Genomic DNA, 52,840 nt, shown 5'->3' with positions numbered 1-52,840 from the left:
TTTGGCACTGGCTTATCAAGCACCCTGTTGAGTTCTCAAAGAACAACCACACACCATCCAGCAACCCCGCATCATGCAGGACCCTGTCCGGGGCAACCTCTCTACTCTACCCGGGCCGCTCCGCGAAGTCAACCTCGTCTCCGAGGTGATCAGCTTGGTTCGGCCCGATCCACGCCGACGCACGCCGTACCCGGCGGTCGTTGATGTCGTGGGTTCCGGCGGACCGGCCGGCGTCGCTTTCGCGATCACCCGCCCGGCTCCCTGCCGGCCTTCGAACTCTACCCGGTCGGCTTCGCGATCGCAACCCCGTGTTTTCGGAGCGCCTCGCACCACCCGGATCCCCAGTCTCGCTCGGCGTCTCCGCCACGAGCCTGGTGCCCGTTGTCGGCCGGTTTATCCGGCCTCCCGCGTGCAGAGAGAAAGTTACGCGGACGGCCCCGAGAAGGCAAATCAACGCCTGTCACTGCGTTCCCGACGGGCGCCACAGCACCGGATGGCAGACCGGAGGCATCGAGGAGGACCACGGAGGGCACAACCGTGCCAGAGTGTCTGGCATGGATGACGTGTCCCGGTTCCCGGTGGCGACGCTCGCCGCAGACACCCTGCTCGGCCTGCTGCTGCCGTTCTGGCAGCTCGTCATCGCCGCCTTCGTGGTCTTCGTCGTCGCGGCGTCGGTGGGGAGGCTGGCCAGACGCGGCCGCTCCCGGATGACCACGGCATTGCTGATCACCGCCGCGGCGATCGCCGGCTTCACCGTGCTCGGTGTGCTGCTGGAGAGCTGACCGGGCTCACAGCCGGCGGTTGGCGAGGCTGGGCAGCTCGGCGCGGATCTTCCGCAGCCGGTCGAGGTCCAGATCAGTGACGGCAAGGCCGGGGCCGTCCGGGACCTGGCTGAGCATTGTCCCCCACGGGTCCACCACCATGCTGCGTCCGAAGCAGGTCCGCCCCGGATCGTGGTCACCGGTCTGGCCGGCGGCCGCGACGAAGCACTGGTTCTCGATCGCCCGCGCCCGCAGCAGGACCTCCCAGTGGTCCCGGCCGGTGTGCATCATGAACGCGGCGGGCACGACCAGGAGCGCGGCACCGCCGTCCGTGGCCAGTTGCCGGTAGAGCTCGGGGAAGCGCAGGTCGTAGCAGATCGAGAGGCCGACGCGGACGCCGTCGACGTCGACCACCACCGGCTGGTCGCCCGGAGCCACCGTCGCGGACTCCAGGTAGGAAACCCGGCCCGGAATCTCCACGTCGTACAGGTGGATCTTGCGGTAGCTGGCGGCGAGCGCACCGGTGCGGTCGAAGACCAGCGAGGTGTTCCAGGTGTGGTCCGGGTCCGGTCCGGCCTCGTGGAACGAGCCGGCGATCACCCACATGCCCAGCCGTCGCGCGACCCCCGCGAAGAACTCCCCCACCACGCCGTCGACCGGCTCGGCCGGCGGCATCCGCTCGGCCACGCCCAGATAGTCGACGTACTCGGGGAGAACGGCGAGGTCGGCCCCGGCCGCCGCGGCCCTGACCAGCAGAGCCTCGGCGGCGGCCAGGTTCGCCGCACGGTCGTCGCGGGTGTTGAGCTGGCAGACGGCGACGCGCATGGGGCTCAGCGTACGGGCGGCGCGCGGTCGGCGACAGGGCTCAGCCGAGCAGCGCCCCGGTGCCGACGGTCAGGCGGACTTCTCCTCGCGATCCCGACGAGCCCGGCGACCGGTGAACTCGCGGGGCACGATGGTCGGGTTGACGTTCTCCAGCACCACCTCGCGGGTGATCAGCACCCGGGCGGCGTCGGGGTTGCTCGGCACCTCGTACATCACGGAGAGCAGGACCTCTTCCATGATCGCCCGCAAGCCGCGGGCGCCGGTGCCGCGGAGCATGGCCTGGTCGGCGATCGCCTCCAGCGCCGGCTGCTCGAACTCCAGCTCCACGCCGTCCAGCTCGAAGAGGCGCTGGTACTGCCGGACCAGGGCGTTGCGCGGCTCGGTGAGGATCCGCACCAGGGCCGACCGGTCGAGGCTGCGCACGTTGGTGATCACCGGGAGCCGGCCGATGAACTCGGGGATCAGCCCGAACTTGAGCATGTCCTCCGGCATGACCTGGCTGAAGATGTCGTCGGTCGACCGCTCGGAGACCGATCGGAGCCGGGCGCCGAAGCCGGTGCCGCCGGAGCCGGTGCGGGCCTCAATGATCTGGTCGAGGCCGGCGAAGGCACCGCCGCAGATGAACAGCACGTTGGTGGTGTCGATCTGGATGAACTCCTGGTGCGGGTGTTTCCGCCCGCCCTGCGGCGGCACGTTGGCCACCGTGCCTTCGAGCATCTTCAGCAGCGCCTGCTGCACGCCCTCGCCGGAGACGTCCCGGGTGATCGACGGGTTCTCCGACTTACGGGCGATCTTGTCGACCTCGTCGATGTAGATGATCCCGGTCTCGGCGCGCTTGATGTCGTAGTCGGCCGCCTGGATCAGCTTGAGGAGGATGTTCTCCACGTCCTCGCCGACGTATCCCGCCTCGGTGAGGGCGGTGGCGTCGGCGATCGCGAACGGGACGTTGAGCATCCGGGCCAGGGTCTGCGCCAGGTGGGTCTTGCCGCAGCCGGTGGGACCGAGCAGCAGGATGTTGGACTTGGCCAGCTCCACGCCGTCGTTGCCGGAGCCGGGCGCGCCGGCCGCCTCGGCCTGAATCCGCTTGTAGTGGTTGTAGACCGCGACGGCGAGCGCCTTCTTGGCCTGCTCCTGACCGACGACGTAGTTGTCGAGGAACTGGCAGATCTCCATCGGCTTGGGAAGCTCTTCCCACTTCACCTCGCCGGACTCGGCCAGCTCCTCCTCGATGATCTCGTTGCAGAGATCGATGCACTCGTCGCAGATGTAGACGCCCGGGCCCGCGATGAGCTTCTTGACCTGCTTCTGCGACTTGCCGCAGAAGGAGCACTTCAGTAGGTCGCCGCCGTCACCGATCCGTGCCACCTACGTTCTCCCTGCACTCGTCGGCCGGAGCGCCGGCCCTGACCTGCGGGCCTGCCGCCCGTCCGTCTGTCGTCCCATCCGCCGGTCCGCACCAGCGAAGCGGTACAGACCCGACGTTACCCGCTGCCGGAGGTTTCTCCGACCCCCAAAACGGGTGTGTCAGAGGTCGGCCGGGACCGATGCCCCGGCCGACCTCCGATCCGGCAGAGCTCAGCTCGCGGCGTGCGCCGCCAGCAGACCCTTCTTGCGGCTGGTCAGGATCGTGTCGACCAGCCCGTACTCCTTGGCCTCCTCGGCCGTCATGATCTTGTCACGGTCGATGTCCTTGCGGACCTGGTCGACCGGGCGGTTGCAGTGCTGGGACAGCATCGTCTCCAGCTGCGTCCGCATCCGCAGGATCTCCCGGGCCTGGATCTCGATGTCCGAGCCCTGGCCGTAGCCGCCCTCGGTGGCCGGCTGGTGGATGATGATCCGGGAGTTGGGCAGCGCCATCCGCTTGCCCGGGGTGCCCGCGGACAGCAGCACGGCCGCCGCGCTGGCCGCCTGGCCGAGGCAGACGGTCTGGATGTCCGGGCGGACGTACTGCATGGTGTCGTAGATCGCCGTCATGGCGGTGAAGGAGCCGCCGGGCGAGTTGATGTACATGATGATGTCGCGGTCCGGGTCGGTGCCCTCAAGCGTCAGCAGCTGGGCCATCACGTCGTTGGCCGAGGCGTCGTCCACCTGCACGCCGAGGAAGATGATCCGGTCCTCGAAGAGCTTGTTGTACGGGTTGGACTCCTTCATCCCGTACGACGTGCGCTCGACGAACGACGGCAGAACGTAGCGGTTGTGCACGGCCGCGAACTGGGGCGGCAGGCTCAGGTCGGTCATCGTCAGCTCCTCGGTCAGCTCAGGGTCCCGGCGCCTTCCGGAACCTGGGCGGCTCCGGTGATCACCTTGTCGATGAAGCCGTAGTCCATGGCCTCCTGGGCCGTGAACCAGCGGTCGCGGTCCGAGTCCGCCTCGATCTCCGCCGCGTTCCGGCCGGTGTGGAACGCGACCCGCTCCTGGAACATCCGCTTGGTGTAGAGCATCTGCTCGGCCTGGATCGCGATGTCGGCGGCCGTACCGCCCATGCCACCCGACGGCTGGTGCATCATGATCCGCGCGTGCGGCAGGGCGTACCGCTTGCCCTTGGTGCCCGCGCAGAGCAGCAGCTGGCCCATCGAGGCCGCCATGCCCATCGCCACGGTCGACACGTCGTTGTCGATGAACTGCATGGTGTCGTAGATGGCCATGCCGGAGTAGACCGAGCCACCCGGCGAGTTGATCCAGAGGTTGATGTCGCGGTCCGGGTCCTCCGCGGCGAGCAGCAGCAGCTGCGCGCAGATGCGGTTGGCGACCTGGTCGGTCACCTCGCTGCCCAGGAAGATGATCCGCTCCTTGAGCAACCGGTTGTAGACCGAGTCGTCGAGGTTGCCAATTGAGTCACCACCGCGGGCCTCGAGCGCCCGGAGCGGCTTCGCTGGGATGTGCATGTCGGTCATGGCAGCCCTTCGCTCTCCGTACCGTCGTACCCGACACTAACCGCTCAGCCGGGGGCCGTACTCCCGGTCGGGGCACTGTTCGCTCTCAGCGCAGCTACCCCGGAGGGCGTACCCCGAAAAGGGTTTCGGCCGCCGTCCAGCGTGCAGCGAGGGACGGCGGCCGACACCCGGCGATCAGTGCTCGTGGTTGTGCTCGGCCTCGTTCTGGGCGCGGAGCGCGTCCAGGGTGACCTCGTTGCCGGCCGAGTCCTTGATCTTGATCTTCTCCATCACGGCGGCGAGCGCCTTGCCCCGGCGGACGTCGCCGAAAACGGCCGCCGCGGCGCCGGAGCGGACCAGCTGGTCGTAGTACTGCTGCGGGGCCATGCCGGCGCGCTGGGCGCGGTGGACGATCTCGTGGCCGAACTCGTCGTCGGAGACCTGCACGTCCTCGGCGTCGGCCAGGGTGTCCAGCAGGAGCTGGATCTTGACGCCCTCGGTCGCCGCCTCGCTGAGCTCGGTGTCGATCTGCTCCTCGGTCTTCTCCTCGGCGGCGAGGTATTCCTCCAGGGAGGCGCCGATGCGCTCGAGCTGGTCGACCATCGCGGCCTTGCGGCTCTCGACCTCCTCGCGGACGACACCCTCCGGGGCCGGCACCTCGGCGGCGGCCACCATCTGCTCGAGGGCCTTGTCCCGGGCGGCGTAGATCTGCTCGACCTGCTTGCCCCGGCTCACCCGCTCGCGGAGGTCGTTGCGCAGCTCCTCGATGGTGTCGAACTCGCTGGCCAGCTGGGCGAAGTCGTCGTTGAGCTCCGGCAGCTCCTTCTCCTTGACCGTGCGGACGGTCACCGCCACGTCGGCGTCACGGCCGGCGTAGTCGCCGCCCACCAGTTGCGTGGAGAAGGTGGTGCTCTCGCCGGCAGCCAGGCCGACCAGGGCCTCGTCCAGGCCCGGCAGGAGCTGCTTGCTGCCGACCTCGTGCGAGATGTTGCTCGCCGAGCCGCCCGGCACCTCCTCGCCGTCGACGGTGGCGTTCAGGTCGATCTGGACGTAGTCGCCCTCCTGGGCGGCCCGCTCGACGGTCTTCAGCGTGGCGAACCGCTCACGCAGGCCGTTGACCTGCTCGTCGATCTCGCTGTCGGCGACCTGGATCTCGTCCACGGTCACCTCGATGGACGCCGGGTCCGGCAGGGTGATCTCCGGGCGGACGTCGACCTCGGCGGTGAAGTTGAGCGAGTCACCGTCGGCGAACTCGGTGATCTCGACCTCCGGGCGACCCAGGGTCTTCAGGTCGTGCTCGCGGACCGCGGCGAGGATGTTCTGCGGGATCGCCTCCTGCACCGCCTCGTTGAGGACGGTGCCCCGGCCCACCCGCTGGTCGATCACCCGCGGGGGAACCTTGCCCCGACGGAAGCCGGGAACCTGGACCTGCTGCCCGATCTCCCGGTACGCCTTCTTGAGGCTCGGCTCGAGCTCGACGAACGGCACCTCGATGGCGAGCCGCACGCGCGTCGGGCTCAGAGTCTCGACGGTGCTCTTCACAGGCGTACTCCTTGACGGATCTCAGGTTGAGTCTGGGCGTGATTACGCGCATCGAGTGTAGGCGAGCCGGCCTGCGGCATCGGCAGCGCCCGGGGTGCCGCGCGGAAAAATCGGCGGTTCCCGGACGACCGGGCCGCGAACGGACAGTCGGGGTGGCGGGATTTGAACCCACGGCCCCTCGCTCCCAAAGCGAGTGCGCTACCAAGCTGCGCCACACCCCGTGGCGACGAGAAGTGTATGCCGTCCGCGCCCCCCGGACCCGCACCGGGGCCGCGCCAGGCCCCCGCGCCGGGTTTGCGGGGACGCAGCAGTTTCGGGGAGAGAGTGGTCTCTCGGGGCGGCGAGGGGCCACTTTCGGGGAGGTAGTGAGGATCTTGACGCCGAGCGAGCAGCGACGCGCGGTACGGGGCTGCGCGTCCGGTTCCGGGATTCGGTAGGCTGTCGGGCGCGCCCCGCCGCAGCGGGGTGCATGCGGGCGTAGCTCAATGGCAGAGCTTCAGTCTTCCAAACTGACGGTGCGGGTTCGATTCCCGTCGCCCGCTCCACGTAAGAAGGCCCAGGTGGACCGCATGATCGCGGCACCTGGGCCTGCCATATCTCCGCCAGCTTCCGGCAGCGCCAGCCGCACACGACGGGGCACTCCTGGTCGACGTGGCTGCCGTGCGGCAGCATGGCCCTCATGGCCATAAAGCGCACAATGCCCGATCTGGCAACCGAGGACATCGCGGCGGCCACCGCCTTCTACGTCGAGGTACTCGGCTTCGAGGTCGTCATGGACATGGGCTGGATCGTCACCCTGAGCGATCGCGCCAACCCGGGAGCTCAGCTGAGCCTCATGACCCACGACGCCACGGCACCGGTCATCCCCGACGTGTCTGTGGAGGTCGACGATGTCGATGCCGCGCATCAGGCCGCCCGCAACGCCGGCGCTGAGATCGTGCACCCGCTCACCGACGAACCATGGGGAGTCCGACGCTTCTTCATGCGTGACCCCAACGGCAGGGTCATCAACGTCCTCACCCACAAGCGCTGACGACCCGTGAGTGATGCCTGTTCGCCGACGTCCGGAGCGGCGCCTCGGCATGCTCCAGTCGTCGGGCCGACCCGTCACGTGGCGAGTCGACCCGGCGAGAGGTTGTCCACGCTCAATCCTGGGAGCCGGTCAGGTGCGGCCGCAGCGCGAGGATCAGGCCGAGCATCGTGTAGCCGATGAGCAGGTGGCCCGCGCCGACCCAGTCGGCGATGGGCGAACCGAAGATCCCGAAAGCCGGCACCGTCACCAGCGCCCAACTCTCCGCGACCGCCGGCCAGACACGGGCGGCGCCTCGCCAGCGAGCGGCGAAGGCGATCTTGATGCCGATGATCGCCATGCCGAGCATCGAGAGCGGCCAGAACACATCCAGGATCGCCACCGGGACACTGTTCCGCCAGGCCGGCACGGCACCATGCAGGATGCTCCACAACGTGGCCAGGGTCAGCAGCACGAACTCCACTCGAAGCAGGCCGCGGGCCGCGCGGGAGGTGCCCGTGGCCGAGGTACGCAGCTGGGTGTGCACCAACGCGAACAGGCCGAGCTGAAACGGGACGGCCGCCAGATCCGTGATCGTGATCCGGAGGCTGTCGTCGGGGTTGGCGCCGAGCACGGCGAGGCTGCTCGCCCAGATCAACGCCCCGGCGGTCACCAGGGCACCGGTCCACCGGACCGTCGCGGTCGCGGTGGTCGGCGTGGGGGTGCCCTGGACATCGGTGCGGGCCGGGGACGGCGTGTGGCTGACGGTCATCGCGGTTCCTCCGTGAGCGGTGTCGGTGTCGGTGCGGCTGGCACCGCAGGTGAGACCAATCTGTCCGGGGCGCGTCCCGGGCCGGCAGGGGCGAGCGACCTTGCTGGCGTCCCGCGAAACGTCCCGGTCGGGGCGGGACGCCGGTACCGGGTCGGCGGGACATCTGTGCTGCGACGATGGCCCGGTGACCAAGCCCCGCGACCCGCGCCGGCCGACCGCGGCGGGGATCGCCGTCCTCGTCGTGGCGACGACCGCGACCGCCGCCGCGTTCGCGCTGGACCTGGTGGTGCCCGCGGCCCACCGGGCGACGGTCGCCTTGGAACCGGGTGGGCCCGCCGGCATGTCGGGGCTGATCCTGGCCGTGCCGGGTGTGGTCCTGCTACGGCGGATGCCCCGACACCCGCTGGCCTGGGTGCTCTGCCTGACCGGCCTGCACTGGTGCGTCGACGGCGCCGCCGCCGCGTGGCTGGCGTACGCCACCCTGCACGACCCCGCCCTGCCTGGCGCCTCGGCGGCGTTCTGGGTTTACCAGCGGTTCGGTGCGACGCTGCTGCTCTCGCTGCCGCTGGCGCTGCTGCTGTATCCCGACGGGCGGCTGCCGGCCGGAAGGTGGCGGCTCGCGGCCCTGGCCGGCCTGGCCACCACCGCACTGCTGCCGGTCCTGCTGCTCGTCGTGCCGTCCGAGGTGGCACAGGCCCAGTCGGGAGCACCCCTGCCGGGGCCGTTCCACGGGCTGAACCTCGACCCCACGACACTGCCGTTGCCCGAGGGCGTCTGGGGGCCGTTGCTGCAAGTCGCGTACGCCGGGGTTCCACTCAGCATGCTGGTGCCGTTCGCCATCGTGGTCGTCCGCTACCGCCAGTCGACGGGCGAGACCCGGACGCGGATGCGCTGGCTGGTGTGGGCGGGCGCAGTCGACGCCCTCGTCCTGCTGTCGTGCCTGGTGCTGCCCATGGCGTGGTCCTCGGTCGGCTTGACCGTGGGCGTGGCTCTCACCGGCGTCGCTCTCGCCGTCGGCATCGCCCGCCCGCATCTGTTGGACGTCGACCGACTGCTGAGCGGAACGCTCCGCTACGGCACGCTGGCAGTGGCCGTCATCGCGGTCGACGCGGTGGTGCTCGGGGTCGCCAGCAGCCTGCTCAATCGACAGCTGGCCGAACGCGACGCCGCCGTGCTCGCCCTGCTCATCGTCGTGGTGGTGTACGGGCCGCTGCGCCACCGGCTGTGGCTGCTCATGCGCCGGGTGGTCCTCGGCCGCCGCGACGACCGGTACGGCCTGGTGGCCGGCCTCGCCGAGCAGTTGGAGCGCTCCGACACACCGGAGGAACAGCTCCTCGCGGTGGCCCACACCGTCGCCCGGGCCTTCCGTTCCCCGTACGTGGCGGTGGAGGTCGACCACAGCGGCGGGGCGCGGGTCGTCGCCGAGCACGGTGTCCGGCCACCCGCGACGCAGGTCCTCCCGGTCACCTATCGAGGAGAGCCGATCGGCTGTCTGGTGTTGCCCAAGGGGGGAGCCCTGGCGGTGCTGTCCGCCCGGGACGAGGCACTGCTCGGCGACGTGGTCCGCCAGGCCGCGGCGGCGGCCCGGACCAGCTACCTCGCCGAGGAGCTGCAGCGCAGCCGGGAACAGATCGTCACCGCCCGCGAGGAGGAGCGGCGCCGGTTGCGGCGCGACCTGCACGACGGTCTGGGGCCGACGCTCGGCGCGGTCGGGCTGCGCATCGACGCAGCCCGCAACGTGGCCAGCCGGTCAGCAGCGGAGGCCGACCGGTTGCTGCGGCAGGCGCGCGCCGACGTGACCGCGGCGGTCGCCGACGTACGCCGCCTGGTGCACGACCTGCGGCCACCGGCCTTGGACGACGTGGGGTTGCTCGGCGCCGTACAACAACAGGCCGACCGGCTCCGCGCCGCAGGCGTGACGGTACGGGTCGACGGTGGCCCCGGACTTGATCGGCTGCCGGCCGCGGTGGAGGTGGCGGCGTACCGGATCGTGTCCGAGGCACTGACGAACGTGGCGAAGCATGCCCGGGCCCGTACCTGCCAGGTGCGGCTCGAACCGACGGATCGGAACATCGTGATCGAGGTGGCCGACGACGGTAGCGGGATCGGCCCCGGTACGCCGACCGGGGTCGGCCTCGTGTCGCTTCGGGAACGCGCCGCCGAGCTGGGCGGGACCTGCCACATAGAATGCCCGGACAACCGGGGGACGGTCGTGCGGGCCCGCCTGCCACTGGACGGCACGACGGAGGTGACGCGTGGCTGACAAGCCCATCCGAGTGCTGGTCGCCGACGACCACCCGATCTTCCGCGACGGGCTGGCCGTCCTGCTGTCCTCGTTGCCCGACATCCACGTGGTCGGTACGGCGGCCGACGGAGTCGAGGCGGTGGAGCTGGCCGTTCGGCTCCGGCCGGAGATCGTGGTGATGGACATCCAGATGCCGAACCTCAACGGAGTCGAGGCCACCCGTCGCCTGGCGACGGCGGCGCCGTCGGTCGGCGTCCTGGTCCTGACCATGTCCGAGGAGGACAGCACGGTCTTCGCCGCGGTCCAGGCCGGTGCCCGGGGCTACCTCGTGAAGGGCGCCGAGCAGGAGGAGATCGTCCGGGCGATCACCACGGTGGCGGCCGGCGGCGCGGTGTTCGGCGCCTCGCTGGCCCGCCGGATCGCCGAGTTCTTCACTGCCGGCGCGACCCCCGCGCAGGTGCCGTTTCCGCAGCTCACGGCGCGTGAGCGGGAGATCCTGGAGCTGCTGGCCGCCGGGCGTTCCAACGCGCAGATCGCCGCCGCGCTCTACCTGTCCCCCAAGACGGTACGCAACAACGTCTCGAACGTGTTCGCAAAGCTGCAGGTGGCCGACCGCCCCGAGGCGATCGTCCGGGCCCGCGAGGCCGGCCTCGGCAGTTGAACGGCCCGGTACGGCGTACCGGCTGCCCACCGTGATCGGCCGGGACCCGGTTCGACCGTCCCGACCGGCGGATGAGCCGGGCGGCGAGGGCTGCGTACGATGCGGGGCCGGACATCCCCGCGTCGGGTGGAGGTAGCCACGGATGTCAGGCCAGCAGGACGGGTTCGCCCTCGGCGTCGACCTCGGCACCTCGAACACCGTGGCGGTGCTTCGCTGGCCGGACGGGCGGAGCCGCCCGTTGCTCGTGGACGGACACCCGATCCTCCCCTCCGGCGTCTACGTCGACTCCGGCGGACGGTTGCACGTGGGACGGGACGCGCAACGGCTGGCCCAGGCCGACCCGGCCGGGTACGAGCCGAACCCCAAGCGCCGGGTCGACGAGGAGACGGTCGAGCTGGGCGGCCGGGCGTACCGGCCGGCGGAGCTGCTGGCGGCGACGTTGCGGACGGTGGCGGACGCCGCCGTGGCCGCGGTGGGTTTCCTCCCGCCCGCGGTGGTCACCCACCCGGCGGCCTGGGCGGCGCCCCGCCGGCAGGTGCTGCACGACGCGCTCGCGCTGGCCGGCTGGCCACCGGCCGCCGAGCACACCCTGGCCGGTCCGATCACGCCCGGCACCCGCCTGCTGCGCGAGCCGGTGGCCGCCGCCCGTTACTACGCCCAGGTGCTGCGCCGGCCGGTGCCCGTCGGGGGATCCGTCGCGGTGTTCGACTTCGGCGGCGGCACCCTCGACGTGGCGGTGCTGCGCAACGAGGGCGCCGACCCCTGGGGCGACTCGGGATTCGCCCTGGTCGCCAGCGGCGGCGTCGCCGACCTCGGCGGCCTGGACCTGGACGCCGCCCTGGTCGGCCGGCTCGGCGAGTTGGTCGGCCCGGTGCACCCGGCCGCGTGGGCGCGCCTGACCAGCGCGACGACCACCGCGGAGTGGCGGGACCGGCATCAGCTCTGGGACCACGTGCGTGGCGCGAAGGAGATGCTCTCCCGGGCCATGGTCGCGCCGGTGGCCGTACCCGGGGTGGAGGCGGCGGCCCAACTGACCCGGGAGGACCTGGAACTGCTCGCCACTCCCCTGCTGGCCCGGGCGGTGGCCGAGACCCGGGACGTGATCGCCGCCGCGGGGCTCGTTCCCGGGCAGCTCGCCGGCCTCTTCCTGGTCGGCGGGTCGTCCCGGGTGCCGCTGGTGGCCCGGATGCTGCACGCCGACCTGGGGGTCGCCCCGGCCGTCCTGGAACAGCCCGAGCTGCCGGTCGCCGAGGGCGCGCTGACCGACCTTCCGCTGCCCCGCCGCGCCGCAGCCGGGGCGCCACCGGCGGTGCCCGCCGGCCCGCACGGTGCGCCGCCCCAGAACGCCCCGGCGCCGGCCAGGGCCGCACCCGCCGCCCCGCACGGCGCCCGACCCGAGAGCGCGGCAACGGCCCCCACCGTGCCCGCACCCGCCGGGCCGCCCGACACGCTGCCCCAGAGCACGCCGCCGGCCGCCGGACCGTACGGCACGCTGCCGGAGGGCGCGACGCCCGGGGGCGCGCTCCCGGCGACCACGGTGCCGGTCCCCGCCCCGCACGGCACCCTGGTCGACGACCCGCCGACGCTGCCCGGGTACGCGGGCGCCCCGGCTCCGTCCGGATACGCCGGTGCCGGGCAGCCCCCGGCCGTCCCCGGTCAGGGCGGTTTCGCACCGGCCGGCCCGGGGCTGCCGGGGGCACCCGGCGGGGAGCCGCTGGTCTCGCCCGCGCCGCAGGTCGGCGCGGCCCGGCCGGGACGGGGCCGGCGGGCTCTCTGGATCGCGGTCGGCGCCGGCCTCGTGGTGATCGGTGTGGTGGCCGCGGCGGTGCTGTGGGCGCTCCGGGACCCCTACCCGGCGCTCGAGTTCCGTACCGCGAAGTTGATCGCCCGGCCCGAGGCGGGCAGCGAGCGACCGGCCGGGATGTTCACCTCGGTGCTGGCCGACCGGGCCTACCTGGCGTATCCGGGCGCGGACAACCGGCTGGAGGTGGTGGCGGTCGACACGGCCACCGGCGACGAGCGGTGGCGCAAGCCGACCCCGGTGACGGCGGACCGTTGGCAGGCCGTGCAGGCGCTGCCCGGCGCGGTCGCCGTGCTCGCCGACGCCTCCGGTGCCAGCGCCCCCCGCGACCTGGTGGTGCTCGACGCCGGCTCGGGCAACCAGCGCTGGCGGTTGTCCATCCGGGGCGACGACGCCCTGTACTTCACCAACAAGACGGCGGTCTGGCTGGACCGGACCGGTGACCGGCTGGTGGGGCTGCGGCTCGACAACGGCCAGGAGAAGTGGAAGCACGACAACCCACGCGACGAGTACGGCGACGCCCGCACCGCGGTGGTGCCGGTCGGCACGGGCGAAGCGCTCGGCGGGCCCGCGTACCTCGACGGATCGCCGCGGGCGCCGTGGCTCGGGGACGCGACCCGGCTCGTCCAGGTGGGGGCGGACCGGTCGGTGCGGGTGGTCGACATGGACAGCGGGGAGATGCGCAGCCGGGGCAACGTCGCCGACGTCGACGACCTGGTGGCGGCACGCGACGACCGGCTGTACGTCATCGAGGACACCCGTGGCTACCGGCTGCTCGCCTACGACCTGGGCAGCCTCGGCGAGCCGGTGGTGCTCTACACCGCCCCGGACGAGCGGCGCCAGGCGAAGGCGCTGGTCACCTGCGGCGAGCACCGGGCCTGCCTGCTGGAGGTGCCGGACTCCGGCGCGGAAGGGACGGAAGTGGTGACGGTCACCGAGGGGAGGAGCACCCGCCACTGGTCGGCCCCGGAGGCCGACGGACTGGTACCGCTCGGCGAGCACCTGCTCGTCCGGCGCGACTCCCCGCAGGACGCGGTTACCCTCTTCGACCCGGAGGGCACGGCGGTGCTGCGGGACCGGGACGGGGTGGCCGGGCGGATCGACGCCGGGAACGTGCTGCTCTTCGCGAAGACGCCGAGCAGCGTGGCGGACGACCGCAGCGTGGCCGGGATGTCGGTGAGCGCCGCCGACCCGGTCGAGATGGGGCTGCTCAAGGGGGTACGCAGCGAGTCCTGCTCGTGGAACGCCGAGGTGCTCGCCTGCGGTGCCGAGGAGGACTTCGTGCTGTACCGGTTCGCGGACTGACCCGCCCGGGTGGACGGCTCAGCCCACCGGGCGACGGATGAACCGGGCAAAGCGGGGTAAGGCGACCACGTCCTGGTGGAGTGACGACCGGCGTCGCGGCATCCCGCGACCGGGCCTGCGGGCGGGCGGCGGAACGCCGACCCGCCCGCGGTCACGGCGGATCAGTTGCCGCTGACCCAGTTCCAGGCGGCCACCACCCACTCGGTCTGCTGCAGGTAGGCGACCCCGACACCGGCCAGGAAGATCGCCGTCACCAGGTGGGCTCCGCGTGCGCTGCGGCGTACCCGGCCCAGCTGCCGCTCCCAGGCCACCCGGCCGAGCAGGCGGGCGAGCGCGAAGAGGCCGACGGCCGTGAGCAGGCTGAGCACGAAGGTGAGCAGCGGGGCACCGAGATCGCCCCGGCCGGAGATCGCCCAGATCCCCCAGCAGACGAAGGCGAACAGGGCGCCGGCCGCGCTCCACTCGCCGCCCCGGCGCAGCTGGGCCAGATGCCAGCTCAGGGGGCGGCGCGGGGCGGAGTCACCGGACCAGCCCGCCGTCGGGTCGACGGTGGAGAACTGCTCGGTCCGCGGCTTGCTCGGCTGCCCCACCGCGGCCACCCCGCGCCGGAACGCGTCCCGCTGCGGTGGCACCACCCCGACACCGGGCTGCGGCGGCACCTCCACGGTGCGCTCGGCCCACGGCTGTGTCTGGTCCGCCATCTCGTGTCCTCCCCCTCGACCGACGCCGGCCACGGTTCCGAGGGTAGCGAGCCGGCAAATCGGTCGCCGACCCCGAAGGTGATGGGTTAGACAGTTCCGATGATCGACGCTGTAGTGCCCCGGGCCGAAGACTTCGACGAGATCGCCGGGCTGCTGGCCCTCGCCTTCCACGGCGGCGTGGACCCCGAGCTGCGGGAAATCGAGCGGCCCATCTTCGAGCCGGAGCGCGCCCTGCTGGTCCGCGACGGCGGCGCTGCCGTGGCGCACGCCGGCGCGTTCAGCCGCGAGCTGACCGTGCCGGGCGCGACCGTGCCGGCGGCGCACGTGACGATGGTCTCGGTCGCCCCGACCCACCGCCGCCGGGGCCTGCTCACCGGGCTGATGCGCCGGCAACTCCGCGAGATCCGCGAGGCCGGCCGCGAGCCGGTCGCGGTGCTCTGGGCCAGCGAGGGTCGCATCTATCCCCGCTTCGGCTACGGCCTGGCCGCGCAGCGGTACACGCTGAGCTGCGACACCAGCGAGCTGCGGCTGCCGGAACCGGCGTCCGTCGAGGGCACGCTCCGCCTGGACCGGCCGGCCGCGCACCAGGCCGAGCTGGCCCGGCTGTACGAGCGGATCCGCGCCGACCGCCCCGGCTGGTCGCGGCGGGACGAGCGCTGGTGGGCGTACGTGCTCGCCGACGTGGCGGGCCTGCGGGGCGGCGCCACCGAGCGTCGGGTGCTGCTGCACGAGGGGCGCGACGGCCTGGACGGGTACGCGCTTTACCGGACGAAGGAGGAGTGGCACCGGACCGGCCCGCGCGCCGAGGTCCGGGTCGACGAGGTGGTGGCCGGGAACCCGGCGGCGTACCAGGCGCTGTGGCGGCTACTGCTGTCGATCGACCTGACCCGGCGCCTGTCGTTCGACCGGGCCGCCGTGGACGAGCCGCTGCTGTGGCTGGTGAACGAGCCTCGGCAGCTCGGCGCCCACGTCTCCGACGCCCTGTGGCTACGCGTCGTGGACGTCCCGGCCGCGCTGGCCGCCCGCCGGTACGCCGTCGACGTGGACGTGGTGTTCGAGGTGACCGACGACCTGCTGCCGGAGAACACCGGCCGCTGGCGCCTGGTCGGCGGTCCGACCGGGGCGCAGTGCGCGGCGAGCGACGCACCCGCCCGGCTCGGCTGCGACGTCCGCGTCCTCGGCGAGCTGTACCTGGGCGGGTCCGGGCTCGGGGCGCTCGCCGCCGCCGGCCGGGTCCGCGAACTGGTGCCGGGCACCGTGGCCGAGGTGGCCCCGGCCTTCGGCTGGCACCGTGCCCCGGCCCCGATGGAGGTCTTCTGAGTCGCCGCCGCTGAGCCCGCCACCCACGTCGATCATGAGGTTGGCCGGGCGATTCGCCCGGTTTCGCCACCGCCAACTCCATGATCGCCGGCTCTGGGTGGGCGGGCGTGGGCGGGCGCGATCAGCGGTGGGACGGTACGGTCGGGTGATGGGTGATGCGGAGCGGCGACGCCGCCGGTTGCGGCACCACGGCGAGGCCGGGGCGCCGGACGGCGAAGGCGCCGCCGGGCGGGCCGGCAGGCATGAGCCCGCCAGCGCCTTCGCAGACGGGCCGACCGCCACCACGGCCGCCGTGCACGACGACGATGGCGCCGGGTCGCGGCGTGCCGCAAGACCCGCCGAGCTGGACTCGTCGGACGACGGCTCCAGGTCGCGGCGTGCCGCAAGACCCGCCGAGCTGGACTCGTCGGACGACGGCTCCAGGTCGCGGCGTGCCGCCAGACCCGCCGAGCTGGACTCGTCGGACGACGGCTCCAGGTCGCGGCGTGGCGCAAGACACGCCGAGCTGGAGTCGTCGGAGCCCCGGGGACGCCGCGGCGGCCCCGCCGAGGAGGGTGAGCGGGGGTTGCGCGGCCTGGTCGGCTCGGGCTCCTCGCAGGTGAGCGTGACCGCCGCGCTGCGGGCCCGGGACGCCGCCCGGCCGACCGACGCGGACCTGGCCGAGGCCGAGGCCCGCGTCGTGATCGTCCGGCGCAACTGGGTGCCCCGCGAGGAACTCCCCCGCGCGAACCGCTAGCCGTCAGGCGGGCAGGTCGGGCAGTTCGCGGGTCTGCTCGTACGCGGCCACCTGGGTGATCCGGCGGGCGTGCCGCGGGTTGCCCGAGAACGGCGTGGTCAGGAACGCCTCGACCAGGGCGGTCGCCTCGTCCAGAGTGTGCTGGCGGGCCCCGACGGCGATGATGTTGGCGTCGTTGTGCTCCCGCGCCAGCTGGGCGGTGTCGATGCTCCAGGCGAGGGCGGCCCGGACGCCGGCGATCTTGTTGGCGGCGATCTGCTCGCCGTTGCCGGAGCCACCGATGACCACCCCGAGGCTGTCCGGGTCGTTGACCACCCGGTCGCCGGTGTGCAGGCAGAACGCGGGGTAGTCGTCGTCCGGGTCGTAGCCGTGCGGGCCCACGTCGACGACCTCGTACCCCTGCTTGGCCAGGTGGTTGGCCAGGTGCCCCTTCAGCTCGAAGCCGGCGTGATCGGATCCCAGGTAGACGCGCATACCGCGCAGTCTGTCAGGCCGGCCTCCGTGCCGCCGCGCGGGCGGCGGCACGGAGGCGAATTCGTCACAGGATCAGCGCGGCAGCTCGGCCACGACCAGGCCGGCGCGCGCCTTCGGGGTGAACCAGGTGCTCTTGCGCGGCATCTTCTCCCGGGCCAGGTTCACCGCGACGAAGTCGTCCACGGTCACCGGGGCGATCAGGACGGCCAGCTCGGCCCGGCCGGCGTCCACCTCGCCGGTGAGCCAGCTCGCCGGGTAGTCGCCGCCCACGTAGGTGATCCGCTTGTCGCCCGGGTCGAGGCCGAGCGCGTCGCGCAGCAGCAGCCGCTCGACCAGCGCGTGGTCCAGGTTCTCCAGCCGGCCGCCCCCGACCTGCGGCAGACTGACCGCGTACCCCTGGCCGGCGAGGTAGAGGCGGACGGTGCCGCCGACCGCCGGGACCTCGACCGGGCCGTCGATCGGGCTGACCTCGGCGCCGGCGGCGCGCAGCCGGTCGAGCAGTTCCTCCGGGGTGCTGGTCAGCTCGCTGACGAGCCGGTTGTAGGGCTGGATGGCGACCGAGGCGGGCGTGGTGATCACCGAGAGGAAGCGGGTCAGGCCACCGGTCTGCGCGGCCAGGCTGCGGTGGTTGCCGTCCGCGACCACCAGTTCCCCGCCGCCGGCGAGGGCGGTCAGCTCGTCCTGCTCGGGACCGGGGCCGACCAGCCAGATGGCGTGCGTCCGCCCGGCCTGGTCGACGTCGGTCGCCGCGGGCGCGCCCGCCGCCTCGGTCGCCGCCGCGAGCGCGGCGTGCAGCTCGTCACCCCGTCCGGTCTGCAGCAGGAGTACGGGCGAGAGCAGGTGGCCCAGCGCCTCGGCCAGGGCCACCCGCTCCCGCACCTTGGCGATGAAGACGTCCTCGTTGCGGATCACCAGACCGGGCTCGTCGGCCCGGGTGGAGATCTGGTCGGTGTCGACCGTGGCGAACAGCCCGTACGCGGGCTCCTCGCCGGGTGCGCTGATCCGGTAGAGCACCACGACCTGCTCGGCCGGGGTGTAGCTGCCGTCCGCCTTGGCCTCGGCGAGGCGGGCCACCGCGTCGGGGAGCGCGTCGAGGAAGGGCTTCCCGATGCTGCCCGGTGCCCGGTGGGGCATCTCGATGCCGAGAGCACTGTGCGGATTCGCCTCGACGATGGCGGTGATCTCCGCGTCGTCGGCGAACTCGTCGTAGTTCTGCGCGCCGGTGCCGCCAGTGGTGATCCAGGCCCGGGCGATCGGATGCACGACCGTCATGCCCGCTGACGCTACCCGCGCCACCCACCGCGCCGTGCCGGACCCTCGCCGCTTCCATCAGTTGAAAGGAGTGGCGCAGGCGCCCCGTCTTGACGGCCGTCAGGCGGTGCGGTCGGCACCGGCGCTGCGGTGCCGGCCGGGGGTCGGCCGACGGCCCGGTGCCGGGGTGGCCGGCCGGGACGCGGCGGAGGAGGCGAGGCGTACCGTCGTCGCGCCCGGCGCGGGCCGGCCGGCCGCGGCGCCGGACCGGACCGGGCCGGCGGTCCCGGGCGGCAGGGCGGCGTCGGCGGGCGGGGTCATCCGGGAGGTGGCCACCACCCGGGCGACGCCGACCACGATCGGCGGGGCCAGCAGGTCCACCATCTCGGGCGGCAGGGTCGGCCGGACGGCCGGCCAGTCGCCTTCGGCCACGGACCAGTACGTCGCACCGGAGTCCTCGGTCGCCGGCACCGGCGCGTTGTCGGACAGGTGGCGGTGCTTAGCCATGGAACGCCTCCAGGAGCTGCCGGGGTGCGGCCCCGCGGGCCGCCGGCTGGGACACCTGATGAAACGAACCCCGCGCCGCCGGGGTGACGCCGGCGCCGCGGGGTCGCGCGCTGTCCGGAAGAGCCCCCGCTCCGCCGAAGCGTCGACCGGCGGCCCGTCCACACCTCAGTCGAAGATCGGGCCGAGCTCCCGGGTCCGCTTGAGCTCGTAGAAGCCGGGGGTGCCGGCGACCAGCAGCACGCCGTCCCAGAGCCGGCCGGCCGCCTCGCCCTTCGGGGCCGGGGTGATCACCGGGCCGAAGAAGGCGACCTGACCGCCGTCCGGGCCGGGGGCGTGGATCACCGGGGTGCCGACCTCGGTGCCGACCGGCCGCATGCCCGCCTCGTGGCTGGCCCGCAGCGCCTCGTCGTACGCGGTCGTCTCGGCGGCGTCGGCGAGCGCCGGGTCCAGCCCGACGTCGGTCAGCGCGCCGACCAGCATCTCCCGGCCGAGCGGCTCCTTGCCGAGGTGGATCCGGGTGCCCATGGCCGTGTAGAGCTTCGCCAGTGTCTCCCCGCCGTGGGCCTGCTCGACGGCGATGCAGACCCGCACCGGGCCCCAGCCCTGCTTCATCAGGTCCTGGTACTGCTCGGGCAGGTCCCGGCCCTCGTTGAGCACGGAGAGGCTCATCACGTGGAACTGGATGTCCACCTCCCGGACCTGCTCGACCTCCAGCAGCCAGCGGGAGGTGATCCAGGCCCACGGGCACAGCGGGTCGAACCACATGTCCACGGCGGCACGTTCGGTCACGGTGATATCCCTTCACGACTTCGCACGCCGGAACTCCGGCGCCGTCCCCCCGATCCTCACCCCGGGCGGCATCGACCGGTGCCGGAATGAGAGCGTGACCTCGGCCACCGAAGGGTGTCATTGCATGGAAGACTCGGTGCGGACCGGCCGTCACGAGCGGGCCGGCGAGGCCGGTGCCGCGGGCCGCGGCGACAACAGTGGGATGGAGACGAACAGTGCCGGGAGTGCGTAACCTGACCCAGGTCGAGGCCACCGAGCGGGCCCGCCTGCTCGACGTGACCGGGTACGACATCAGCCTTGACCTGTCCACCGCCGTGCAGGCCGCCACCGGCCGCACGTTCCGCTCGGTGACGGAGGTCCGGTTCCGCTGCGCCGAGCCGGGGGCGAGCACGTTCATCGAGGTGGCCGCCGACTCGGTCCGGTCCGCCACGCTCAACGGCGCGCCGGTGGACACCTCCGGCTGGTCGGCGGAGAAGGGCCTGACCCTGGCCGGCCTGGCGGCGGAGAACGTCCTCGTGGTGGACGCGGACTTCGCGTACTCGAACAGCGGGCAGGGCCTGCACCGCACGGTCGACCCGGTCGACGGCGAGACCTACCTCTACAGCCAGTTCGAGACGGCGGACGCGCAGAAGGTTTACGCCTGCTTCGACCAGCCCGACCTGAAGAGCGTCTACACCTGGCACGCCACCGTGCCGGACCACTGGCGGGTGGTGTCCAACATGCCGGTGGAGCGGGAGGAGCCGGCCGGGGAGGCGCTCAAGACCGTCCACTTCGTCGAGTCGGCGCGGATGAGCACCTACATCACCGCGCTCTGCGCCGGGCCGTATCACGAGGTGCGGGACAGCCACGACGGCATCGACCTGGGCGTCTTCTGCCGGGCCTCGATGGCGCAGTACCTGGACTCGGACGACCTGTTCCTGATCACCAAGCAGGGCTTCGACTTCTTCCACGAGAAGTTCGGCGTGCGGTACCCGCTGGCCAAGTACGACCAGCTCTGGGTGCCGGACTTCAACGCCGGCGCGATGGAGAACTTCGGCTGCGTCACGCACGCCGAGTCGCACTACATCTTCCGCTCGCAGGTCACCGACTTCGAGTACGAGCAGCGCGCCAACACGATCCTGCACGAGCTGGCCCACATGTGGTTCGGCGACCTGGTCACCATGCGCTGGTGGAACGACCTGTGGTTGAACGAGTCGTTCGCCGAGTGGGCCAGCCACTGGTGCAACACCCACGCCACCCGGTTCCAGGACGCCTGGACGACCTTCCTGTCGATCCGCAAGAACTGGGGTTACCGGCAGGACCAGCTCTCCTCCACCCACCCGGTCTACTGCGAGATGCCGGACCTGGAGGCGGTCGAGGTCAACTTCGACGGCATCACGTACGCCAAGGGCGCCAGCGTGCTCAAGCAGCTCGTCGCGTACGTCGGTGAGGAGCCGTTCCTGGCCGGCCTGCGGGCATACTTCGGCAAGCACGCCTGGGGCAACGCCACCTTCGACGACCTGCTCGCCGAGCTGGAGGCGGCCTCCGGCCGGGAGCTGCGCAAGTTCGCCGCCCAGTGGCTGGAGACCGCGCAGGTCAACACGCTGCGCCCGGAGCTCACCATCGGCGCCGACGGCAGCTACGAGCGAGTGCTGGTCCGCCAGGAGGCGCCGGCCGGGCACCCGACGCTGCGTACCCACCGGATCGGCGTGGGCCTCTACGACCTGGCCGACGGGCGGCTGGTCCGCCGGGAGCGGATCGAGGTGGACGTGACCGGCGAGACGACGGAGCTGTCCGCGCTGCACGGCACGCCCGCCGCCGACGTGCTGCTGCTCAACGACGACGACCTCACCTACACCAAGCTGCGGCTGGACGAGCGGTCCATGGCGAACGTGGTGCAGCACATCGCCGGCTTCGAGTCGTCGCTGGCGCGGGCGCTGTGCTGGACGGCCGCCTGGGACATGGTCCGGGACGCCGAGCTGTCCGCCCGGGACTACGTCGCGCTCGTGCTGGCCGGCCTGCCCGCCGAGAGCGACATCAACCTGGTCACCGCCACACTGCGGCAGGCCACCACCGCGCTCACCTTCTACGCCGACCCGACGTGGGCGCCGACCGGCTGGGCCGAGGTGGCCCGTACCGCCCGCGCGGCGCTGGCCGCGGCCGAGCCGGGCAGCGGGTTCCAGCTCGCCTGGGCCCGGGCGTACACCTCCGCGGCCCGGTCCGCCGAGGACCTGGCGGCGCTGCGCGGCTGGCTGGACGGCGTCGAGGTGCCGGCCGGGCTGTCGGTGGACACCGAGCTGCGCTGGGGGGTACTCCAGTCGCTGGTGGCCAACAGTGCGGCCGGGGCCGCCGAGGTGGAGGCCGAGCTGGCCCGGGACCGCACCGCCAGCGGCGAGCGGGAGGCCGCGTACGCGCACGCCCTGGTGCCGACCGCGGAGAACAAGGCGGCGGTGTGGGCCGCGCTCACCGGCCCGGAGGCGCTGCCGAACTGGCGCAACCGGGCGCTGCTGCAGGGCTTCACGCACCCGGCGCAGGTCGACCTGGTGGCGCCGTACCGGGAGAAGTACTTCGCCACGGTGGACCAGGTCTGGGGCAGCCGGGACAGCGAGCCGGCGCAGGAGTTCACCCAGCTCGCCTACCCGGCGTACCTGGTGGAGGACGACACGGTGGCGGCGACCGACGCGTGGCTGGCCAGCGACGGGCATCCGGCTCCGCTGCGCCGGCTGGTCGCCGAGGGCCGCGACGGCGTGGTCCGCGCCCTGAAGGCCCGGGCCAAGGACGCCCGGAGCGCCTGACCTGAGGAGTGCGCGGCCCGGGGCCGGCGCGGGTGCGAGCCCGCGTCGCCCCCTGGCCGTTATCGTGTGGGCAGGAGGTGGACGTGATGGCACAGCCGACCTACGAGTGGCGCCCACCGGAACGTAGCTGGCGCGAGCAGGACCTGCTCGACCTGCCGGAAGACGGGCACCGCTACGAGATCATCGACGGGAGCCTGCACGTGACCCCTCCGGCCGGACCGGACCATCACGAACTGGCGGACGACATCCGGATGGCGTTGCGGCAGGCGGCGCCGGACGGCTGGCGGGTGATCCGAGAGATCGGCGTACGGGTGCCGGGTGGCAACCTGATCCCGGACATCACGGTTCTCAGGCCTGGTGCGCGGCGGGATCGGATGTGGGCGGATCCGGCGGACATCGCCCTGGTCGTCGAGGTGGAGTCGCCCAACAGCCGCCGGCATGACCGCTTCACCAAGCCCGCCCTCTACGCCGAGGCGGCCATTCCCGCCTACTGGCGCGTCGAGCGGGCCGACTTCGGTCCGATGGTGTACCGCTATGAGCTGGTCAAGGGCGTCCACTACGACCTGCTCGGCACAGTGGGACCGGATGACCCGGTCGCGGTCGGCGAGCCGTGGCCGATGCGGCTCGACCCGTCCGTCTGGCCCCGTTGACAGAACGACGAAGCCCACACCGCGAGTTCGCGGGGCGGGCTTCGTCGTACAGAAAGCGGCTCAGCCCTTGCCGGCGTGGCTGGCGAGCTGGTCGAGGCCCTGGATGATGCCGCCGGCCAGGTCGCCGCCGCCGAAGGACGCCACCATGGAGAGCGCGGCGAGCTTGGCATACGTGTCCGGGATGCGCTTGCGGGCGTACCGGCCGGTGACGATCTCCAGCTGCCGCTGGTTGGGCGACACGGCGATCAGCACCGACTTGTCCGGCTCGGCGAGCTGCCGGTGCAGCCGCTCGGCGTGCTCCCGGATCGGCTCGTCCAGGCCGCCCACGTAGACCGAGAAGACCAGCCCGGTGCCCTGGTCGGCCAGGCGGAGCGCCTCGTCGATGCGGAGCAGCTGACGGGTCGAGAAGGGCCCGTCCAGCACCTGGGGCGGGTTGCCCGTCCCGGTCGCGGCCGACATCTCACCAACGGTCACTTGCGCCTCCGGTACCCGCGGCCGGCGCCTCGCGGCCGGCCAGTTCCTGCTTGCGGCTGCTCAGCGCCGGCGCCTGCGCCCCGGCGGCCAGTGCCGTGCCGGCCGAGTCGGCCAGCTGCTCCGGACGGCCCAGGAACCAGACCGGAGTGAAGTCGAAGGGCCGGCCCGGCCGGTAGCGCTTGGCGCCGCCACCGCCGCCACGGCCACCGACGAACGCCAGTCCGGCGATCACCAGCACCGCGGCCGCCGGGATGCCAGCGAAGACCAGCAACGTCTCGGTAACAGACAATCCCAACGCCCCCAGGCGGAAAGAGAGACCAGGAATTTCCGGGTCGGGTGGACGATCATTACGACGGGTCCCCGACCCCGCTTGTGATGTTCACGTTAGCGGAGCCGACCGCCCGCCAGATTGCGGGGTGCTGATCCCACCCGCCACAGCCGTGCTCCAACTGCGCGGCAGTGGCGATCAATGTGGCATCCGCGCCGTACCGGCCGGTGAGCAGCACCCCGACCGGCAGGCCGTCACCGGTCCGGCCGATCGGCAGGGAAACGGACGGATCGCCGGTCACGTTGAAGATGGCGCAGTACGGCGAAAAGCGGCGCTGCCGGTCGAAATCCTCGGCCGGGTCGAGGGCGGCGAACGCGCCCACCGACGCCTGCGGCGCCGCCAGGGTCGGGCAGAGCAGCAGGTCGCAGCCGGCGGTCCGGCGGACGCCGAGGCGTACCTGGGCCTGCAGTTCGCCGAGCGCGGCCAGCAGCGGACCGGCGCCGACGGCCGCGCCCCGGGAGCGGAGGAACCGGGTCAGCGGCAGCAGCTCGCTCTCCCGCTCGGGCGGCACCGGTGAGAGCGCGAGCACGTACCAGAGGGTCTCGAAGAGCGGCCACGCCGCCGGGCCGAGCGGCGCGGGCACCTCGACCACCTCGTGGCCGGCCGCGGTGAGCAGCGCGGCGGCCCGGTCGACGGCGGCCACGCAGTCGGGGTGGACGGGCTCGTCGGCGAGCATCGGCGTGGTGAAGCGGCCGATCCGCAGCCGCCCGGGCGCCGCGCCGCGAGCGACGCGCAGGTAACCGCCGGCGGGCGCGGCCGGCGGCAGGTACGGCTCGCCGGGCACCGGTTGGCCCATGACGTCGAGCAGCGCGGCCACGTCGGCGACGGTCCGGCCGAGCGGGCCGTTCACCGGCAGCCCGAACCCACCGAACCCGAGCGGGCCGCCGGAGACCAGGCCCCGGCTCGGCTTGTATCCGACCAGACCGCAGAGCGACGCCGGGATGCGCAGCGAGCCGCCGCCGTCGGACCCCTGGGCCACCGGCACCAGCCCGGCCGCCACCGCGGCCGCCGCGCCGCCGCTGGACCCGCCCGCGGTGTACGCGAGGCGCCACGGGTTCCGCGCCGGTGGCGCCACCAACCCTTCCGAGTAGAGCGAGCAGCCCAGCTCGGAGGTGGTGGTTTTACCGAGGCTGACCAGCCCGGCGGCGGTCATCAACCGGACCACGTCGGCGTCGACCGGCGGCACGAGGTCGGCGAAGGCGGCCGAACCGAAGGTGGTCCGCACCCCGGCGGTCAGCGTGAGGTCCTTGATCGCGGTCGGTACGCCGTGCAGCGGCCCGCGCCGGTCCACCGGCACCGCGTCGGCGGCCCGGGCCGCCTCCCGGGCCCGCTCGGGGGTGACGGTGACGAACGCGCCCACGGTGTCGCCGAGCGCCTCGACCCGGTGCAGATGGTGCTCGACCAGCTCCACGCTGGACAGCTCGCCCCGGCGGATCGCGGCGGCCTGCTCCAGCGCGGTCAGGTCGTGCGGCTCGGCCATACCGACATCCTGCCTGGTGGCCACGCCCCTCGCACTCATCACCCGCCGCGTGCCTGCGCGCCAAGGCCGGCATCGGGATGTGTTGAGACGCCGGGTGGTGTCGCAGCCGAGGCCCGGCCGCCGTCAGCCGTGCAGGAAGCGCAGGGCGTTGCGGGAGAGGAGCCTGTCGCGCTGGTCGGCGGTGAGGAAGTCCGCCTTCCGGACCACCTGACCGACCGGCCGCTCCCCCAGCGGATACGGGTAGTCGCTGCCCACCAGCACCCGGTCCTCCCCCATGGTGTCGACCAGCAGCCGCAGCGCGGCCGGGTCGAAGACCACCGAGTCGACGCAGAATCGGTCGACGTAGGAGCTCGGCGGGGCGGTGGAGGCGCCGCGTACCAGGTCGCCCCGGCGGTGCCAGGCGTTGTCGGCGCGGCCCAGCCAGAACGGGAAGCTGCCGCCGCCGTGCGCGAAGCAGATCCGCAGCGTCTCCGGCACCCGGTCGAAGACCCCGCCGAGGATGAGCGCCAGCACCGAGAGGTGCGTCTCGGCCGGCATCCCGGTCAACCAGCGGGCCATCCAGCGGTCCAGTCGCGGGCCGCCCGGCATGTCCCAGGGGTGCACGAAGACCGGGGCGCCCACCTGCGCGCAGTGGGTCAGGAACTGCACGATGCCGGCGTCGTCGAGGTCGCGGTCGCCCACGTGGTTGCCGATCTCCACGCCGACGTGACCGGCCGCCAGGCAGCGGTCCAGCTCCGCACAGGCCAGGTCCGGGTCCTGCAACGGCACCTGGCAGAACGGCACCAGCCGGTCGCCCCCGGCAGCGGTCACCGCCAAGGTGAGGTCGTTGAAGATCCGGGCCACCCGGACGGCCTGCTCGGCCGGGCGGTCGTAGCTGAAGAAGACCGGGGTGGGCGAGACCACCTGCACGTCGACGCCGTCGGCGGCCATGTCGGCCAGCCGGGTCGCCGCGTCCCAGCACTCCGCGCCGACCGGCCGGAACTCCGTCTCGCCGACCATGATCATGGCGGCGCGCTCGGAGTCCACCCGCAGCCAGGGCCAGCCGGACCCGCCGCACGCCGCGGCGAGGTCCGGCCACCCCTTGGGTACGACGTGCGTGTGCACGTCCACGACACGTCCCGGCATCAGCCCTTGCCCGGGTGCAGCGCGCCGCAGTTGGTGCAGGTACGGGCCTTCTCGTCGGTGTAGAACGCCGAGAAGACCGGGGGCAGGTCGGCCGCGATGTCGCGGACCTGGAGTTCCACCTCGTGCACCTGGTGGCTGCACTCGGGGCAGTACCACTGGAACTTCTCCAGCGTGCCCTCCTCGCGGACCCGCTCGATCACCATGCCGATCGAGCCGGCCTCGGGCCGCTGCGGCGAGTGCGGGGTGTTGCGCGGCAGCATCCACATCTGACCCTCGCGGACGTGCACCGTACGCGGGCCCTCGGGCAGCATCAGGTTGACGTGCATGTTGCCCTTGACCTGGTAGAAGAACTCCTCGTACGGGTCGACGTGGAAGTCGGTCCGCTGGTTGGGGCCGCCCACCACCATGACGATGAAGTCATCGCTGCCCGGCAACATCTCCTTGTTGCCCACCGGCGGCTTGAGCAGGTGCTGGTTCTCCCCGATCCAGCCGGAGAAGCTGAACGGCTCGGCGATCTCACTCATGACGGACCTCCAGACGGAAGTAGGGCCACGGCCTGCATCTCGATCAGCAGGTGCGGATGCGGCAGCTGGTGCACCGCCACCGTGGTCCGGGTCGGCCCGGTGGCGTCGAAGAACTCCGCCCACACCTCGTTGTATCCACCGAAATCATTCATGTTGACCAGGTAGCTGGTCACCTGGACCAGGTCGGACAGGTCGGCGCCGACCGACCGCAGCAGATCCCGGATGTTCTCGATCACGGCCCGCGTCTGCACCCGGATGTCCAGGTTGGTCGTGCCGAACTCGTCCACCTCGACACCGGCGAAGGTGTTGTCCGGCCGCCGGGACGACGTACCCGAGACGAAGACGAAGCCGCCCGCCACCTTGACGTGCGGGAACGCGCCCCGAGGCACAGCCTTCCCGGCCACCACCCGCGCCCCGCCACTCACGACCACCACCCCCGGACCGTGACGGACGGGACCGGCCGGACCACGTCAGGGGTTCCGGGCAGCCCGGCCGGCGGAGGGATCAAGCCTGACCGCCCGGAGCCGGCCGGGCTGCCCGGAACCCCCACCACAGCACTCACGACGAAGCCCGCAGCGACGCGGTGCCGAGCTTCTCCACCACGGCGCGGACGTGGGCGCCGGGACGCAATGGAACGGCCGCGGTGGCGGCCCCCGCGAGGAATAGCCAGCCCTCGCGCAGCCGGACGCCGTGCCGGCCGGCCAGCCGGAGCCCCTCGTCCAGGGCCCGGCGCGGGTCGCCGAGGATCGCCGCGGTCGAGCCGACCTGCGCCACCCGGCCGTCGATCTCCAGCAGCACGCCGAGGTTGTCCAGCCCCGCCGGCACCGGCGACCAGGGCCCGACGACGAACGCGGCGGCCGAGGTGTTGTCGGCGATGACGTCCGGCAGGGAGAAGGTGAAGTTGGCGTACCGGGAGTCGATCAGCTCGATGGCCGGGGCGACCGCGCGCACCGCGTCGGTGAACGCGCCGACCGGCTCGCCGGGTTCGGGCAGGCGGTCCAGCAGGAACGCCACCTCCGGCTCCACCCGGGGGTGGATGAAGGCGGCAACGTCAACGGTCCCGCCGTCGGGGACCCGCATCACGTCGGTGAGCCGGCCCCAGATCACCTCGTCCACGCCGACCTGGGCCATCTTCGCCTTGCTGGTCAACCCCATCTTCAGCCCGACCAGCCGCTCGCCCCGGTCGAGGCGGCGCTGGAGCAGCGCGGTCTGCACCGCGTACGCGGTGTCGACGTCGAGGCCGGTCTCGGCCGCGAGCTGCGGGACGGCGGTGGCCGTGTCGGCGGCCGCGCCCAGTTTCTCGGCGATCCCCGCGATGTCCGGTCCGATCATGAGTTCTCCTTGCCCGCGAGGTCCAGCGCCACGTCCACGATCATGTCCTCCTGGCCGCCGACCATCCGCCGCCGGCCCAGCTCGACCAGGATCGAGCGGACGTCCACCCCGTACTTCGCGGAGGCGCGTTCGGCGTGCCGGAGGAAGCTGGAGTAGACGCCCGCGTATCCCAGGGAGAGGGTCTCCCGGTCCACCTGGACCGGCCGGTCCTGGAGCGGGCGGACCACGTCGTCGGCCGCGTCCATCAGCGCGAACACGTCGCAGCCGTGCTTCCAGCCGTGCAGCTCGGCGACCGCGACGAAGACCTCCAGCGGGGCGTTCCCCGCACCCGCGCCCATGCCGGCCAGCGAGGCGTCCACCCGGACGGTCCGCCCGGACGGGGAGCCGAGCGGCCCGCCCCCGAGGATCCGCCCGTGCTCGACCGCGACCACACTGTTCGCCACCCCGAGCGACAGGTTGTGGTGGGCGTGGATGCCGACCTGCGTCTCCGGTTCGAGCACCTGCCGGTACGCGTCGATCCGCTCGGCCACGTCGGACATCAGCAGCCGGCCGCCGGAGTCGGTCACGTAGACGCAGTGCGCCCCGTACGACTCCATCAGCTTGGCCTGGGCGGCCAGCCCGGCCGGGTCGTTCATGTGCGACATCATCAGGAACCCGGCGACGTCCATGCCGTGCTCCCGGGCCCAGGAGATGTGCTGGGCGGAGATGTCCGCCTCGGTGCAGTGGGTGGCGATCCGGACGCTGGTCACCCCGAGCGCCTTCGCGGCCTTCAGGTCGGCGATGGTGCCGATCCCGGGCAGCAGCAGCGTGGTGAGCTTCGCGCCGGTCAGCACCTCGGCGGCGGCGGAGATCCAGTCGGCGTCGCTGGCCGCGCCGTGGCCGTAGTTGACGCTGGACCCGGCCAGGCCGTCACCGTGGGCCACCTCGATGGCGGCCACCCCGGCGGCGTCCAGCGCGGCGGCGATGGTCCGCACCTGGTCCACGGTGTACCGGTGCGCGATGGCGTGCATGCCGTCCCGCAGCGTCACGTCCTGGATGTAGAGATCAGTCATCGGACGGTCACCTCCGCGTGCCGCGCCGGCGCGGGGCCGTGCCCGGCCGAGCGCAGGGCCACCAGCCGCTCCGCGGTGCGCAGCGCGGCCGAGGTCATGATGTCCAGGTTGCCGGCGTACGCGGGCAGGTAGTGCCCGGCGCCGGAGACCTCCAGGAAGACGGAGACCTGCAGCCCGGCCAGCTGCCGCCCCAGCGACGGCACGTAGGTGTCGACCCGGTCGAACTGCACGTCCTGCTTGAGCCGGTAGCCCGGAACGTACTCCTGCACGGTGGCCACCATCTCGCCGACTGAGGCGGCGATGGCGGACCGGTCGGCGTCGGCGTCCGGGCAGAGGCAGTAGACGGTGTCCCGCATCAGCAGCGGCGGGTCGGCCGGGTTCAGCACGATGATCGCCTTGCCGCGCTCGGCGCCGCCGACCACCTCGATGGCCCGGGCGGTGGTCTCGGTGAACTCGTCGATGTTGGCCCGGGTGCCCGGCCCCGCCGACTTCGAGGCGATCGAGGCGACGATCTCCCCGTACGCCACCGGGGTGACCCGGCCGACGGCGGCGACGATCGGCACGGTCGCCTGCCCACCGCAGGTGACCATGTTGACGTTCGCCTCGTGCAGGTGCTCATCGAGGTTGACCGGCGGCACCACGTACGGGCCGATGGCGGCCGGAGTCAGGTCGACCACGGTCCGGCCGTGCGCCCGCAGCACCGCGTCGTGGCGGCGGTGCGCGCCGGCCGAGGTGGCGTCGAAGACCAGCTCGACGTCGGCGAACTCGGGCAGCGCCACCAGCCCGTCCACGCCCTCGGCGGTGGTCGCCACGCCCAGCCGCCGGGCCCGGGCCAGGCCGTCCGACGCCGGGTCGATGCCGGCCATCACCACCATGCGCAGGCGGTCACTCAGCCGCAGCACCTTGATCATCAGGTCGGTGCCGATGTTGCCCGACCCCAGCACCGCCACGCCGACTGTCATCGCCGAGCCCTCTTCGTTCGCGACTGCGGGGTTCGCAAGCTCACTCCTCGCGCTCACGACGCCTCCTTGGAGAAACAGGTCCGCACCGAGCCCAGCCCGGAGATCCGCGCCTCGTACGCCGCCCCGGGGGTGACCGGCACCATCGGGCCGAGCGCCCCGGAGAGCACCACGTCCCCGGCGCGCAGCGGATCGCCGGCGCGGGCCATCGTGCCGGCCAGCCACTCCAGCGCGTGCAGCGGGTTGCCGAGGCAGGCCGCCCCCGCCCCCACCGAGACCGGCTCACCTGCCTGCTCCAGCACCATGCCGCACAGGCGCAGGTCCACATCGGCGAGCCGGCGGGGCGCGGTGCCGAGCACGAAGAGCCCGCTGGAGGCGTTGTCCGCCACGGTGTCCACGATGGAGATGTCCCACCCGGCGATCCGCGAGTCGACGATCTCGATGGCCGGCAGCACGTGGTCCACGGCCCGGATCAGGTCGACGGTGGTGACCCGCTCGTCGGGCAGGTCCGCGCCCAGCACGAAGGCGATCTCCGCCTCCACCCGGGGCTGGAGCAGCCGGCCCATCGGCACCTCGACGCCGTCGCCGACCGCCATGTCGTCGAAGAGCACCCCGAAGTCGGGCTGGAACACGCCGAAGCTCTCCTGCACCGCCCGCGAGGTCAGCCCGATCTTCGCCCCCACCCGGCGGTGGCCCTTGCCGAGCCGCTGCCGGGTGTACACCTGCTGCACCTGGTAGGCCGCCTCGATGTCACCCTCCGGCAGCAGCCGGCCCCGCAGGGGCGGGCACGGCTTCTCGTCCTGCCGGGCGACGGCCAGTTCCCGGTTGGCGGCCTCGATGTCGACGGTGGTCATCCCCGCTCCTCGCTGCGCTCGCTGACGACGCTCGCGACGGTTCGCGACTGCGGGGCTCGCAACCCCGGCTCGCTCCTCGCGCTCACGACCCCGTGCATTCTGCCCGGAACGCGCGCTCACGTGAGGTCCACGCAGACGTTGGTGAGTTCGGAGTAGAAGTCGAGCGAATGCACCCCGCCCTCCCGGCCGATGCCGGAGGCCTTCACCCCGCCGAACGGGGTGCGCAGGTCGCGCAGGAACCAGGTGTTCACCCAGACGATGCCGGCGTCCAGCCGGGACCCGGCCCGGTGCGCCCGGCCCACGTCGCGGGTCCAGATCGTCGCCGCCAGGCCGTAGTCGGTGCCGTTGGCCAGGGCGTACGCCTCGTCCTCGTCGTCGAAGGGTGCGACGTGGACCACCGGGCCGAAGATCTCCTCCCGGTTGGTGCGGGCGTCCGGCCCGAGCCCGGTCAGCACGGTCGGCTGCACGTACGCGCCGCCGTCCCGGGCGTCGCCGAAGCGCGGCACCCCGCCCCCGGCACACACCTCGGCGCCTTCGGCCCGGGCCAGGTCGTAGTGGCCGAGCACCTTGTCCCGGTGGCCGTGCGAGATCAGCGGCATGTTCGCCGTCGCCTCGTCGGCTGGCCAGCCGTACGCCAGGTCGTCGGCGCGCTTGGCGAGCCGCGCGGTGAACTCCTCGAAGACCGGCTGCTGCACGTAGATCCGCTCGGTGCAGAGGCACACCTGGCCGCCGTTGGTGAAACTGGACCGGACCGACCCGGCGACCGCCGCGTCCAGGTCGGCGTCGGCGAAGACCAGGCCGGCGTTCTTGCCGCCCAACTCGAAGCTGACCGCCTTCACCCCGTCCGCGGCGGCCCGCATGATGGCGCTGCCGGTGGCGGACTCCCCGGTGAAGGTGATCGCGTCCACGCCCGGGTGCCGGGTGAGGAACTCCCCGGCCGAGTCGGGGCCGAAGCCGTGCACCAGGTTGAACACGCCCTCCGGTACGCCCGCCGCGGCCATCACCTCGGCGAGCAGGGTGGCCGACGCCGGGGTCTCCTCGCTGGGCTTGACCACCACGGCGTTGCCGCAGGCCAGGGCCGGGGCGACCTTCCAGGTGAGCAGCAGCAGCGGCAGGTTCCACGGCACGATCACCGCGACCACACCGACCGGCTTGCGGACCGCGTAGTTGAGCGCCCGGCCGCCGGTCGGGGTGACCGTGGTGAACGACTCGGTCGGCGCGGTCGCCACGATCTCGGCGAACGCCCGGAAGTTGGCCGCGCCGCGCGGGATGTCCAGCGTACGGGCCTGGGAGATGGCCTTGCCGGTGTCGGCCACCTCGGCGGCGACCAGATCGTCGAAGCGGCGTTCCAACTCGTCGGCGATCCGCCGCAGCACCTCGGCGCGCTCCCGCTCGCCCATCCGGCCCCACGGGCCACGCAGCGCCGCCCGCGCCGCCGCCACCGCGTCGTCCACCGTGGACGAGTCGGCCTCGACCACCTCGAAGACCGGCTCGCCGGTCACCGGGCTGCGCTTGGTGAACCGCCGCCCGGCGGCGACGAACTCGCCGCCGACGAAGTTGCGCAGCAGGCCCGGGCCGTCCGGCGCGTGCCCGGCCATCAGCCGCGGATCCCAGAGCGTCATCGCCGCCTCCCTCGCCCGAGCACCATCGCCGCGCCGGCCAGCGCCGCCACCGCGCCGGCCGCGACCGCCCCGAGCACCTGGTACTGCCGGCGCACCCGGCGGCGCACCTCGGCGTACGGGGTGGTGGAGAAGGAGACCAGCTCGTACTGCGACACGTACCGGCCGGGCAGCGCCCGCTCCAGGGCGTGCTCGATCCGCTTGCGGGTCTGGAACACCGGCGAGGCGACCTTGTCCCGCATCTCCACGAAGTTGGCCAGCGCCATCCGGGCGATCGCCTCGGCGTTGGCCTGCCGCCGCTGCTCGAACAGCGGCAGCGCCACGGACCACTGGTCACCGCACTCGTCCAGGCAGCGGTCCAGCTCGACCACGTCCTCGAAGGCGCAGTTCGCGCCCTGGCCGTAGAACGGCACGATGGCGTGCGCCGCGTCGCCGAGCAGGCCCACCCTGCCGTCCACCTGCCACGGGGTGCAGCGGACCGTGCCCAGCACCCCGACCGGGTTGTGCTGGTAGTCGTCCACCAGGTTCGGCGCGAGCGGGATCAGGTCCGGGTAGTGGGTGCGGAAGTACCGCTCGATGGCGGCCGGGCTGCCCAGCGAGGCGAAGCTCGCGGTGCCGTGGGTGGGCCAGAACAGGGTGCAGGTGAAGGAGCGGTCCGGGTTGGGCAGGGCGATCATCATCGAGGTGCCCCGCGGCCAGATGTGCAGGGCGCCCGGATCCAGGGCGAACTCGCCGCCGATCGGCGGGATGCTGAGCTCCTTGTAGCCGTAGTCGAGGAAGTCCAGGCTCTCGGCCAGCGCGCCGTACCCGAGGAGCTGCCCACGCACGGCGGAGCCGGCACCGTCGGCGCCGAGGACGACCGACGCGGTGGCGGCGACCTTGCCCTGCGGGGTCTCGAAGGTCATCTCGTTGGTGGCCGGGTCGAGCCCGACCAGCCGGTGGTCGAACGCGATCCGCACGCCCGGCAGCGCGGCGGCGGCGGTGAGCAGGGCGTTGTTCAGCGCGCCCCGGCTGATCGAGTTGATCGCCCGGTCGCCGGAGCCGCTGTACGACTGGAACTGCGGCTCCCCCTCGACGGGGTGGATCATCCGGCCACGCATCGGCAGCGCGTCCGCCATCACCTGCCGCTCCAGCCCGATCCGGCGCAACGCGTCCAGGCCGCGCTCGGACAGCGCCAGGTTGATCGAGCGGCCCCGCTCGACCTGCCCGCTGCGCGGGTCGGGCCGCCGCTCGTAGAGAGCCACCGGGTATCCGCGCCGGGCCAGGTAGCAGGCCAGCAGGCAGCCGGCCAGCCCCGCCCCGACGACGGCGATCTCGTCGCGTTCGGTACTCATGAGATCGCCTCCACGGTGGCGGCCAGCGCGTCGGCGACCCGCCAGCAGTCGTGGTACGTCGAGTAGAGCGGCACCGGGGCGAACCGGACGATGTCCGGCTCCCGCGCGTCGGCGATCACGCCGTGCTCGTGCCGCAGCCGCTTGGTCAGCTCGTTCGCACTACCCACCCCGATCCGCACGGAGAGCTGGCAGCCTCGGCGGTCCGGGTCGCGCGGAGTGACCACGGTCAGCGGCCGGCCGACGGTCACCTCGTCGAGCAGCCGCTCCAGGTAGCCGGTGAGCCGGAGGCTGCGCTCCCGCAGCGCCGGCATGCCGACCGAGTCGAAGAGTTCCAGCGAGGTACGCACCGGGCCCATCGCGAAGATCGGCGGGTTGGAGATCTGCCACGCCTCGACGGTGGCCGGCGGCCGGGAGACCGGGGTCATCTCGAACCGGGTGGCGGCCTCGGTGCTCCACCAGCCCTCGAACCGGGGCAGGCCGGGGTCGCCCAGGTGTCGCTCGTGAACGAAGACACCGGCCAGCGCGCCCGGCCCCGAGTTGAGGTACTTGTACGAGCACCAGGCGGCGAAGTCGACGTCCCAGTCGTGCAGCGCCAGCGGTACGTTGCCGACCGCGTGCGCCAGGTCCCAGCCGACCACCGCACCGGCGGCCCGCCCGGCGGCGGTGATCGCCGGAAGGTCCATCAGCTCACCGGTCAGGTAGTTGACCCCGCCGAGCAGCAGCAACGCCACGGTGTGCCCCTCGGCGGCCAGGAAGTCGAGGACGTCCTGGGTGCGCAGGGTGTCCTCGCCCGGGCGCGGCGTCAACCGGACCACGGTGGCGTCCGGGTCCAGGCCGTGGAACCGGGCCTGGCTGCGCACCGCGTAGCTGTCCGACGGGAACGCGCTGTCCTCGATGACGATCCGGGTCCGCTCGCCGGCCGGCCGGTAGAAGCTCACCATCAGCAGGTGCAGGTTGACCGTGAGGGAGTTCATCACCACGGTCTCGGCCGGGAGCGCGCCGACCAGGCGCGCGGCCGGCGCCGTCAGCAGCTCGTGGTACGGCAGCCAGGGCCGCTTCGCCTCCAGGTGCCCTTCCACGCCCAGCCGGCGCCAGGCGTCCAGGTCGGCGAGGAGTTCGTCCCGGGTGGCCCGGGGTTGCAGGCCCAGCGAGTTGCCGGCCAGGTACGCCACCTCGGGGTACCGCCCGCCCTCGGCGGGGGGCACGTGGAACAGGTGCCGATGGCCGGGGTCGGCGGCATCGAGCCGGCGGGCTTCTTCTTCGGGGGTGGGCATGTCCTTCTCTCCGGTCACATCGCGGTCCGGGCCGACCACAGCTCGGGGAAGACCACCCGGGCCATGCTGCGCTGCAACCAGGCCAGCCCGGCCGAGCCGCCGCTGCCGACCTTGGCGCCCATGGTCCGCTGCACCGCCTTGATGTGCTGCCAGCGCCAGTCGCCGAACCGCTCGGCCACCTCGGTCAGCGCCTCACCCAGCAGGCGCAGGTGGTTGTCCGGGCCGCCGTCGGCGTAGATGCGTACCCAGGCCGCCTCGACCATGGGGTGCGGGTCGTGCTCGGTCGCCACGTCCCGGTCGAGCAGTTCGCCGGGGAGGTCGAAGCCGCGCCGGGCGAGCAGGGCGATCACGTCGTCCCAGAGGCTCGGTGCGGCGAGGGCGGCGGTCAGCTCCGCGTGCACCTCGGTCTGCCGGCGGAACGGGCGGATCAGCGCCGGGTCGCGCAGGCCGAGCAGGAACTCCAGCTGCCGGTACATGGCGGACTGGAAGCCGGAGCCCTCGCCGAGCCGGTCGCGGAAGCGGTTGAAGTCGGCCGGGGTCATCCAGCGCAGCCCCTGCCAGGCGGCGTTGAGCCCTTCCAGGTGCAGGGCAGCGCGGCGCAGCGGGGGCAGCGCCTCCCAGATCCGGTTGGCCCGCAGCTCCCGCTGGGCGTGCCGCAGCTCGTGGCAGGTCAGCCCGAAGTACAGCTCCATGATCTGGCTGACCATCAGGAAGGACATCTCACCCGGATCGTCGCTGAGCGGCTCCTGCAACCGGTGCAGTGTGCTCGCCCGCACGTAGGCGTCGTAGGGCACCCGGTCGGCGAACTCCAGCGTCGGCTCGCCGCCGTTGCGCGCCGCCCGGGCCGCCCGCTGCTGCGGGGTGGCCGGACGAACCGCCGTCGTCTGTTCCACCGTCATCTCCCTCGGTACGCGGGGTAGACGACATGATCCCGCTCCTGGATCCGCGAATGGAATGCCTGTTCAACGGCGGTACGGTGGTTTGACCTGCCGTGTTGAAGGCCGCACGGCTCCCGGGTTCACGAAGGAAAGGTCACGCAGTGGACGACATGGACTGGGCCCTGCTGCGCGAGCTCCAGGCCGACGCCCGGCTCTCGTTCAGCGAGTTGTCCCGCCGGGTGCACCTGTCGCCGCCGGCGGTGGCCGAACGGGTCCGCCGGCTGGAGGAGTCCGGGGTGATCACCGGCTACCACGCGCACGTGGACCTGACCCGGGCCGGCCGTACCGTGGTCGCCCTGATCCGGATGTCCTGCTACGGGTCCTGGTGCATCCTCAACGACCCGGACGTGGCGGGCTGGCCGGAGATCATGGAGATCCACCGGATCACCGGGGACGCGTGCAGCATGCTCAAGGTCGCGGCGGGCTCGATCGACGAGTTCGAGCGGGTCATCGACCGGCTCGCCCCGTACGGCCAGCCGTCCAGCACGATGGTGCTCTCCACCCCGCTGGACTGGCACCCGGTCACCCCGCTGCCCCGCACCGGTTCATCGTCGGCCGGTCGCCGCCGCTGAGCGTGATCCCCCGGTCGGCGGTCCCGCACCGGTTTGCCCCGGCGCCAGCGGGAAAGCAGCCGGCACTGCCCGTCAGCAGGATTCCGGTGCGCCGCACCGGGAGGGGGGAACCATGCGAGGGCTCGTGTCACACCGCGCCCTGTCCGCCGTACTGGGCGTGCTCGCCCTGGTCGGGGCGTTCATCCTGATCACCGCCACGCCGGCCCGCGCCGGGGAGAACGTCTTCGTCGAGGTCACGCCGAATCCCGCGCAGGCCGGCACCCGGGTGAACATCCGGGCCAGTTGCGACAACGCGAACAACCGGCAGGCCGAGGTGAACTCGGACGCCTTCGGGCGGGTGATGCTCCGACCGGACAACGGCTTCCTCACCGGGGCGGTGACCATCCCGGCCAACAAGCAGGCCGGTGACTTCCCGGTCGACCTGCGCTGCTCCAACGGGAACACCGCACAGACCGTGCTGACCGTGCTGAACATGGCCCAGCCCAGCAAGGGCCCGGCCACCGGCGGGGGCGGCACGGCGGGCGGCCGGGGCGCCGGCTCGCTGCTGCTGGTCGGCGGACTGGTCGCGGTGGCGGTGGTGGCCGGCGTCGGCGCCCGCCGCAGGACCGGGTCGCGCTTCTGACGAGGTGCGGCCATGGCAGGCCCACGGACCCGACCCGGCCGGCAGCCGGACGCCCGGGACGACGGTCGTAGCGCGCGGATCAGCGGCGACGGCGGCACCCCGGCGACGCGGGATGGCGCCGGCGGTGTCGCCGCCCTGACCGGCGCGCCCGCGCCGGCCGGCCCCGGCGGACGCCCCACGCGGATCGACGGCAGGGGCCGCAGCCCCCGGATCCAGGGCGACGGCCGGGCCGCCCGCATCCGTCGGGACGGCCGCATGCCGCCGGCGCCCGGTCGCCGCGGCACCCGCATCCACGGCGACGGCCGCACCCGGCGGATCGGTGGCCGGCCGGCCCGCCTCGACGGCAGCCCGCGCATCCAGGGCGACGGCCGCACCCGGCGGATCGGCGGCGGCCGCGGCCGGCCCGCCCGGGGCGTGGGCCACGTGCGGAACGTCCGGCCGCAGGCGAACCGGGACGCCCGCAGGACCCGGCCCGGTACGGCCGGCCGCAGGCTGCGGACCTCGCTCCGGCTGGTGACCCGGGCGACCCGTCGGTTCGCCCGCACCGCCGGCCAGGCCGCCACGGCAAGCGTCGCCACCGCCGGCCCGCGCGCCCGCACCGCGCCGGTCCGGCCCACCCGCACCGCCGCCCGCTGGCGGTACGCGGCGCGGCGCGGCCCCGGCGCCCCGGTGCTGGTGATCGGCACGCTGATGGTGCTGATCATCGCGATGCTCGGCGTGGAGCGGGTGACCGGTGTCACCGTGCTGCCGGACCGGCTCTTCGCCGGGATACGGCCGCCGCCGAAAAAGTTCCCGGTGCTGGCGGCGAGCCCGCCGACCGACATCGCGATCGGCAAGATCGGTCTGCGTGCCCCGGTGCACCGGGTCGGCATCGCCGCCGACGGCAGCATCGCCGTACCCGCGCTGGAGCGGGCCGGCGAGGCCGGCTGGTACGACCAGGGACCGACCCCGGGGCAGAACGGCCCGGCGGTGATCGTCGGGCACGTCGACACCACCACCGGCCCCGCCGTCTTCCACGATCTCAAGAAACTGGACGACGGCGACCGGGTCGAGGTGACCCGGGAGGACCGCTCGGTGGCGGTCTTCGAGGTCACCTCCGTGCAGCGGTACGGCAAGGAGCGGTTGCCGGTGAACGAGATCTTCGGCGACTTCAGCCAGCCGAACCTGCGCCTGATCACCTGCGGCGGCCGATGGGTGGGCGGCGCGACCGGATACGCCGACAACCTGGTGGTCTACGCGTCGCTGGTCGAGGCGCGTGGCCCGTGAGCCCGGGCTCAGGCCGGGCGGCGAGTGAACGGGCTCAGGCGCGCGGCCGGTGAACGGACTCAGGCTGGCGGCCGGCGAAGGGGCTCAGGCGGGCGGCCGGCGAGCGGGCTCAGGCGGCCTCGGGCTCGGGCTCGCGCAGGTCCAGCCAGTCCGCCCAGCGCGGGTCCGGCGCCCGGTGCCCGAGCACCCGCCAGGCCGTCCCTTTCGGGGCCGCCGGCAGGCTGTGCAACCGCCAGCCCAGCTCCGCCGGCGTCTTGTCCCCTTTGGTGTGGTTGCACCGGGCGCAGGCGGCGACCACGTTCTCCCAGGCGTGCCGGCCGCCCCGGCTGCGCGGGAAGACGTGGTCGATGGTCTCGGCCGGACCGCGGCAGTAGGCGCACCGCCAGCCGTCCCGGGCGAAGATGGCCCGGCGGGAGAGCCCGACATGGGTGCGGTAGGGCACCCGGACGTAGCGGGTCAGCCGGACCACCGAGGGGACCGGGAGCGCGTTGCGGGCGCTGTGCAGGACGCCGTCGCCGTCCGCGACGCAGACGGCCTTGGCGGAGAGCACGAGGATCGCGGCGCGACGCACCGACACGACACACAGCGGCTCGTAGGTGGCGTTGAGAACGAGTGCACCAGAGCCCGCCGTGGGTCGTATGTCAGGCATCGTGCTCACCCTCCCGGTCCAGCCGCTCCTGCCGCTGTTTGCGCCGGGGGGTGCCCCGCAGGCAGCGGGGAGCCGCACCGACGCCGGCCGGATCACCGACGTCCGCTGCGCCCATCGTCCCTGATCGGACCCGCGATTGCACGTACTAATCCGGGGTACCCTCATGAACCTTTCGTGGCTGTGCCACGATGACCGGTTCACCGGGAGGGGGTGACCGGGCCCCCGTCGCGGTGGGTCAGCAGCGGACGTCCAGGAGCCGTGCGGTACGAAAGCAGGGTGAGTACCGCCGACCTGATGCTCCGCGTTCTGGCCGCCGCGCCCGACCCCGGCCCGAGTCCGTCCGTCGACTGCCGGACCGACCCCCTGTGCAAGCAGGTACTGGAGCTGACCGGCTCAGTCTGGTTCGCCGAGGGCAGCTACTGGATCGTGCTGAAGCCGCTGCGGATCATCCTGATCCTGCTGCTGGCCTTCGTCGCCCGCTGGGCGTTGCACCGGGCGATCGACCGGCTCGTCCGGACGACGAGCGAGACCTCGGTGCCCACCCTGCTCAAGCCGCTGCGCGAGCGGATCCCCAGCGCCGCGGCGAACCCGGAGGACTTCGTGCCGGAGCGGCGGCGGCAGCGCGCCGAGGCGATCGGCTCGGTGCTGCGCAGCATGGTCACCGCCTTCATCTTCGGCATCGCGCTGCTGATGGTGCTGAAGGAGTTCAGCTTCGACCTGGCCCCGCTGCTGGCCAGCGCCGGCATCGCCGGCGTCGCCCTCGGCTTCGGCGCGCAGAGCCTGGTCAAGGACCTGATCGCCGGCCTGTTCATGCTGATCGAGGACCAGTACGGCGTCGGCGACACCGTCGACCTCGGCGAGGCGACCGGTGTGGTGGAGGCGGTGGGCCTGCGGGTCACCACGGTCCGGGACGGCCGGGGCGTGCTCTGGTACATCCGGAACGGCGAGATCGTCCGGGTCGGCAACAAGAGCCAGGGGTGGGCCCTGGTGGTGGTGGACCTGCCGATCGGCTTCGCCGGCACCGAGGAGGCCAGCGCGGTGCTGCGTACGGCGGCCGCGTCGGTGGCGATGGACCCGGAGCTGGCAGCCCAGATCGTCGAGCCGCCGGAGGTGCTCGGCGTCGAACAGATGACGGTGGACGGGGCAGTGATCCGCACGGTGGTCAAGACGACCGCCGACGGGCAGTTCGCCGTCGGCCGCGAGCTGCGCCGCCGGCTGGCCGAGGCGCTGGAGAACTCCGGCATCACCGCCCGGATCGCGGCGGCCCGGCTCTACCCGGGCCTGCCGCCCAACGTCCCGACTCCCGGGGAGACGGGCACCGGCGGGGCGACCTGAGGCCGGTCGCCACCCGGCCCTGCGGGGCCGGCGGTTGGCGGGGGTCGCGCGCCGTGCGGCCCCTCGGGTATCGTCCGATCGTTCAGTCGGAGATGCGACGATCAATCCGTTCACCCTAGCCAGTTGTCAGACGATCGGGCAGAATCCGGTAAGCACGCTCCGGTCGGAGCGTGCTCGTGTCCTCGCTGATCCGTAAACCTGACGACGGTTCCCGGTCGGTCCCACCACGAGTGGTCGGCCCGGGGACGATGGAGGCGACGGTGTCCGACGAGCGACCCGCCCAGGAGGGCTCGGCCACCTTCCGCGACGTGTTCAGCCAGCCGGAGTTCCGCGCCCTCTTCACCGCCAGCACCCTCTCCTGGGTCGGCGACTACCTGGCCAAAGCCGCCGTCACCGTCCTGGTCTACCGGGAGACCGACTCGGTGGCGCTCTCCGCCGCCGCGTTCGCGGCCAGCTACCTGCCCTGGCTGATCGGCGGCCCACTGCTCTCCGCGCTGGCCGAACGGCACCGGTACCGGCAGGTCATGGTGATCTGTGACGTCATCCGGATGGCGTTGATGGCACTGGTGGCCGTGCCGGTGATGCCCCCCTGGGCGATCCTCGCCCTGATCTTCGCCGCCACCCTGGCCAACCCGCCGAGCCAGGCCGCCCGGTCCGCGCTGACGCCGCACATCCTCACTGGCGACCGGCTGGTGCTGGGCCTGTCGGTCACCGCGAGCACCGCCCAGGCCGCCCAGGTCGTCGGCTACCTGCTCGGCGCGGCGATCGCCGCGATCGACCCCAACGTCGCCCTGCTGATCAACGCGGCCACCTTCGGCCTGTCGGCCGCCCTGTGCCGGTTCGGCCTCCGGGACCGACCGCCCGCGATGACCGCCGCGCACCGCAGCCACCTGCTGCGGGAGACCGGTGAGGGCTTCCGCATCGTCTTCGGTCAGCAGGTCCTGCGGGCCATCGCCGTGGTGGTGTTCAGCGCGGTGGTCTTCTCGATCGTGCCGGAGGGGCTGGCCGCCCCATGGGCCGCCAACCGGACCGACGGCGCGATGGACGCCGGCACCGCCCAGGCGGTGATCATGGCGGCCAACCCGGTCGGCTACATCCTCGGCGGGCTGCTGATCAGCCGGCTCGTCGCCCCGGACCGCCGGGTGGCGTTGATCCGCCCGCTGGCGGTCCTCGCCCCGGCGGCGCTCGTTCCCGCCCTGCTCGACCCGCCGCCGCTCCTGGTGGCGCTCCTCGCCGCCGGCTGCGGCTTCGCCGTGGGCGGGCTGCTGCCGGTGGCCAACGGCCTGTTCGTCCGCGCCCTGCCGGACGGCTACCGGGCCCGGGCGTTCGGCGTGATGGCCAGTGGCACGCAGATCACCCAGGGTGCCGCCGTGCTGGTCACCGGGGCGCTCGCCGAACGGTTCAGCATCCCCGCGGTGGTGGGCGTGTGGAGTGCCGCAGGGGTGGGGCTGATGCTCCTGGCGGTGCTCACCTGGCCGCGCCCGGAGACGGTGGCCGCGACCGTCGCGGCGGCCGAGGCCGACTCGGTCGCCCGGGACGCCGCCGGCCCAGACCCGCACGCCCCGGCCATGACGGGCGCGTCCGGCGTGATCGGCAACCGCTCCGGTGAGCGGGGCCGGCGCCGGCACGCGGTGGGGTGAGCTGACTCCCGCCGGCCGGTGGGCGGGGCGGTTGCGCAGTCGGCACCTGGCAGGATGGAAGGGTGAATTCCCCAGGCGAGTCGATGACCCTCTTCGAGGCGGTCGGCGGCGAACCCACCTTCCGCAAGCTGGTGGACGAGTTCTACGCGGGTGTTGCCGATGACCCGCTGCTGCGCCCGATGTACCCGGAGGAGGACCTCGGCCCGGCGGCCGACCGGCTGACCCTGTTCCTCATGCAGTACTGGGGCGGCCCGCACACCTACTCGGAGCAGCGTGGCCACCCGCGGCTGCGGATGCGGCACGCGCCGTTCCGGATCGGGGCGGCCGAGCGGGACGCCTGGCTGCGCCACATGCGGCGCGCCGTGGACCGGCTGGACCTGCCGCCGGAGATCGCCGACGCGCTCTGGGACTACCTGGAGCGGGCCGCGTACTTCATGGTCAACGTGATGGAGGACCCGGCCGCCGGGGCCTGACGGCAGCGGATCGCGCGGCGCCGGGGCCCGGGGGCCCCGGCCGGCGCGGTCAGAGCAGGGCGCCCTCGTCGTGCAGCCAGTCCACGAAGGTGGTGGCCACCGCGGCGCCGCAGTCGAGCATCTCGACCAGCAGCGCGTCGTGGGTGCCGGCGCCGAGCGGGACCTGGAGCTCCGCGTAGATCGGGAGCTGACCGCGCTCGGTCGGGTCGCCGATGTACGCCTTGCAGAACCGTCGGGTGTGGTTCCACTCGTTGACCACGCGGTAGGCGCGGTCGGCCCAGTCCGGCGGCACCGTCGCGTGTGGACGGGCTCGCATCACCAGGATCTCGTCGTCCGGCCCCTCCAGGGTGACCAGCACCGCGTGCCGCTCCCACATGGCCAGCAGGTTGCCGTCGCCGTCGGCCAGGTAACGCACGTCGAGCAGGTCGAGCGCGTCGCAGACCCGGCGGAGGGTGACCGGGGCGACGGTTGCCGGCATGTCCGCGATCACGGGCCGCTCGGCGGCCGGGGTGTCGTCCCCCGGCTGGCGGGGGGTCGGCGGTCCGACCCGGACGGTTTCCTCCACTGTGATCCCGGTTCGAGTTTCCGGATCGCCGCCACTGGCGGGACCTGGGCGCCATGACCACCACGGCATCGCTCGCGCACCTCACTCCCCAGCGGATCCAGCCGCCTACGGTGCGTTGGATCCGAGCATGGACGGTACCCGTACAGCCGGGCTGAGGCATCCCCCCAACGGACGCACCAAACCGGAAGGATGATCCGGGGTCATCCGTTCGGATGAGTGATTGTGGGCGTAAGGCTCAGTTCCGCCACCTTCCGCGACCAGGCCGCTCCGTACGGTCCGACCAGACCGACCCATCGGCCGGCGACGCGTACCCGGATGTCGCCGGTGCCGACGAAGCCCATCCGGACCAGCCCCTGCACCAACCGCTGCGGCACCTCCACCGGGGCGTCCGGCGCGTCGTCCGGAGTCACCACCACGGCGACGTGGTCCAGCAGCGCGTCCCGCAGCGCGCGCTGCCCCACCGCGCGGCCCGCCACGCCGTGCGTGGCCGCCTCGCGCAGTGTCCCGGCCGCCGCGGCGGCGATCCGGCGTACGTCCTCGGCGGGCAGGGCCTCCACCGCCCGACTGGCCGGCGGCGGCAGCGGCCAGCGCCAGCCGTCGTCGCGACGCCGGGGCAGCGCGGCGCCCCCGGCCGACAGCTCGGCCAGCAACTCCCCGGCGGCGACGGTGACGTCACCCGGGGCCGTCCCGGTGACCGTGCGGACCACCAGGACGCCCCACGGCAACCGGGCCCAGAGGGCGGTACGGCCGACGCCGGGCACCGGCCGGAGCCGGACCAGAGTGGCCGGGTCCAGCCGGACCAGCCGGGCCAGGAAGGCCCCCGCGTCGGCCACCCCGTCGAGCCCGTGCCCCGCCGTCGGCCCGGTCACCCGAGCTCCTCGGTTCGCGACCGCGGGGCTCGCCGGACCGGCCCGCGCCGCACTCTCACGCCGCCCCCTCGGCTCCCGGCCGCGGGGCGCGCGGAACCGCTCCGCGCGCTCACTCCGCCACCCCCGGCGCGTACCCGAGCAGGAAGGCCCGCTCCTCCGGGGAGATCCGGCGGGGCCGCTGCGCCGCCAGGTCGAACGGGACGAGGACGGACCGGGCCCGGCTGGCCAGCACCTCGCCGTCGTACAGCTCGTAGGCGACGGTGAACGAGGCGGCCCGCAGCTCCTCCACCCAGAGCTCGATGCGGACCGTAGGCGCCGCCTCCGCGGTGGCCCGGCCCAGCGCGTAGTCGACCGGGCGCAGGTAGTCGACCTCGTGCCGGCGGATGACCACCCCGTCGGCGAACGAGCCCACCCCCCACGCCCGGCCGCCGGCGAACATCAACGCCACCCGCGCCTCCTCGTAGAGGGTGAGGAAGCGCGAGTTGTTGACGTGCCCGTACGCGTCCAGGTCGGACCAGCGCAGCGTGCAGTGGTAGACGAAGCGGTCAGTCACGGGTGAGCTTGCGGTAGGTCACCCGGTGCGGACGGGCGGCCTCGGCGCCGAGCCGGTCGATCTTGTTCTTCTCGTACGCCTCGAAGTTGCCCTCGAACCAGAACCACTTGGCCGGGTTCTGGTCGTCGCCCTCCCAGGCCAGGATGTGCGTGGCGACCCGGTCCAGGAACATCCGGTCGTGGGAGATGACCACGGCGCAGCCCGGGAACTCCAGCAGCGCGTTCTCCAGGCTGCCGAGGGTCTCCACGTCCAGGTCGTTGGTCGGCTCGTCGAGCAGGATGACGTTGCCACCGATCTTCAGGGTCAGCGCCAGGTTGAGCCGGTTCCGCTCGCCACCGGAGAGCACCTTGGTCGGCTTCTGCTGGTCCGGCCCCTTGAACCCGAACGCGGCGATGTACGCCCGCGACGGCATCTCGACCTTGCCGACCAGGAGGTGGTCCAGCCCGTCCGAGACCGTCTCCCAGACCGTCTTGTCGCCGGCCAGACCCGCCCGGCTCTGGTCGACGTACGACAGCGAGACCGTGTCGCCGACCTTGACCGAGCCGGTGGTCGGCTCCTCCAGCCCGACGATGGTCTTGAACAGGGTGGTCTTGCCGACGCCGTTCGGGCCGATCACACCGACGATGCCGTTGCGCGGCAGCGAGAAGCTGAGGCCGTCGATCAGCACCCGGTCGCCGAAGCTCTTGGTCAGGCTGCTCGCCTCGATAACGGTGCTGCCCAGTCGGGGACCTGGCGGGATCTGGATCTCCTCGAAATCCAGCTTGCGGGTCTGCTCCGCCGCGGTGGCCATCTCCTCGTACCGGTCGAGCCGGGCCTTGGACTTGGTCTGCCGGGCCTTGGCGTTGGAGCGGACCCACTCCAGTTCCTCGTCGAGGCGCTTCTTCATCTTGGCGTCGCGGCGCCCCTCGACGGCCATCCGGGCGGCCTTCTTCTCCAGGTAGGTGGAGTAGTTGCCCTCGTAGCCGATGGCCCGGCCGCGGTCCAGCTCCAGGATCCAGCCGGCCACGTTGTCGAGGAAGTACCGGTCGTGGGTGATCGCGATGACCGTGCCGGCGTACTTGGCCAGGTGCTGCTCCAGCCACTGCACGCTCTCCGCGTCCAGGTGGTTGGTGGGCTCGTCGAGCAGCAGCAGGTCGGGCGCCTCCAGCAGCAGCTTGCACAGCGCCACCCGACGGCGCTCACCGCCGGACAGCTTGGTCACGTCGGTGTCCGGCGGCGGGCAGCGCAGCGCGTCCATGGCCAGCTCGAGCTTGGAGTCGATGTCCCACGCGTCGGCGTTGTCCAGCTCCTCCTGGAGCTTGCCCATCTCCTCCATCAGCTCGTCGGAGTAGTCGGTGGCCATCTGCTCGGCGATCTTGTTGAACCGCTCCAGCTTGGCCTTGGTTTCGGCGACCGCCTCCTCGACGTTGCCGAGGACGGTCTTGGCGTCGTTCAGCGGCGGCTCCTGCGCCAGCATGCCGACGGTGTAGCCGGGCATCAGCCGGGCCTCGCCGTTGCTCGGCTGGTCCCAGCCTGCCATGATCTTGAGGAGGCTGGACTTGCCGGCGCCGTTCGGGCCGACCACACCGATCTTGGCCCCCGGCAGGAAGTTCAGCGTCACGTTGTCGAGCACGACCTTGTCGCCGTGCGCCTTGCGCGCCTTTTCCAGGACGTAGATGAACTGGGCCACGGTGCGGGCTACCTCCGTCGGTTGCGTCTGGGTCGCGGGCACGGGCGCGGGTCGGCATCTCCGCCCGCCGCCGCCGGCCGGGGCCGGCCACGCGCACGCCACCGTCAATCCTGACAGGTACGGCCGGCTCCGCCCACATCACCCCGCCCCGAGTGACTGGTCGAGGTGCTCGTCGGGGGTTGTCTACAAGATCACGTCTGTGGTTCGGTTGGGGTGGGACGGGTACCTGACTCCGCACGGGGGAACAGACGCCGCAGATACGCTCAGTACGCTCATCGCGGTGGACCCGTCAGCACCCGGAGGTGGCCGATCGTGACCGTCCGTAGCTCCTTTGTCGTAGTGGCGAACCGACTGCCGGTCGACGAGGTGAGCACACCCGAAGGACGGCAGTGGCGGCGGAGCCCGGGCGGGCTGGTCACCGCGCTGCATCCCGTCCTCGCCGACCACCAGGGCACCTGGGTCGGCTGGGCCGGCGGCACCGGGGCCGCGCCGGAGCCGTTCGACCTGGAGGGGATCCGGCTGCATCCGGTGCCGCTGAGCGCCGAGGAGTTGGAGCGTTACTACGAGGGCCAGTCCAACGCGACGATCTGGCCGCTCTACCACGACGCCGTGGAGACCCCGGTCTACAAGCGCCGCTGGCGCGAGACGTACCGGCTGGTCAACGCCCGGTTCGCGGAGGCCGCGGCGGACGTCGCGGCCGAGGGCGCGACGGTCTGGGTGCAGGACTACCAGCTCCAGCTGGTCCCGGCGATGCTCCGCGAGCTGCGGCCGGACCTGCGGATCGGGTTCTTCCTGCACATCCCGTTCCCGCCGATCGAGCTGTTCATGCAGATGCCGTTCCGGACCGAGATCCTGCGCGGCCTGCTCGGCTCGGACCTGGTCGGCTTCCAGCAGCGGCTGGCCGCGCAGAACTTCGTCCGGCTCGCCCGGCACCTGCTCGGGCTGCGCTACGAGGGGCAGATGATCCAGGTCGACGGCCGGCAGGTGAAGGCCGGCGCCTTTCCGATCTCCATCGACACCCGGGAGATGGAGCGGCTGGCCGAGGACCCGGCGATCCAGGCCCGGGCCAAGCAGATCCGCGAGGAGTTGGGCAACCCGAAGACGATCGTCCTGGGCGTCGACCGGCTGGACTACACCAAGGGCATCGAGCTGCGGCTCAAGGCCTTCCGCGAACTCCTGGCTGACGGAAAGTTGACAGTTCCGGACGCCGTCATGGTGCAGGTGGCCACGCCGAGCCGGGAACGGGTGGAGCACTACCAGGCACTTCGAGTGAAGGTCGAGCGGGAGGTCGGCCGGATAAATGGTGAATTCGGACGGGTCGGCGTGCCGGCGGTGCATTATCTGCATCAGTCGTACAGTCGCTCCGAACTTGCCGCGATGTACGTCGCGGCAGACGTGATGATGGTGACCCCGCTGCGAGACGGAATGAATCTGGTGGCCAAGGAGTACGTCGCATCGCGCGCCGACCAGGGCGGCGCGCTCGTGCTCAGTGAGTTCGCCGGCGCCGCCACTGAGCTGCGCCAGGCCTTCCTGTGTAACCCCCACGACCCCGACGCGGTCAAGGACGCGCTGCTGCGCGCCGTGCACGTCGAGAAACCCGAGGCCCGCCGCCGGATGCGGATAATGCAGCGCCACCTGCGCACCCACGACGTGGGGCACTGGGCCAAGTCGTTCCTGACCGAACTCGGCGTGCCCGATGCGGAGGCGGCGTGAACTCCCCCAGCACCGCCACCCACCCCGTCATGGATCCCGAGCTGCGTGCCGCCATCGGCCGGATCGCCCGGGTTCCGCAGCTCCTGGTCGCCTGCGACTACGACGGCACGCTCGCGCCGATCGTCGAGGACCCGAGCAAGGCCGTCCCGCTGCCCGAGTCGGTGGCCGCGGTCCGCGCGCTGGCCTCGCTGCCGCAGACCACCGTCGCGGTGGTCTCCGGGCGCGCGCTGCGCGACCTGGCCACGCTCTCCCGGCTGCCCAGCGAGGTGCACCTGGTCGGCAGCCACGGCTCGGAGTTCGACATCGGCTTCGTCGAGCGGCTCTCCCCCGAGCTGATCGCGGTGCGGACCCGGCTGCGGGACGCGCTGCGCCAGATCGCCGCCGACCACCCCGGCGTACGGCTGGAGCGCAAGCCGGCCAGCGTCGCGATGCACACCCGCGGGGTGGACCCGCAGGTGGCCGCCTCCGCCGTCGAGGCGGTGCGCAGCGGCCCGGCCACCTGGGACGAGGTGACCGTCACGCAGGGCAAGGAGGTCATCGAGCTGTCGGTGGTGGCCACCCACAAGGGCACCGCCGTCGACCAGCTTCGCACCCAGCTCGCGGCGAGCGCGGTGCTCTTCATCGGCGACGACGTCACCGACGAGAACGCCTTCGGCAACCTGCACGGCCCGGACGTCGGCATCAAGATCGGCCCCGGCGACACCCAGGCCGACTACCGGGTGGCCGAGCCGATCGAGGCGGCCCGGGCGCTGGGCCTGCTGCTGGAGACCCGGCGGCACTGGCTCTTCGGCGAACGCGCGGTGCCGATCGAGCGGCACTCGATGCTGGCCAACGGCCGGACCGTCGCGCTGCTCACCCCGGACGCCAAGATCACCTGGCTGTGCCACCCGAAGCCGGACTCGGCGGCGATCTTCGCCGACCTGGTCGGCGGCAGCCCGGCCGGGCACTTCAGCATCTCGCCGGAGCGCGGCGGCATCCCGCTCGGTCAGCGCTACCGCAGCGGCACCATGACGGTGGAGACCCGCTGGTCCGGGCTGACCGTCACCGACTGGCTGGACGTGCCGGCGGCGGAGACCACCCCGGACGGTCCGGCCGTCGTCACCGGCGACTCGACGCTGGTCCGGGTGCTCACCGGCACCGGCCGGGCCCGGGTGGACTTCGCCCCTCGGCCGGAGTTCGGCCAGGTGGCGGTGCAGTTGCAGCCGATCGACGACGGCCTCCTGGTGCTCGGCTCCAACGAGCCGATGGCGCTCTACTCGCCCGGGTTGAACTGGGACGTCACCAGCGACGGGGTGAACGAGACGGCGAAGGCCGTGGTCGACCTGTCCGCGCTGGGCGGGCAGGTCGTGCTGGAGCTGCGTTTCGGCACGCAGAGCCTGGAGCACCACACGGTGCCGATCCACGAGCGGCAGGCCGCCGCCGAGCAGCCCTGGAAGGACTGGGTGGCCGGGCTGCGGCTGCCCGGCACCGCCCGGGACCTGGTCGCCCGCAGCGCGCTCACCCTACGCGCGCTCTGCCACGAGCCCAGCGGCTCGATCCTCGCCGCGGCGACCACCTCGCTCCCCGAGGAGCTGGGCGGCGTCCGGAACTGGGACTACCGCTACTGCTGGCTGCGGGACGCGTCGATGACCGCTCGGGCCCTGGTCGACCTCGGCTCGACCGAGGAGGCCGAGGCGCTGCTGCGCTGGATCGACGGCGTGGTCGAGCGCACCGGCGGGCACCCGGAGCGACTGCACCCGCTCTACACCGTCGACGGGTACGAACTGGGCGCCGAGGCGGTCATCGACACCCTGCCCGGGTATGCCGGCTCCCGGCCGGTCCGGGTCGGCAACCTCGCCAACCACCAGCTGCAGCTCGACGTCTTCGGCCCGATCGCCGACCTGATCGCCGCGGTGGCCGACGCGCGGGGCTCGGTCCGCGAGGACGAGTGGCGGGTGCTGGACAACATGGTCGAGGCGGTCCGCCGCCGCTGGCACGAGCCCGACCACGGCATCTGGGAGGCCCGCCTCCCGCCGCGGCACCACATCTTCTCCAAGGTCATGTGCTGGATGACCGTCGATCGGGCACTGCACGTGGTCCGGCAGCACGGCCACGAGGACCGGCCGGAGTGGGTGGAGCTGCGCGACCGGATCGCCGCGAACGTGCTGGAGTACGGCTGGCACGAGGTGGCCGAGGCGTACAGCGTCGCGTACGGGCACGAGGACATGGACGCCTCGTCGCTGTGGATCGGCCTGTCCGGGCTGCTCCCGGGCGACGACCCGCGCTTCCTCTCCACCGTGCTCAAGATCGAGGCGGACCTGCGCAGCGGCCCGGTCGTCTACCGGTACCACTGGGACGACGGCCTGCCCGGCCGGGAGGGCGGCTTCCACATCTGCACGGCGTGGCTGGTCGAGGCGTACCTGCGCACCGGCCGGCGCACCGACGCGGAGGAGCTGTTCGTCCAGATGATCGACACGGCGGGCCCGACCGGGCTGCTCCCGGAGCAGTACGATCCGCTCGCCGAGCGCGGCCTGGGCAACCACCCGCAGGCGTACAGCCACCTCGGCCTGATCCGCTGCGCCCTGCTGCTGGACAACATGCTCAAGCAGTGACCTGACCAGCGACATCGGCGGCCGGAGACGAGGAGTCTCCGGCCGCCGTTCATTGCTCCCGCACACCGACGGACGGACCCCACCCACAACCGGGTTTCCGGGGAGCCCGCTCGCGCAGGGATCAAGCCTGACCGCCCGGAGCGAGCGGGCTCCCGGAAACCCCCGACGACGAGCCGGGTCAGACGTCGAGCACCCCCACCACGTCGCCGATGACGACGATGGCGGGCGGGCGGACGCCTGCCTCGAGCACGTCGACCGCCACCGCGCCGAGCGTCGAGCGGAGTGTCCGCTGGCCGCTGGTCGTGCCCTCCTGGACCACGGCCACCGGGGTCTCCGCCGTGCGGCCGTGGGCGACCAGGGTGGCGCTGATCGCGGCGAGGTTCTTCAGGCCCATCAGGACGACCAGGGTGCCGCGCAGGCCGGCGAGGGCCTCCCAGCGGACGAGGGACGCCGGCGAGTCGGGGGCCAGGTGGCCGGAGACCACGGTGAACTCGTGCGCCACCGCCCGGTGGGTGACCGGCACACCGGCCACCGCGGGTACGGCGACGGCGCTGGTCACCCCGGGCACCACGGTCACCGGTACGCCCGCCTCGGCGCAGGCCAGCAGCTCCTCCCCGCCCCGACCGAAGACGTACGGGTCGCCGCCCTTGAGCCGGACCACGAACTTCCCGGCCCGGGCCCGGTCCACCAGGATCCGGTTGATCTCCTCCTGCGCGCGCGACGGCCCGTACGGGATCTTCGAGGCGTCGACCAGCTCCACATCGGGGCGCAGCTCGTCGAGGAGCAGCCCGGGGACGAGGCGGTCGGCGACCACCACGTCCGCCCCGGTGAGCAACCGCCAACCCTTCACGGTGATCAGCTCCGGATCACCCGGCCCCGCGCCCACCAGCGCCACCCGTCCGGGTGCGCCGCCGGTCCTACCGGACGGTTGGGGACGCACGCTCAGCAGGTCGCGGACGGCGTCCCGGACGGCCATCGCGCGGCGCGGGTCGCCGCCGCCCAGCACGGCGACGGTGACCGGGCCGTGCCGGGTGACCGCCGGGGTCCACGCGGTGGCCGCCGCCCGGTCGTCGGCGCGGACACAGAAGATCCGGCGCTCGGCGGCGACGGCGCTGACCGCGGCCGCGGCGGCCGGGTCGTCGACGGCCACCTGGACCAGCCAGGCACCGTCCAGGTCGGCGGGGGCGAAGCGGCGCGGCACCCAGTGCAGCCGGCCCGCGTCGGCGTGCGCCCGCAGCGCCGGGGTGAGCTCCGGCGCGACCAGCAGGACGTCCGCGCCGGCGTCGAGCAGCGCGGGCACGCGCCGGGTGGCCACCGCTCCCCCACCCACCACGACGACCCGCCGGCCGGCCAGCCGCAGCCCGAGGGGGTACGGGTTGCCAGTCACGCCGCCGCCTCGCTACCGAGCCTCATGCTCCGCTCGCTCACTTCTCCGCCACGCCCGCCGAGTCGAAGGTGGCCACCTCGTGCAGCACTCGGACCGCGCCGGTGACGACCGGGAGCGCGAGCAGCGCGCCGGTGCCCTCACCGAGGCGCAGCCCGAGGTCGATCAGCGGGTCGAGGCCGAGGTGCCGCAGGGCGGCCGTGGCGCCCGGCTCGGCGGAGCGGTGCCCGGCGACCATCGCCCCGACCGCGTCGGGTGCGAATGCGGCGGCCGCCAGCGCGGCGCTGACCGCGATCACCCCGTCCAGCAGCACCGGCACCCGGCGCGCGGCGGCCCCCAGGACCAGCCCGGCCAGCGCGGCATGCTCCAGCCCACCGACCGCGGCCAGCACGCCCAGCGGGTCGGCCGGGTCCGGCGCGTGCCGGTCCAGCGCCGCCCGCACCACGCCGACCTTCCGCGCGTACGTCCCGTCGTCCACCCCGGTGCCGCGCCCGGTCACCTCGGCCGGGTCGGCCCCGGTGAACGCGGCGACCAGCGCGGCGGCCGGGGTGGTGTTGCCGATGCCCATGTCACCGGTCAGCAGGATGCCCGCCCCGGCGTCGACCAGTTCCCGGGCGATCCGGATGCCGGTCTCCACCGCCGCCCGCGCC

At 73.0% G+C, this 52,840-nt stretch carries 49 protein-coding genes, 2 tRNA genes and 1 pseudogene (1 of these 52 running past the window's edge); 18 read left to right on the top strand and 34 right to left on the bottom strand.

All coding sequences use genetic code 11. From position 1 onward, the window contains the following. Positions 1-554: 554 nt before the first annotated feature. Complete coding sequence (locus ACFYML_RS23610; RefSeq protein WP_387422695.1) at positions 555-782, top strand: hypothetical protein; 228 nt, start codon at positions 555-557, stop codon at positions 780-782. A gap of 6 nt (positions 783-788) precedes the next feature. On the opposite strand, the gene ACFYML_RS23605 is transcribed toward ACFYML_RS23610, so the two are convergent. The 6 genes from ACFYML_RS23605 to ACFYML_RS23580 all read right to left on the bottom strand — a co-directional run bounded on the left by ACFYML_RS23605 (position 789) and on the right by ACFYML_RS23580 (position 6,222). Beyond that, entirely contained in the window at positions 789-1,586 is a 798-nt protein-coding gene (locus ACFYML_RS23605) for a carbon-nitrogen hydrolase family protein (RefSeq protein WP_387422694.1), read from the bottom strand. A gap of 69 nt (positions 1,587-1,655) precedes the next feature. After that, positions 1,656-2,951 carry an ATP-dependent Clp protease ATP-binding subunit ClpX gene (gene clpX, locus ACFYML_RS23600; protein ID WP_387422693.1) on the bottom strand — a complete coding sequence of 432 codons (1,296 nt, stop codon included), beginning with the start codon at positions 2,949-2,951 and terminating at the stop codon, positions 1,656-1,658. 210 nt (positions 2,952-3,161) lie between these two features. Next, positions 3,162-3,824: an ATP-dependent Clp protease proteolytic subunit gene (locus ACFYML_RS23595; RefSeq protein ID WP_073836589.1), complete on the bottom strand. Its 663-nt coding sequence runs from the start codon at positions 3,822-3,824 to the stop codon at positions 3,162-3,164. A 14-nt stretch (positions 3,825-3,838) separates the two neighbouring features. Next, the gene (locus ACFYML_RS23590) at positions 3,839-4,480 is read right to left on the bottom strand and encodes an ATP-dependent Clp protease proteolytic subunit (RefSeq protein ID WP_073836590.1); all 642 of its coding nucleotides are present in this window, start codon (positions 4,478-4,480) and stop codon (positions 3,839-3,841) included. A gap of 174 nt (positions 4,481-4,654) precedes the next feature. Further along, positions 4,655-6,001: a trigger factor gene (tig, locus tag ACFYML_RS23585; RefSeq protein ID WP_387422691.1), complete on the bottom strand. Its 1,347-nt coding sequence runs from the start codon at positions 5,999-6,001 to the stop codon at positions 4,655-4,657. A gap of 147 nt (positions 6,002-6,148) precedes the next feature. After that, positions 6,149-6,222, bottom strand: a tRNA-Pro gene (locus tag ACFYML_RS23580). A 250-nt stretch (positions 6,223-6,472) separates the two neighbouring features. On the opposite strand from ACFYML_RS23580, the gene ACFYML_RS23575 reads away from it, so the two are divergent. Together ACFYML_RS23575 and ACFYML_RS23570 are read left to right on the top strand one after the other, a co-directional pair. Then, positions 6,473-6,546, top strand: a tRNA-Gly gene (locus ACFYML_RS23575). A gap of 134 nt (positions 6,547-6,680) precedes the next feature. Next, entirely contained in the window at positions 6,681-7,034 is a 354-nt protein-coding gene (locus ACFYML_RS23570) for a VOC family protein (RefSeq protein WP_387422690.1), read from the top strand. Between the two features lie 112 nt (positions 7,035-7,146). On the opposite strand, the gene ACFYML_RS23565 is transcribed toward ACFYML_RS23570, so the two are convergent. Further along, positions 7,147-7,782, bottom strand: a complete 636-nt coding sequence (locus ACFYML_RS23565) for a hypothetical protein (RefSeq protein WP_387422689.1) — start codon at positions 7,780-7,782, stop codon at positions 7,147-7,149. 184 nt (positions 7,783-7,966) lie between these two features. Between ACFYML_RS23565 and ACFYML_RS23560 the strand changes: the two genes are divergently transcribed. The 3 genes from ACFYML_RS23560 to ACFYML_RS23550 all read left to right on the top strand — a co-directional run bounded on the left by ACFYML_RS23560 (position 7,967) and on the right by ACFYML_RS23550 (position 13,794). Then, positions 7,967-10,045, top strand: a complete 2,079-nt coding sequence (locus tag ACFYML_RS23560) for an ATP-binding protein (RefSeq protein ID WP_387422688.1) — start codon at positions 7,967-7,969, stop codon at positions 10,043-10,045. Next, positions 10,038-10,688 carry a response regulator gene (locus ACFYML_RS23555; RefSeq protein WP_387422687.1) on the top strand — a complete coding sequence of 217 codons (651 nt, stop codon included), beginning with the start codon at positions 10,038-10,040 and terminating at the stop codon, positions 10,686-10,688. Before ACFYML_RS23560 ends, ACFYML_RS23555 begins: the two co-directional genes overlap by 8 nt. A 142-nt stretch (positions 10,689-10,830) precedes the next feature. Beyond that, positions 10,831-13,794, top strand: a complete 2,964-nt coding sequence (locus tag ACFYML_RS23550; protein ID WP_387422686.1) for an Hsp70 family protein — start codon at positions 10,831-10,833, stop codon at positions 13,792-13,794. A gap of 161 nt (positions 13,795-13,955) precedes the next feature. On the opposite strand, the gene ACFYML_RS23545 is transcribed toward ACFYML_RS23550, so the two are convergent. Then, complete coding sequence (locus ACFYML_RS23545; RefSeq protein ID WP_387422684.1) at positions 13,956-14,495, bottom strand: hypothetical protein; 540 nt, start codon at positions 14,493-14,495, stop codon at positions 13,956-13,958. Positions 14,496-14,594: 99 nt separating this feature from the next. Between ACFYML_RS23545 and ACFYML_RS23540 the strand changes: the two genes are divergently transcribed. Together ACFYML_RS23540 and ACFYML_RS23535 are read left to right on the top strand one after the other, a co-directional pair. Then, complete coding sequence (locus ACFYML_RS23540) at positions 14,595-15,815, top strand: GNAT family N-acetyltransferase (RefSeq protein WP_387422683.1); 1,221 nt, start codon at positions 14,595-14,597, stop codon at positions 15,813-15,815. Positions 15,816-16,338: 523 nt separating this feature from the next. After that, positions 16,339-16,551 (top strand): annotated as a pseudogene (locus ACFYML_RS23535) (hypothetical protein); the annotation flags it as partial. A 3-nt stretch (positions 16,552-16,554) separates the two neighbouring features. On the opposite strand, the gene ACFYML_RS23530 reads toward ACFYML_RS23535, so the two are convergent. The 4 genes from ACFYML_RS23530 to ACFYML_RS23515 form a co-directional block, all read right to left on the bottom strand. Continuing rightward, positions 16,555-17,025, bottom strand: coding sequence for a ribose-5-phosphate isomerase (locus tag ACFYML_RS23530; RefSeq protein ID WP_387422682.1), 471 nt, complete (start codon positions 17,023-17,025; stop codon positions 16,555-16,557). A 72-nt stretch (positions 17,026-17,097) separates the two neighbouring features. Beyond that, complete coding sequence (locus ACFYML_RS23525) at positions 17,098-18,297, bottom strand: DUF1015 family protein (protein ID WP_387422681.1); 1,200 nt, start codon at positions 18,295-18,297, stop codon at positions 17,098-17,100. A gap of 99 nt (positions 18,298-18,396) precedes the next feature. Further along, entirely contained in the window at positions 18,397-18,783 is a 387-nt protein-coding gene (locus ACFYML_RS23520) for a hypothetical protein (protein ID WP_387422680.1), read from the bottom strand. 165 nt (positions 18,784-18,948) lie between these two features. Further along, positions 18,949-19,548, bottom strand: a complete 600-nt coding sequence (locus ACFYML_RS23515; protein WP_387280242.1) for a disulfide bond formation protein DsbA — start codon at positions 19,546-19,548, stop codon at positions 18,949-18,951. 248 nt (positions 19,549-19,796) lie between these two features. Here ACFYML_RS23515 and pepN point away from each other — a divergent pair, with 248 nt between their 5' ends. Continuing rightward, positions 19,797-22,346, top strand: a complete 2,550-nt coding sequence (gene pepN / locus ACFYML_RS23510) for an aminopeptidase N (protein ID WP_387422679.1) — start codon at positions 19,797-19,799, stop codon at positions 22,344-22,346. A gap of 86 nt (positions 22,347-22,432) precedes the next feature. Next, positions 22,433-22,996 (top strand): Uma2 family endonuclease, encoded by a 564-nt coding sequence (locus ACFYML_RS23505; protein WP_387422678.1) that lies wholly within the window; start codon positions 22,433-22,435, stop codon positions 22,994-22,996. Positions 22,997-23,056: 60 nt separating this feature from the next. On the opposite strand, the gene ACFYML_RS23500 is transcribed toward ACFYML_RS23505, so the two are convergent. The 14 genes from ACFYML_RS23500 to ACFYML_RS23435 form a co-directional block, all read right to left on the bottom strand. Then, positions 23,057-23,470, bottom strand: a complete 414-nt coding sequence (locus tag ACFYML_RS23500) for a DUF5130 family protein (protein WP_387422677.1) — start codon at positions 23,468-23,470, stop codon at positions 23,057-23,059. After that, the gene (locus ACFYML_RS23495) at positions 23,457-23,741 is read right to left on the bottom strand and encodes a hypothetical protein (protein ID WP_073836601.1); all 285 of its coding nucleotides are present in this window, start codon (positions 23,739-23,741) and stop codon (positions 23,457-23,459) included. Before ACFYML_RS23495 ends, ACFYML_RS23500 begins: the two co-directional genes overlap by 14 nt. Before the next feature lie 76 nt (positions 23,742-23,817). Next, positions 23,818-25,278 (bottom strand): amidase, encoded by a 1,461-nt coding sequence (locus ACFYML_RS23490; RefSeq protein WP_387422676.1) that lies wholly within the window; start codon positions 25,276-25,278, stop codon positions 23,818-23,820. Positions 25,279-25,401: 123 nt separating this feature from the next. Then, positions 25,402-26,403 carry an amidohydrolase family protein gene (locus tag ACFYML_RS23485; RefSeq protein ID WP_387422675.1) on the bottom strand — a complete coding sequence of 334 codons (1,002 nt, stop codon included), beginning with the start codon at positions 26,401-26,403 and terminating at the stop codon, positions 25,402-25,404. Beyond that, positions 26,403-26,927, bottom strand: coding sequence for a 3-hydroxyanthranilate 3,4-dioxygenase (locus ACFYML_RS23480; protein ID WP_387422674.1), 525 nt, complete (start codon positions 26,925-26,927; stop codon positions 26,403-26,405). The genes ACFYML_RS23485 and ACFYML_RS23480 overlap by 1 nt, the downstream gene beginning before the upstream one ends. After that, the gene (locus ACFYML_RS23475) at positions 26,924-27,352 is read right to left on the bottom strand and encodes a RidA family protein (RefSeq protein ID WP_387422715.1); all 429 of its coding nucleotides are present in this window, start codon (positions 27,350-27,352) and stop codon (positions 26,924-26,926) included. The genes ACFYML_RS23480 and ACFYML_RS23475 overlap by 4 nt, the downstream gene beginning before the upstream one ends. 133 nt (positions 27,353-27,485) lie before the next feature. Further along, positions 27,486-28,259 (bottom strand): 2-keto-4-pentenoate hydratase, encoded by a 774-nt coding sequence (locus tag ACFYML_RS23470; RefSeq protein ID WP_387422673.1) that lies wholly within the window; start codon positions 28,257-28,259, stop codon positions 27,486-27,488. Then, entirely contained in the window at positions 28,256-29,311 is a 1,056-nt protein-coding gene (gene dmpG / locus ACFYML_RS23465; protein ID WP_387422671.1) for a 4-hydroxy-2-oxovalerate aldolase, read from the bottom strand. The genes ACFYML_RS23470 and dmpG overlap by 4 nt, the downstream gene beginning before the upstream one ends. Continuing rightward, positions 29,308-30,273: an acetaldehyde dehydrogenase (acetylating) gene (locus ACFYML_RS23460; RefSeq protein ID WP_387422714.1), complete on the bottom strand. Its 966-nt coding sequence runs from the start codon at positions 30,271-30,273 to the stop codon at positions 29,308-29,310. Before ACFYML_RS23460 ends, dmpG begins: the two co-directional genes overlap by 4 nt. A gap of 53 nt (positions 30,274-30,326) precedes the next feature. Then, positions 30,327-31,124: a 2-keto-4-pentenoate hydratase gene (locus ACFYML_RS23455; protein ID WP_387422670.1), complete on the bottom strand. Its 798-nt coding sequence runs from the start codon at positions 31,122-31,124 to the stop codon at positions 30,327-30,329. Positions 31,125-31,240: 116 nt separating this feature from the next. Beyond that, positions 31,241-32,722, bottom strand: coding sequence for a 2-hydroxymuconic semialdehyde dehydrogenase (locus ACFYML_RS23450; RefSeq protein WP_387422713.1), 1,482 nt, complete (start codon positions 32,720-32,722; stop codon positions 31,241-31,243). 20 nt (positions 32,723-32,742) lie between these two features. Next, positions 32,743-34,077 carry an FAD-dependent oxidoreductase gene (locus ACFYML_RS23445; RefSeq protein WP_387422669.1) on the bottom strand — a complete coding sequence of 445 codons (1,335 nt, stop codon included), beginning with the start codon at positions 34,075-34,077 and terminating at the stop codon, positions 32,743-32,745. Further along, positions 34,074-35,351 carry a kynureninase gene (kynU, locus tag ACFYML_RS23440; protein ID WP_387422668.1) on the bottom strand — a complete coding sequence of 426 codons (1,278 nt, stop codon included), beginning with the start codon at positions 35,349-35,351 and terminating at the stop codon, positions 34,074-34,076. Before kynU ends, ACFYML_RS23445 begins: the two co-directional genes overlap by 4 nt. 14 nt (positions 35,352-35,365) lie before the next feature. Next, the gene (locus ACFYML_RS23435; protein ID WP_387422667.1) at positions 35,366-36,250 is read right to left on the bottom strand and encodes a tryptophan 2,3-dioxygenase; all 885 of its coding nucleotides are present in this window, start codon (positions 36,248-36,250) and stop codon (positions 35,366-35,368) included. A gap of 140 nt (positions 36,251-36,390) precedes the next feature. Between ACFYML_RS23435 and ACFYML_RS23430 the strand changes: the two genes are divergently transcribed. The 3 genes from ACFYML_RS23430 (at position 36,391) to ACFYML_RS23420 (ending at position 38,749) form a co-directional block, all read left to right on the top strand. Beyond that, positions 36,391-36,861 carry an Lrp/AsnC family transcriptional regulator gene (locus ACFYML_RS23430; RefSeq protein WP_387422666.1) on the top strand — a complete coding sequence of 157 codons (471 nt, stop codon included), beginning with the start codon at positions 36,391-36,393 and terminating at the stop codon, positions 36,859-36,861. A gap of 112 nt (positions 36,862-36,973) precedes the next feature. Beyond that, entirely contained in the window at positions 36,974-37,483 is a 510-nt protein-coding gene (locus ACFYML_RS23425; RefSeq protein WP_357440978.1) for a hypothetical protein, read from the top strand. A gap of 492 nt (positions 37,484-37,975) precedes the next feature. Then, entirely contained in the window at positions 37,976-38,749 is a 774-nt protein-coding gene (locus ACFYML_RS23420; RefSeq protein ID WP_387422712.1) for a class F sortase, read from the top strand. Between the two features lie 109 nt (positions 38,750-38,858). Here the strand turns inward: ACFYML_RS23420 and ACFYML_RS23415 are convergent, their stop codons facing one another. Beyond that, positions 38,859-39,398 carry an HNH endonuclease gene (locus tag ACFYML_RS23415; protein WP_073836615.1) on the bottom strand — a complete coding sequence of 180 codons (540 nt, stop codon included), beginning with the start codon at positions 39,396-39,398 and terminating at the stop codon, positions 38,859-38,861. Next, on the bottom strand, positions 39,391-39,513 hold the full coding sequence (locus ACFYML_RS23410) for a hypothetical protein (protein ID WP_274534575.1): 123 nt from the start codon (positions 39,511-39,513) through the stop codon (positions 39,391-39,393). Before ACFYML_RS23410 ends, ACFYML_RS23415 begins: the two co-directional genes overlap by 8 nt. Positions 39,514-39,692: 179 nt before the next feature. Between ACFYML_RS23410 and ACFYML_RS23405 the strand changes: the two genes are divergently transcribed. The 3 genes from ACFYML_RS23405 (at position 39,693) to ACFYML_RS23395 (ending at position 42,846) form a co-directional block, all read left to right on the top strand. Beyond that, the gene (locus ACFYML_RS23405; protein ID WP_387422711.1) at positions 39,693-40,733 is read left to right on the top strand and encodes a mechanosensitive ion channel family protein; all 1,041 of its coding nucleotides are present in this window, start codon (positions 39,693-39,695) and stop codon (positions 40,731-40,733) included. Positions 40,734-40,981: 248 nt separating this feature from the next. After that, positions 40,982-42,373: an MFS transporter gene (locus ACFYML_RS23400; RefSeq protein WP_387422665.1), complete on the top strand. Its 1,392-nt coding sequence runs from the start codon at positions 40,982-40,984 to the stop codon at positions 42,371-42,373. Between the two features lie 83 nt (positions 42,374-42,456). Further along, positions 42,457-42,846, top strand: a complete 390-nt coding sequence (locus ACFYML_RS23395; protein ID WP_357441106.1) for a globin — start codon at positions 42,457-42,459, stop codon at positions 42,844-42,846. Positions 42,847-42,895: 49 nt separating this feature from the next. On the opposite strand, the gene ACFYML_RS23390 is transcribed toward ACFYML_RS23395, so the two are convergent. From ACFYML_RS23390 to ettA, 4 genes are all read right to left on the bottom strand, one after another. Then, positions 42,896-43,480 carry a YbjN domain-containing protein gene (locus tag ACFYML_RS23390; RefSeq protein ID WP_357440974.1) on the bottom strand — a complete coding sequence of 195 codons (585 nt, stop codon included), beginning with the start codon at positions 43,478-43,480 and terminating at the stop codon, positions 42,896-42,898. A 131-nt stretch (positions 43,481-43,611) separates the two neighbouring features. Then, positions 43,612-44,280 carry a hypothetical protein gene (locus tag ACFYML_RS23385; RefSeq protein WP_387422664.1) on the bottom strand — a complete coding sequence of 223 codons (669 nt, stop codon included), beginning with the start codon at positions 44,278-44,280 and terminating at the stop codon, positions 43,612-43,614. 109 nt (positions 44,281-44,389) lie between these two features. Next, a complete protein-coding gene (locus tag ACFYML_RS23380) occupies positions 44,390-44,833 on the bottom strand; it encodes a thioesterase family protein (protein ID WP_357440968.1) in 444 nt (147 codons plus the stop codon). After that, on the bottom strand, positions 44,826-46,502 hold the full coding sequence (gene ettA / locus ACFYML_RS23375) for an energy-dependent translational throttle protein EttA (RefSeq protein WP_387422663.1): 1,677 nt from the start codon (positions 46,500-46,502) through the stop codon (positions 44,826-44,828). Before ettA ends, ACFYML_RS23380 begins: the two co-directional genes overlap by 8 nt. A 312-nt stretch (positions 46,503-46,814) precedes the next feature. Between ettA and ACFYML_RS23370 the strand changes: the two genes are divergently transcribed. Further along, complete coding sequence (locus ACFYML_RS23370) at positions 46,815-48,215, top strand: trehalose-6-phosphate synthase (RefSeq protein ID WP_073836622.1); 1,401 nt, start codon at positions 46,815-46,817, stop codon at positions 48,213-48,215. A 29-nt stretch (positions 48,216-48,244) separates the two neighbouring features. Next, positions 48,245-50,806, top strand: coding sequence for a trehalose-phosphatase (otsB, locus tag ACFYML_RS23365; protein WP_387422710.1), 2,562 nt, complete (start codon positions 48,245-48,247; stop codon positions 50,804-50,806). A gap of 178 nt (positions 50,807-50,984) precedes the next feature. Here otsB and cobA read toward each other — a convergent pair whose 3' ends face one another. Both cobA and cobT read right to left on the bottom strand, forming a co-directional pair. Continuing rightward, positions 50,985-52,193 (bottom strand): uroporphyrinogen-III C-methyltransferase, encoded by a 1,209-nt coding sequence (cobA, locus tag ACFYML_RS23360; protein ID WP_387422662.1) that lies wholly within the window; start codon positions 52,191-52,193, stop codon positions 50,985-50,987. Positions 52,194-52,230: 37 nt separating this feature from the next. Beyond that, positions 52,231-52,840: the 3' portion of a nicotinate-nucleotide--dimethylbenzimidazole phosphoribosyltransferase gene (gene cobT, locus ACFYML_RS23355; protein WP_387422709.1), read on the bottom strand. The gene runs 458 nt beyond the window's last position; the window shows 610 of its 1,068 coding nt (coding positions 459-1,068); its start codon lies beyond the right edge, outside the window; its stop codon occupies positions 52,231-52,233.

Source organism: Micromonospora sp. NPDC007230, from assembly GCF_042869115.1.
Lineage (GTDB): Bacteria > Actinomycetota > Actinomycetes > Mycobacteriales > Micromonosporaceae > Micromonospora.
Note: the sequence above shows the minus strand (reverse complement) of the source record. Positions and strands in the feature narration are given on the sequence as shown.

Excerpts from the sequence above, each read along its gene's own strand:
- ACFYML_RS23400 (WP_387422665.1), top strand. The coding sequence starts at position 40,982 with ATGGAGGCGACGGTGTCCGACGAGCGACCCGCCCAGGAGGGCTCGGCC.
- ACFYML_RS23445 (WP_387422669.1), bottom strand. The coding sequence starts at position 34,077 with ATGAGTACCGAACGCGACGAGATCGCCGTCGTCGGGGCGGGGCTGGCC.
- ACFYML_RS23480 (WP_387422674.1), bottom strand. The coding sequence starts at position 26,927 with ATGAGTGAGATCGCCGAGCCGTTCAGCTTCTCCGGCTGGATCGGGGAG.
- ACFYML_RS23450 (WP_387422713.1), bottom strand. The coding sequence starts at position 32,722 with ATGGCCGGGCACGCGCCGGACGGCCCGGGCCTGCTGCGCAACTTCGTC.
- ACFYML_RS23415 (WP_073836615.1), bottom strand. The coding sequence starts at position 39,398 with ATGCCTGACATACGACCCACGGCGGGCTCTGGTGCACTCGTTCTCAAC.
- ACFYML_RS23605 (WP_387422694.1), bottom strand. The coding sequence starts at position 1,586 with ATGCGCGTCGCCGTCTGCCAGCTCAACACCCGCGACGACCGTGCGGCG.
- ACFYML_RS23395 (WP_357441106.1), top strand. The coding sequence starts at position 42,457 with ATGACCCTCTTCGAGGCGGTCGGCGGCGAACCCACCTTCCGCAAGCTG.
- ACFYML_RS23525 (WP_387422681.1), bottom strand. The coding sequence starts at position 18,297 with ATGACGGTCGTGCATCCGATCGCCCGGGCCTGGATCACCACTGGCGGC.
- ACFYML_RS23545 (WP_387422684.1), bottom strand. The coding sequence starts at position 14,495 with ATGGCGGACCAGACACAGCCGTGGGCCGAGCGCACCGTGGAGGTGCCG.
- ACFYML_RS23530 (WP_387422682.1), bottom strand. The coding sequence starts at position 17,025 with ATGCGCGTCTACCTGGGATCCGATCACGCCGGCTTCGAGCTGAAGGGG.
- ACFYML_RS23425 (WP_357440978.1), top strand. The coding sequence starts at position 36,974 with ATGCGAGGGCTCGTGTCACACCGCGCCCTGTCCGCCGTACTGGGCGTG.
- ACFYML_RS23490 (WP_387422676.1), bottom strand. The coding sequence starts at position 25,278 with ATGGCCGAGCCGCACGACCTGACCGCGCTGGAGCAGGCCGCCGCGATC.
- ACFYML_RS23505 (WP_387422678.1), top strand. The coding sequence starts at position 22,433 with ATGGCACAGCCGACCTACGAGTGGCGCCCACCGGAACGTAGCTGGCGC.
- ACFYML_RS23515 (WP_387280242.1), bottom strand. The coding sequence starts at position 19,548 with ATGTGGTTCGACCCGCTGTGCCCGTGGGCCTGGATCACCTCCCGCTGG.
- ACFYML_RS23520 (WP_387422680.1), bottom strand. The coding sequence starts at position 18,783 with ATGGCTAAGCACCGCCACCTGTCCGACAACGCGCCGGTGCCGGCGACC.
- ACFYML_RS23595 (WP_073836589.1), bottom strand. The coding sequence starts at position 3,824 with ATGACCGACCTGAGCCTGCCGCCCCAGTTCGCGGCCGTGCACAACCGC.
- ACFYML_RS23540 (WP_387422683.1), top strand. The coding sequence starts at position 14,595 with ATGATCGACGCTGTAGTGCCCCGGGCCGAAGACTTCGACGAGATCGCC.
- kynU (WP_387422668.1), bottom strand. The coding sequence starts at position 35,351 with ATGCCCACCCCCGAAGAAGAAGCCCGCCGGCTCGATGCCGCCGACCCC.
- ACFYML_RS23470 (WP_387422673.1), bottom strand. The coding sequence starts at position 28,259 with ATGATCGGACCGGACATCGCGGGGATCGCCGAGAAACTGGGCGCGGCC.
- ACFYML_RS23460 (WP_387422714.1), bottom strand. The coding sequence starts at position 30,273 with ATGACAGTCGGCGTGGCGGTGCTGGGGTCGGGCAACATCGGCACCGAC.
- ACFYML_RS23455 (WP_387422670.1), bottom strand. The coding sequence starts at position 31,124 with ATGACCACCGTCGACATCGAGGCCGCCAACCGGGAACTGGCCGTCGCC.
- ACFYML_RS23565 (WP_387422689.1), bottom strand. The coding sequence starts at position 7,782 with ATGACCGTCAGCCACACGCCGTCCCCGGCCCGCACCGATGTCCAGGGC.
- ACFYML_RS23590 (WP_073836590.1), bottom strand. The coding sequence starts at position 4,480 with ATGACCGACATGCACATCCCAGCGAAGCCGCTCCGGGCGCTCGAGGCC.
- ACFYML_RS23550 (WP_387422686.1), top strand. The coding sequence starts at position 10,831 with ATGTCAGGCCAGCAGGACGGGTTCGCCCTCGGCGTCGACCTCGGCACC.
- otsB (WP_387422710.1), top strand. The coding sequence starts at position 48,245 with ATGGATCCCGAGCTGCGTGCCGCCATCGGCCGGATCGCCCGGGTTCCG.
- ACFYML_RS23610 (WP_387422695.1), top strand. The coding sequence starts at position 555 with ATGGATGACGTGTCCCGGTTCCCGGTGGCGACGCTCGCCGCAGACACC.
- dmpG (WP_387422671.1), bottom strand. The coding sequence starts at position 29,311 with ATGACTGATCTCTACATCCAGGACGTGACGCTGCGGGACGGCATGCAC.
- ACFYML_RS23485 (WP_387422675.1), bottom strand. The coding sequence starts at position 26,403 with ATGCCGGGACGTGTCGTGGACGTGCACACGCACGTCGTACCCAAGGGG.
- ACFYML_RS23435 (WP_387422667.1), bottom strand. The coding sequence starts at position 36,250 with ATGACGGTGGAACAGACGACGGCGGTTCGTCCGGCCACCCCGCAGCAG.
- ACFYML_RS23390 (WP_357440974.1), bottom strand. The coding sequence starts at position 43,480 with ATGCCGTGGTGGTCATGGCGCCCAGGTCCCGCCAGTGGCGGCGATCCG.
- ACFYML_RS23405 (WP_387422711.1), top strand. The coding sequence starts at position 39,693 with ATGCTCCGCGTTCTGGCCGCCGCGCCCGACCCCGGCCCGAGTCCGTCC.
- ACFYML_RS23570 (WP_387422690.1), top strand. The coding sequence starts at position 6,681 with ATGGCCATAAAGCGCACAATGCCCGATCTGGCAACCGAGGACATCGCG.
- ACFYML_RS23410 (WP_274534575.1), bottom strand. The coding sequence starts at position 39,513 with ATGGGCGCAGCGGACGTCGGTGATCCGGCCGGCGTCGGTGCGGCTCCC.